At 55.3% G+C, this 57671-nt stretch carries 56 protein-coding genes (1 of these 56 running past the window's edge); 38 read left to right on the top strand and 18 right to left on the bottom strand.

Features of this window, described 5'->3' with window-relative positions:
• Positions 1-537, top strand: the 3' portion of a protein-coding gene (locus DNI29_RS16140; RefSeq protein WP_110979166.1) for an LON peptidase substrate-binding domain-containing protein. Its footprint begins 99 nt before the window's first position; 537 of the gene's 636 nt are visible here — the last part of the coding sequence; its start codon lies off the left edge, out of view; it ends in the stop codon at positions 535-537.
• 145 nt (positions 538-682) lie between these two features.
• Positions 683-1855, top strand: a complete 1173-nt coding sequence (locus tag DNI29_RS16135) for a metallophosphoesterase (RefSeq protein WP_238388123.1) — start codon at positions 683-685, stop codon at positions 1853-1855.
• 2 nt (positions 1856-1857) lie between these two features.
• On the opposite strand, the gene DNI29_RS16130 is transcribed toward DNI29_RS16135, so the two are convergent.
• On the bottom strand, positions 1858-2772 hold the full coding sequence (locus DNI29_RS16130; protein WP_110979164.1) for a diacylglycerol/lipid kinase family protein: 915 nt from the start codon (positions 2770-2772) through the stop codon (positions 1858-1860).
• 119 nt (positions 2773-2891) lie between these two features.
• Positions 2892-3701: a M48 family metallopeptidase gene (locus DNI29_RS16125; RefSeq protein WP_110979163.1), complete on the bottom strand. Its 810-nt coding sequence runs from the start codon at positions 3699-3701 to the stop codon at positions 2892-2894.
• A 191-nt stretch (positions 3702-3892) separates the two neighbouring features.
• Here DNI29_RS16125 and DNI29_RS16120 point away from each other — a divergent pair, with 191 nt between their 5' ends.
• On the top strand, positions 3893-4087 hold the full coding sequence (locus DNI29_RS16120; RefSeq protein WP_110979162.1) for a hypothetical protein: 195 nt from the start codon (positions 3893-3895) through the stop codon (positions 4085-4087).
• 99 nt (positions 4088-4186) lie between these two features.
• Here DNI29_RS16120 and DNI29_RS16115 read toward each other — a convergent pair whose 3' ends face one another.
• Positions 4187-4996: a murein L,D-transpeptidase catalytic domain family protein gene (locus tag DNI29_RS16115; protein ID WP_238388122.1), complete on the bottom strand. Its 810-nt coding sequence runs from the start codon at positions 4994-4996 to the stop codon at positions 4187-4189.
• Positions 4997-5095: 99 nt separating this feature from the next.
• Here DNI29_RS16115 and DNI29_RS24200 point away from each other — a divergent pair, with 99 nt between their 5' ends.
• Entirely contained in the window at positions 5096-5518 is a 423-nt protein-coding gene (locus tag DNI29_RS24200) for a hypothetical protein (RefSeq protein ID WP_123823287.1), read from the top strand.
• Positions 5519-5636: 118 nt separating this feature from the next.
• Here the strand turns inward: DNI29_RS24200 and DNI29_RS16105 are convergent, their stop codons facing one another.
• Together DNI29_RS16105 and DNI29_RS16100 are read right to left on the bottom strand one after the other, a co-directional pair.
• Positions 5637-6044 carry a hypothetical protein gene (locus DNI29_RS16105; protein WP_123823286.1) on the bottom strand — a complete coding sequence of 136 codons (408 nt, stop codon included), beginning with the start codon at positions 6042-6044 and terminating at the stop codon, positions 5637-5639.
• Positions 6045-6296: 252 nt separating this feature from the next.
• Entirely contained in the window at positions 6297-6770 is a 474-nt protein-coding gene (locus DNI29_RS16100; protein WP_110979159.1) for a DUF4199 domain-containing protein, read from the bottom strand.
• Between the two features lie 299 nt (positions 6771-7069).
• Here DNI29_RS16100 and DNI29_RS16095 point away from each other — a divergent pair, with 299 nt between their 5' ends.
• Both DNI29_RS16095 and DNI29_RS16090 read left to right on the top strand, forming a co-directional pair.
• Positions 7070-8692: an ABC-F family ATP-binding cassette domain-containing protein gene (locus DNI29_RS16095; protein WP_110979158.1), complete on the top strand. Its 1623-nt coding sequence runs from the start codon at positions 7070-7072 to the stop codon at positions 8690-8692.
• 18 nt (positions 8693-8710) lie between these two features.
• Entirely contained in the window at positions 8711-9481 is a 771-nt protein-coding gene (locus tag DNI29_RS16090; RefSeq protein WP_123823285.1) for a hypothetical protein, read from the top strand.
• A gap of 109 nt (positions 9482-9590) precedes the next feature.
• On the opposite strand, the gene DNI29_RS16085 is transcribed toward DNI29_RS16090, so the two are convergent.
• A complete protein-coding gene (locus DNI29_RS16085; protein WP_110979156.1) occupies positions 9591-9761 on the bottom strand; it encodes a lmo0937 family membrane protein in 171 nt (56 codons plus the stop codon).
• Positions 9762-10097: 336 nt separating this feature from the next.
• Here DNI29_RS16085 and DNI29_RS16080 point away from each other — a divergent pair, with 336 nt between their 5' ends.
• Complete coding sequence (locus DNI29_RS16080; RefSeq protein WP_110979155.1) at positions 10098-10988, top strand: 3-hydroxybutyryl-CoA dehydrogenase; 891 nt, start codon at positions 10098-10100, stop codon at positions 10986-10988.
• A 225-nt stretch (positions 10989-11213) separates the two neighbouring features.
• Positions 11214-11759: a peptide-methionine (S)-S-oxide reductase MsrA gene (gene msrA / locus DNI29_RS16075; protein ID WP_110979154.1), complete on the top strand. Its 546-nt coding sequence runs from the start codon at positions 11214-11216 to the stop codon at positions 11757-11759.
• A 72-nt stretch (positions 11760-11831) separates the two neighbouring features.
• Here msrA and DNI29_RS16070 read toward each other — a convergent pair whose 3' ends face one another.
• Complete coding sequence (locus DNI29_RS16070) at positions 11832-12638, bottom strand: hypothetical protein (protein WP_110979153.1); 807 nt, start codon at positions 12636-12638, stop codon at positions 11832-11834.
• Positions 12639-12797: 159 nt separating this feature from the next.
• Positions 12798-13622, bottom strand: a complete 825-nt coding sequence (locus tag DNI29_RS16065) for a 2,3,4,5-tetrahydropyridine-2,6-dicarboxylate N-succinyltransferase (protein WP_110979152.1) — start codon at positions 13620-13622, stop codon at positions 12798-12800.
• Positions 13623-13751: 129 nt separating this feature from the next.
• Here DNI29_RS16065 and DNI29_RS16060 point away from each other — a divergent pair, with 129 nt between their 5' ends.
• The 5 genes from DNI29_RS16060 to DNI29_RS16040 all read left to right on the top strand — a co-directional run bounded on the left by DNI29_RS16060 (position 13752) and on the right by DNI29_RS16040 (position 19944).
• Positions 13752-14906, top strand: a complete 1155-nt coding sequence (locus DNI29_RS16060) for a glycosyltransferase family protein (RefSeq protein WP_110979151.1) — start codon at positions 13752-13754, stop codon at positions 14904-14906.
• Positions 14907-15019: 113 nt separating this feature from the next.
• Complete coding sequence (locus tag DNI29_RS16055) at positions 15020-16015, top strand: 3-oxoacyl-ACP synthase III family protein (RefSeq protein ID WP_238388121.1); 996 nt, start codon at positions 15020-15022, stop codon at positions 16013-16015.
• A gap of 147 nt (positions 16016-16162) precedes the next feature.
• Complete coding sequence (locus DNI29_RS16050) at positions 16163-16822, top strand: metal-dependent transcriptional regulator (protein ID WP_110979436.1); 660 nt, start codon at positions 16163-16165, stop codon at positions 16820-16822.
• A gap of 128 nt (positions 16823-16950) precedes the next feature.
• Positions 16951-18339, top strand: a complete 1389-nt coding sequence (gene mnmE / locus DNI29_RS16045) for a tRNA uridine-5-carboxymethylaminomethyl(34) synthesis GTPase MnmE (protein WP_110979149.1) — start codon at positions 16951-16953, stop codon at positions 18337-18339.
• A gap of 312 nt (positions 18340-18651) precedes the next feature.
• Positions 18652-19944: a citrate synthase gene (locus DNI29_RS16040; RefSeq protein WP_110979148.1), complete on the top strand. Its 1293-nt coding sequence runs from the start codon at positions 18652-18654 to the stop codon at positions 19942-19944.
• 95 nt (positions 19945-20039) lie between these two features.
• Here the strand turns inward: DNI29_RS16040 and DNI29_RS16035 are convergent, their stop codons facing one another.
• The 7 genes from DNI29_RS16035 to lepA form a co-directional block, all read right to left on the bottom strand.
• A complete protein-coding gene (locus DNI29_RS16035) occupies positions 20040-20402 on the bottom strand; it encodes a hypothetical protein (protein WP_110979147.1) in 363 nt (120 codons plus the stop codon).
• Between the two features lie 193 nt (positions 20403-20595).
• Entirely contained in the window at positions 20596-20964 is a 369-nt protein-coding gene (locus DNI29_RS16030) for a hypothetical protein (protein WP_110979146.1), read from the bottom strand.
• Between the two features lie 300 nt (positions 20965-21264).
• On the bottom strand, positions 21265-23214 hold the full coding sequence (locus DNI29_RS16025) for an OmpA family protein (RefSeq protein WP_110979145.1): 1950 nt from the start codon (positions 23212-23214) through the stop codon (positions 21265-21267).
• Between the two features lie 15 nt (positions 23215-23229).
• A complete protein-coding gene (locus tag DNI29_RS16020; protein ID WP_238388120.1) occupies positions 23230-23880 on the bottom strand; it encodes a 7-carboxy-7-deazaguanine synthase QueE in 651 nt (216 codons plus the stop codon).
• A gap of 204 nt (positions 23881-24084) precedes the next feature.
• Positions 24085-24996, bottom strand: a complete 912-nt coding sequence (locus tag DNI29_RS16015; protein ID WP_110979143.1) for a bifunctional 5,10-methylenetetrahydrofolate dehydrogenase/5,10-methenyltetrahydrofolate cyclohydrolase — start codon at positions 24994-24996, stop codon at positions 24085-24087.
• 10 nt (positions 24997-25006) lie between these two features.
• The gene (locus DNI29_RS16010; protein WP_110979142.1) at positions 25007-25198 is read right to left on the bottom strand and encodes a hypothetical protein; all 192 of its coding nucleotides are present in this window, start codon (positions 25196-25198) and stop codon (positions 25007-25009) included.
• A gap of 106 nt (positions 25199-25304) precedes the next feature.
• Positions 25305-27092 (bottom strand): translation elongation factor 4, encoded by a 1788-nt coding sequence (gene lepA, locus DNI29_RS16005; protein WP_110979435.1) that lies wholly within the window; start codon positions 27090-27092, stop codon positions 25305-25307.
• Between the two features lie 294 nt (positions 27093-27386).
• Here lepA and DNI29_RS16000 point away from each other — a divergent pair, with 294 nt between their 5' ends.
• From DNI29_RS16000 to DNI29_RS24190, 11 genes are all read left to right on the top strand, one after another.
• The gene (locus DNI29_RS16000) at positions 27387-27794 is read left to right on the top strand and encodes a GlcG/HbpS family heme-binding protein (RefSeq protein ID WP_110979141.1); all 408 of its coding nucleotides are present in this window, start codon (positions 27387-27389) and stop codon (positions 27792-27794) included.
• Positions 27795-27870: 76 nt separating this feature from the next.
• Positions 27871-29721: a glycoside hydrolase family 15 protein gene (locus DNI29_RS15995; protein WP_110979140.1), complete on the top strand. Its 1851-nt coding sequence runs from the start codon at positions 27871-27873 to the stop codon at positions 29719-29721.
• A gap of 126 nt (positions 29722-29847) precedes the next feature.
• Positions 29848-30201 carry a hypothetical protein gene (locus DNI29_RS15990; RefSeq protein WP_110979139.1) on the top strand — a complete coding sequence of 118 codons (354 nt, stop codon included), beginning with the start codon at positions 29848-29850 and terminating at the stop codon, positions 30199-30201.
• Positions 30202-30347: 146 nt separating this feature from the next.
• Positions 30348-31199, top strand: coding sequence for a carboxypeptidase-like regulatory domain-containing protein (locus DNI29_RS15985; protein ID WP_110979138.1), 852 nt, complete (start codon positions 30348-30350; stop codon positions 31197-31199).
• Between the two features lie 141 nt (positions 31200-31340).
• Positions 31341-32294, top strand: a complete 954-nt coding sequence (locus DNI29_RS15980; protein ID WP_162303636.1) for a ScyD/ScyE family protein — start codon at positions 31341-31343, stop codon at positions 32292-32294.
• A 236-nt stretch (positions 32295-32530) separates the two neighbouring features.
• Complete coding sequence (locus DNI29_RS24505; RefSeq protein ID WP_162303635.1) at positions 32531-32671, top strand: hypothetical protein; 141 nt, start codon at positions 32531-32533, stop codon at positions 32669-32671.
• A 138-nt stretch (positions 32672-32809) separates the two neighbouring features.
• Positions 32810-32959 (top strand): hypothetical protein, encoded by a 150-nt coding sequence (locus DNI29_RS24500; RefSeq protein WP_162303634.1) that lies wholly within the window; start codon positions 32810-32812, stop codon positions 32957-32959.
• Between the two features lie 261 nt (positions 32960-33220).
• Entirely contained in the window at positions 33221-33685 is a 465-nt protein-coding gene (locus DNI29_RS15975; RefSeq protein ID WP_110979136.1) for a hypothetical protein, read from the top strand.
• 135 nt (positions 33686-33820) lie between these two features.
• Positions 33821-37297, top strand: a complete 3477-nt coding sequence (locus tag DNI29_RS15970) for a methylmalonyl-CoA mutase family protein (RefSeq protein ID WP_110979434.1) — start codon at positions 33821-33823, stop codon at positions 37295-37297.
• Positions 37298-37388: 91 nt separating this feature from the next.
• Positions 37389-38240 carry a tetratricopeptide repeat protein gene (locus tag DNI29_RS24195; protein ID WP_123823284.1) on the top strand — a complete coding sequence of 284 codons (852 nt, stop codon included), beginning with the start codon at positions 37389-37391 and terminating at the stop codon, positions 38238-38240.
• 222 nt (positions 38241-38462) lie between these two features.
• Positions 38463-38798: a hypothetical protein gene (locus DNI29_RS24190; protein ID WP_123823283.1), complete on the top strand. Its 336-nt coding sequence runs from the start codon at positions 38463-38465 to the stop codon at positions 38796-38798.
• Between the two features lie 131 nt (positions 38799-38929).
• On the opposite strand, the gene DNI29_RS15960 is transcribed toward DNI29_RS24190, so the two are convergent.
• Positions 38930-39418 carry a DUF892 family protein gene (locus DNI29_RS15960; protein WP_110979134.1) on the bottom strand — a complete coding sequence of 163 codons (489 nt, stop codon included), beginning with the start codon at positions 39416-39418 and terminating at the stop codon, positions 38930-38932.
• Between the two features lie 704 nt (positions 39419-40122).
• On the opposite strand from DNI29_RS15960, the gene DNI29_RS15955 reads away from it, so the two are divergent.
• The 3 genes from DNI29_RS15955 to DNI29_RS15945 all read left to right on the top strand — a co-directional run bounded on the left by DNI29_RS15955 (position 40123) and on the right by DNI29_RS15945 (position 44125).
• Positions 40123-41922 carry a peptidoglycan D,D-transpeptidase FtsI family protein gene (locus tag DNI29_RS15955; RefSeq protein ID WP_110979133.1) on the top strand — a complete coding sequence of 600 codons (1800 nt, stop codon included), beginning with the start codon at positions 40123-40125 and terminating at the stop codon, positions 41920-41922.
• A 204-nt stretch (positions 41923-42126) separates the two neighbouring features.
• A complete protein-coding gene (locus tag DNI29_RS15950; protein ID WP_110979132.1) occupies positions 42127-42582 on the top strand; it encodes a DUF1572 family protein in 456 nt (151 codons plus the stop codon).
• A 109-nt stretch (positions 42583-42691) separates the two neighbouring features.
• Positions 42692-44125 carry an APC family permease gene (locus DNI29_RS15945; RefSeq protein ID WP_110979131.1) on the top strand — a complete coding sequence of 478 codons (1434 nt, stop codon included), beginning with the start codon at positions 42692-42694 and terminating at the stop codon, positions 44123-44125.
• Positions 44126-44183: 58 nt separating this feature from the next.
• Here the strand turns inward: DNI29_RS15945 and DNI29_RS15940 are convergent, their stop codons facing one another.
• Positions 44184-45143 (bottom strand): alpha/beta hydrolase, encoded by a 960-nt coding sequence (locus tag DNI29_RS15940; protein ID WP_202910491.1) that lies wholly within the window; start codon positions 45141-45143, stop codon positions 44184-44186.
• Positions 45144-45362: 219 nt separating this feature from the next.
• Positions 45363-46229: a helix-turn-helix transcriptional regulator gene (locus tag DNI29_RS15935; RefSeq protein WP_110979129.1), complete on the bottom strand. Its 867-nt coding sequence runs from the start codon at positions 46227-46229 to the stop codon at positions 45363-45365.
• A gap of 243 nt (positions 46230-46472) precedes the next feature.
• Between DNI29_RS15935 and DNI29_RS15930 the strand changes: the two genes are divergently transcribed.
• From DNI29_RS15930 to DNI29_RS15880, 11 genes are all read left to right on the top strand, one after another.
• Positions 46473-47426 carry a hypothetical protein gene (locus DNI29_RS15930; protein WP_123823282.1) on the top strand — a complete coding sequence of 318 codons (954 nt, stop codon included), beginning with the start codon at positions 46473-46475 and terminating at the stop codon, positions 47424-47426.
• Between the two features lie 181 nt (positions 47427-47607).
• Complete coding sequence (locus tag DNI29_RS15925; protein ID WP_110979127.1) at positions 47608-49437, top strand: peptidoglycan D,D-transpeptidase FtsI family protein; 1830 nt, start codon at positions 47608-47610, stop codon at positions 49435-49437.
• A 114-nt stretch (positions 49438-49551) separates the two neighbouring features.
• Positions 49552-49809, top strand: a complete 258-nt coding sequence (locus tag DNI29_RS15920) for a hypothetical protein (protein ID WP_110979126.1) — start codon at positions 49552-49554, stop codon at positions 49807-49809.
• A gap of 118 nt (positions 49810-49927) precedes the next feature.
• The gene (locus tag DNI29_RS15915) at positions 49928-50530 is read left to right on the top strand and encodes a hypothetical protein (protein ID WP_110979125.1); all 603 of its coding nucleotides are present in this window, start codon (positions 49928-49930) and stop codon (positions 50528-50530) included.
• Positions 50531-50545: 15 nt separating this feature from the next.
• Entirely contained in the window at positions 50546-51235 is a 690-nt protein-coding gene (locus DNI29_RS15910) for an XAC2610-related protein (RefSeq protein WP_123823281.1), read from the top strand.
• Between the two features lie 215 nt (positions 51236-51450).
• On the top strand, positions 51451-52578 hold the full coding sequence (locus DNI29_RS15905) for an alpha/beta fold hydrolase (protein ID WP_110979123.1): 1128 nt from the start codon (positions 51451-51453) through the stop codon (positions 52576-52578).
• A 244-nt stretch (positions 52579-52822) separates the two neighbouring features.
• Complete coding sequence (locus DNI29_RS15900) at positions 52823-53296, top strand: hypothetical protein (RefSeq protein ID WP_123823280.1); 474 nt, start codon at positions 52823-52825, stop codon at positions 53294-53296.
• Between the two features lie 225 nt (positions 53297-53521).
• Positions 53522-54016 (top strand): hypothetical protein, encoded by a 495-nt coding sequence (locus tag DNI29_RS15895; protein WP_110979121.1) that lies wholly within the window; start codon positions 53522-53524, stop codon positions 54014-54016.
• Between the two features lie 37 nt (positions 54017-54053).
• Positions 54054-54929 (top strand): aldo/keto reductase, encoded by an 876-nt coding sequence (locus DNI29_RS15890; protein WP_110979120.1) that lies wholly within the window; start codon positions 54054-54056, stop codon positions 54927-54929.
• A gap of 81 nt (positions 54930-55010) precedes the next feature.
• Positions 55011-56099 carry an OmpA family protein gene (locus DNI29_RS15885; protein WP_110979119.1) on the top strand — a complete coding sequence of 363 codons (1089 nt, stop codon included), beginning with the start codon at positions 55011-55013 and terminating at the stop codon, positions 56097-56099.
• A gap of 81 nt (positions 56100-56180) precedes the next feature.
• A complete protein-coding gene (locus DNI29_RS15880; RefSeq protein ID WP_238388119.1) occupies positions 56181-57002 on the top strand; it encodes a polysaccharide deacetylase family protein in 822 nt (273 codons plus the stop codon).
• Positions 57003-57671: the final 669 nt, after the last annotated feature.

Genomic DNA, 57671 nt, shown 5'->3' with positions numbered 1-57671 from the left:
CATGATTGTCAGCAGGAAGGTATCACCTTCGGAATTCCTTCCTACCTCAACAACGAGGTGACAACCCTGGGCACGGAAATGCGGCTGGTAAGCGTGGAAAAAACCTACCCCTCGGGCGAAATGGACATTAAGACCAAGGCTATAGGCGTTTTCCGGATTGAGGAGTTTTACCGCCAACTGCCCGATAAGCTTTACGCCGGCGCAGTGGTGGAAGACGTGCCCGACGATGCTACCCCCGATGTGGCGCTGCATGAGCGCACCCAGGAACTAGTACGGCAGCTTTATGATATTTTGGGTCTACGGCGCCTGTTTCTGGACTTGCCACCCGATTTCCGCGTGTATGACATTGCCCACCACCTGGGCTTCAGCACAGAGCAGGAGTATCAGCTGCTGGAGGCCGTTACGGAAGTAGAGCGCCAACAGCTGGTGCTAGACCATTTGCTGCATGTGCTTCCGGTGCTACAGGAAACCGAGCGGCTAAAGGAGCGGGTGCGGCTTAATGGTCACTTCAAAAACCTAACGCCTCCCTCCTTTTAAGTCTGCCTCACTTAGTCGTGCTCTAGGGGGGTAGGCTTTTTCTTTCGCCCCCGACGAGCTAGCTACGTATACCCGAGTATAGTCTGCTGCCGTGCCCAATTTGATGTTGCTTTTGTATGTATTAGGAGCTGCCGCCCTTTTGCTGATGGGCTGGCTGCTATGGCGTTACTGGCAGGAGCGGCAATACCGGCGGCGGCCCTACGTAGCCCCGGCCTATAATAACTGGGCGCAACACCAGTTGCCAACAGAACAGCCCCTGCACCGGGTAGCCTTGCTTGGCGACCCTGGTGCCGTGGCCACTGATGGCACGGACCCGATTCTGAACCTGCTGGAAAGCTGGCAGCAGGAAACCGGTCCTGCGGGCACCGTCATTATCCTCGGCGACAACGTCTATCCTACCGGAATGCCCGCCCCCGAGCACCCGGGCCGCGCCGCCGCCGAAGCTCGCTTCAATAGCTTACTGGCAACGCTGGGGCGCTTTGCGGGAAACGTGGTGCTGCTCAGCGGTAACCACGACTGGAACAAGGGCCGTCCCGATGGCTGGGAATACCTGCGCCGCCAGGAGGCCTACGTGCGGGAGCATTTGCCCAAGGCCCACTACCTGCCAGTTGATGGACATCCCGGCCCGGTTACCCTGCAGCTTACAGATGGGCTACTGCTCATTGTGTTGAATACCCAATGGTGGGTGCAAACCGGCCCCAGGCCCGCCGCCGATGCCAAGGAGCCTTTCCGGGAGTTGCGCCGCCTGCTGGAAGCCAATCGTCATCAGCGGGTAGTAGTAGCCGGTCATCACCCGCTGTATTCTAATGCCCTGCACGGAGGCAAGTTTACGGCCAAGCAGCACGTATTCCCGCTGACTACTGTGCACAAGCAGGCCTATGTGCCCCTGCCGGTTATCGGCTCCTTGCTACCCCTCTACCGCCGGGTAGTGGGCGCGGCCGAAGACATGGCTCATCCGCGCTACCGTAAGATGCGCCGCCGCCTGCTCCGGGTGTTGCAGGATTTTCCGGGGGTTATCTACGCCGCCGGCCACGACCACAATCTACAGTACTTCAATTATAAAGAAGGGCATTACTTGGTAAGTGGGTCGGGCAGCAAAACGGCGTTCGTGCAGAAAGGTGGCCGGGCTACGTTTGTGCACGAGTACAAGGGCTTCTTTAGCCTAGATGTGTACGCCCAGGGCGAAACCTGGCTCCGGACCCTGGAACCCGCGCAGTCAGAAGTATTCCGGCTGCGGCTAGAGCCCAAAGTGCCGGTAGTTCCCGCTTCCCTACCCTCCCTGACTGCGCTAACTCAGTTACCTCAATCTTCGGGTTAGTCTTATTCAGCCAACACTGGACCGAGGATGCGGAGGCTATGTGGAGCAATGGCTACCTCTACTGGGGTAGGCAAATGGCACGGTTCCCCGTCTACTTGCACCCGCACCTCTGTTTGGCCCGGCACGCTGATGCGGGCCCATCGGCAGCACAGCCGCCGCGTGTAATCCGAGAGGTCGAAGTCGTTGGTGTACAAGTGGTAAAGCAGGCCCGGCGCCGCTACGTTCGGAAAGGGCTCAATCAGGCAAATTTCAAACTGACCATCGTCCAGCTCACTATCCGGGTTGATGATGACATTACTACCGAAGGTATTGGCATTGGCTATTGTTAGCATAAACGCCGGGCCTTCCCAGGTTTCCAGGTCGGTTTCAATGCGGTAGGTTGCGGGTTCATAGGCCGCGTACTCTTGGGTAGCAATGCGCACGTAGGCGGCGGGCCCACGGGCATCGCCCTGGTCGAATCGCTCTACCACCAGCGCGTTAAAGCCCAGATCGGCCAAGTGAGCCGAGAACTTACCGCCCACCCGCAGCGTGTCTACCACGCGCAACTCATAATCCCAGGTGAGGCGTAGGGCCTGCTCTACTTCCTGCGGAATGCCAAGGTCTTTCGATAAGCCGTTGCCCGAGCCCAACGGAATAATTCCTAAGGGTATTTCAGTGCCGGTTAGGGCTTCGGCCACCAGGCTCACGGTTCCGTCGCCGCCGGCGGCAAACACAGCATCGTAGCTATGGTTAGCCAGATACTTGCGTAATCGGGCCAGATCATCGTCGCCGCTAGTATGGAAGAACGACGCCGAGCGCCCCCGCTCCTGGCAGTAGGTTCGGACGGTAGTTTCGAGCTCTGTTTTGTCAATATCCCCCGAAATGGGGTTGAGCACAAAAAGAAGCTGACGAAGGGTGGGACAGGCTGTGGATGACATGGGTGTAAAACTAAAACCAGGACGCTGGAGTCCTTATTAAGCCAAAAATGCTCTAAGCCTAAAACGCACATAGCCGACCTTAGGTCGGCTATGGCATGCTGTTTTTGTTGAGCTAGCAACTAGGGCTTCAAATTGCCGGGCAAACCCTGCGGGAAATCTTCCGCAATATCATGCTGGAGCTCCTCGATGCGGTTGCCGGGGTTGGGGTGGGTGCTCAGAAACTCGGGTGGGCCGCCGCCATGGTTGGCCTGCTCCAAAATTTCCATTACCTGAATCATAGAGCGGGGGTCATAACCAGCTGCGGGCGTGAAATCAACCGCTAGCCGGTCGGCTTCCAGCTCATCTTCGCGGCCGTAGCGAAGGGTCAGCAGCTTGCCTACCATCGCGGCCGCGGCAGCACTGGCCATGGTAGCAGGCCGGTCTGGGTCATAGAGGCCAATAGCAGCAGCCCCGGTTAGCCCTTGGGTCAGGCGCGACTTGGCAATCTGCTCTGCCGAGTGGCGGCCTACCACGTGACCAATTTCGTGGGCCAACACGCCGGCTACCTGGCCTTCAGTTTTCAGATTTTTCAGCAAGCCTGCCGTAATGAACACCTGCCCGCCGGGCAGAGCAAAGGCGTTGATTGTGTTTTCATCGGCCAGCAAGTGAAACTGAAACTTGTAAGGGCTTTGGCTGACTTTGGTGCTCCGTACAATCTGCTGGCCAATCCGCTCAATAGCGGCACCGGCCTGGCGGTCGGGGTGAATGCCACCATACTGCTGGGCCATTTCGGGGGCAGCCTGCAGGCCCAGAGCTATTTCCTGATCGGCCGACATATCAACGTGCTGTACTTCACCAGTCACCTCGTTTTTCTGCGTGTTGCAGTAGTACGGGATGAAGGCAAAGGCTGCCATGACCAAGGCAATTATATATCGAAGGCTTCCGCGCATAACTAGGGGTAGGGAAAGGGAGTGAGTAATGCTGAAAAAAAGGCGTAAACGGCCTCTAGGCCTTGTAACGCGAAGCCTACAGTAGGGTTGTCAGACTCGGCATAACCTAAATCCGACCACTCCACGTATCAGGCACTATGCGCGCCCGCCCCTGCGGACGGCCGTTCTTCTCCACTGCAACTTCTCTCCTCATGAATCAGAAACGCACTTTTGGCAGCATCCTCACCGTCCTTGGCATTCTTGGTATCATTGCCGGTGCCCTCGCTTTCCTACAGATTGGCGGATTAGGCTTAAGCAAGATGAACTCGTTTGTGCCTTTCGTAATTGGGCTGATTTTCTTTTTTGCCGGCATCAATCTGGTCAAGACAACCGGAGACCGGGCCTAGCCCTACCCCTATTCTTAGCCGCATATACAAGCAGCGCCCCGCTTCCGGCCAATTGGCAAGAAGCGGGGCGCTGCTTGTGTTAATTCCTACCCTTGAGAACTATGCTTGCCCTAGCAAGCCTTTGCTGCGGGCGAAACCAAGCAGGGCAGGGTCGAGAGCTAACCAACTGGAGCGGTAGGCGCTGTTGGCTGGCCCATTGGCAAACAGTACCGAGCCGCCTTTAATCGTCTGGATAATGGCTGCCGTTTGCTCTATGGGAAGAGCTGGGCAACCCTGGCTCCGGCCCAATCGGCCATGTTGCCGAATAAACTGCTGACTTACATATTCTGCACCGTGCACCACTACAGCACGACTTAGGGCGTTAGTGTTATAGCCGGCATCTACCCCATTCAGCTTCAACGATAAGCCGTGCTTGCCCTGATAGGTAGCCCCCGTCACGTAGAAACCCAGGCTGCTCATCTCGGAGCCTTCCCGGTTCGAGAAGGTGCGAGCAAACTCTTCACCCGTATTCTTGCCGTGGGCTACTAAGCTGTGGTGCAATAGCTTTCCCTTACCCATATCCAGTATCCAGAGGCGCTTTTGGTTGCTGGAGCGGCTAAAGTCGATGATGGAAAGCACCTGCGTGTTGTTGCCCGTAGCTCCGCGCTGCTGCAAGTGGTAAAAGCCTACTAACGCGCGGCGGTACACATCCAGCGGCAGCCCGGTGGCGGTAAGGCCCATTTGCGCGTATGAGAGGGCCACATGCTGCTCAAAGGCAGCCGTCACGAAAGCTTTCTGCTGTTCACTTAGCCGCACAGGGGTAGGCGACGCAATGCGTGGCCGGACCGTTGGCGGAGTGGCAGACAGAGGATTTCCTAAAGTTAACGCGGTAAGCAGCAGTCCGGCAGCACGGGTCCAGGCGTTCGTCATCGGCTAAATCAGTCGGGGCGAAGTAAATTGCAGGGCTATCAGGCAGGTTCGCTGCCCAGAGCAAATCAAAAATAGTATTTTTCGTTCACTACCCTTCGGGTGCCTAACTCTTTGTTCGTGCAAACCGTTCCCTCTTTTCTGCGTTGGTGCGCCGTCAGCTTTTGTCTGAGCGTGCTGGCAGCTGGTTGTGGTCACCCCCTCCCTGCCCTACCCGGCTTCGATTCTGCAACCTGGCGTTCTGATGCCTATGGCTGCCAAAGCAAGCGGGTTACGATGTTGCCCATCCTGGAAAAGCACCGGAATGAGCTGTATGGTGCCCGTGTCAACGACATTACCCGCCTGCTTGGGCACCCCGACGAGGAGGAACTGGGTGAGCAAAGTGATAAGGTGTACATCTATTATGTAATGGCAGGCATACAGTGCGCGCCGGGGCACCCCCGGGCAACCCAAGGCCGAGTGCTACTCCGCAGCGGCGCTACGGGCACTATCACGGAGGTGATTTTGCCGGTAGTGAAGCCTTAAGTGGATGATCTATACCAGATATTCCTTCTTGCCTCTCCAGAGGCAAAAAAAGCGCGGCCGTTTCAGAGTATGTTCTGAAACGGCCGCGCCGTAATAGCATAGCTAAATCAAAGGAAGGCTAGCCTAACCCACCCTCGTTTGAGTTGGCTGGAGTGGTAGGAACCATGTCCCGCTTCTGCTCATCGCGAAACAAGCTCAGCTGCGAAGGCGTTAGGATGCGGCCGCATTCAGCCTCATAAAGCGCCTCTAACTCGGCTAGCTTGGCGTTACGCTGCTGCGGGTCTTCCTGGTACTGCCACTGAATTTCTTCGAGGCGGGCCAGCTTTATTTTATTGACTTCACGCAGCTTAATAAACTGCGCTTCATTCAGGCGCAACTGGGAGCTCATCTGGCGGGTAACTTCCTCTACCCGTTCCAGGGAGATATCAGCGTCGCCCGGACGTTCCGCATACCGGTCGCGTTTCTGAGCCAACGATATGGTGCTCATGCCCGCAACAAGTAAAAGAGTAAGTACTGAAGTTTTCATAAGAAAACGGAAAGCGTGCAGGTGTAATAAAGGTAAGTGCTGAGTCAACCAAGATTTTCCCAGAAAAATTCAGCTCTCCCGCCCTTTGTTAATACAAATATATACTAAAAAAAGCACAGCTAGTTACGCTCATTATCTTTTTTGTATAATAAATTATGGAAATAACCATGTATATTGCTTTACTTCTATATAGCTAATCATAGAAAAAGCCGGCTTTTACACCGGCTTCTCCAAAATCAATAACCCCTTATTTTACTCAATGCCGGTGATAGGCTTGTGGTCGGGGCTTTTGTAGTACTGCATGGCTACTAGGGAAATAATCACTCCTGACATAGCACCTTGCAGGATAATAGCCAGGAAAGCAATGGTTACTGAAAGGTCGAACCCAAAGAGGTCTTCAGCCCGGATGCCTTCCATGATGTGACGGTTTAGCACACCGGCGTACAGGATAAAGAAGAAGGCAAACACCACAGAAGCAACAATAGCCGTGATAATGCCTGTGCCGAAGCCGTGCAGGTAAGGCATGCGGTCCTGCCGGAAGCGCTTGTAGTTGACAATTGCCATGCAGATACCCACGGCCAGAATAACACCGTTCAAAAAGCTGAATTCTATTCTTTCTGAAAGACCAGTTAAAGAGGCAATCAGGAAATACAGAATCATGCCGCCGGCAGTAAACAAGCCATAACGAATCCCGTTGGTTTCGGGTGTAATGCGAGAAGTGGCCATACGAAGAAACTAGGTGATGGTAGAAGAGATGAACAAGAGAGACTGACTGCGACGGGAACCAGGCCAGGAGGCACGGTTGTTTTACACCTGCACCCTCAACTCAGACCGGGGCAGTCAGCTACTTTTTATACCGCATTGCCAAGCAGGTAGTTGTGAATTGAGCAAGCTTTTTTTCGAAAACTCTCTTAACTCGGGCTCCTGGTCCCGGCGGGCCGAGGCATTTTGCCTATTTTTGCGGGCTGCCGCGTTTGCCCGCTCCGGGAGCCGGCCAGCCCGAAGTTTCTCCGCACTCATTTGATATGATCAGCACCTCCAACGTAAGCCTGCGCTACGGCAAGCGCGTATTGTTCGAAGACGTTACTATTAAGTTCATGCCTGGCAACGTGTACGGCCTGATTGGCGCCAACGGAGCCGGCAAGTCAACGTTCCTCAAGATTCTTTCGGGCGAAATTGAACCCAACACTGGCTCGGTGGATATGCCCAAGGGCGCCCGCCTCTCGGTGCTGAAACAGGATCAGTTTGCTGCCGACGCCTTTCCGGTGCTCCAGACCGTAATTATGGGCCATACCCGCCTGTGGCAGGTGATGGAAGAGAAGGATGCCATCTATGCCAAGGCTGATTTCTCGGACGCTGATGGCGAGCGGGCGGCAGAGTTGGAAGGTGAGTTTGCCGACCTCGAAGGCTGGAACGCGGAATATGAAGCCGCCGAACTGCTTTCTGGCTTGGGCATCTCAGAAGACAAGCACCACACCCTGATGGGCGACCTGGGTACTTCTGACAAAGTGCGTGTGCTGCTGGCGCAAGCCCTTTTCGGTAACCCCGATGTGTTGCTACTCGACGAACCGACCAATGGTCTTGACGCTGAAACGGTGCTGTGGCTGGAAAACTTCCTTGATTCGTTCCAGAACACGGTAATTGTAGTAAGCCACGACCGTCACTTCCTCGACGCGGTGTGTAACTATATGGCCGACCTCGACTTCTCGAAAATCACGATGTACCCTGGCAACTACTCGTTCTGGTACGAGTCGTCGCAGCTTGCTTTGCGACAGCGCCAGGAAGTAAATAAGAAGACTGAAGATAAGCGCAAGGAACTAGAAGAGTTCGTGCGTCGCTTCTCGGCCAACGCTTCTAAGTCGAAGCAGGCAACCTCGCGCCAGAAGCTGCTGCAAAAGCTGACCCTGGAAGAAATCAAGCCGTCCTCGCGGAAGTATCCCTACATCGCCTTCAAGCCCGAACGAGAAGCTGGCAACCAACTGCTGACCGTGGAGAACCTGAGCGCTTCGGTAGATGGCCAGACCATTTTCCGGAATGTATCTTTCTCGCTCGACAAGAAGGACAAGGTGGCCATTATCAGCCGCGACGACCGGGCTGCTTCCCTCCTTTTCGACATTCTCTTCAATGAGACGAAGGCCAATACCGGCGACTTTAAGTGGGGCACTACTATCACGCCCAGCTATTTCCCCAAAGAAAACACCGAGTTCTTCAATACAGATTTGAACTTGGTAGACTGGCTACGCCAGTATAGCACCGAGAAAGACGAGTCGTTTATCCGCGGCTTTTTGGGCCGGATGCTGTTCTCGGGCGAAGAGTCGCAGAAGAAGTCGAACGTGCTGAGCGGGGGCGAGAAAGTGCGCTGCATGCTCTCAAAGATGATGATGGAAGCCGGCAACGTGCTCGTGCTCGACGACCCGACCAACCACTTGGACTTGGAAAGCATCACAGCCCTGAATAACTCGCTGAAGGAATTCAACGGCACCCTGCTGTTCGCTTCCCACGACTTGCAGGTGATTGAAACGGTAGCCAATCGTATCATCGAGCTTACCCCCGATGGCATCATTGACCGCCGCATGAGCTATGAAGAATACTTGGCCGACGAAAATATCAAAGCGCAGCGGCAGCGCATGTACCAGTTGGTTTCGTAGTTACGTTGTAACGCTGATATGAAACGATTCCTGTTCTTTATGATTTTTGGTGGGGCCAGCCTTGGGTTGGCCCCTACCGTTTCGGCGCAGGTGACGGATACCACCCGCACCGTGAAGCCTCAGCTCAATACGGCCCCTCCCGGTACGGCTCCAGCCCGTACGCCGGCGCCCGTGCATCAGCCCCCTACCCCCACTACGCCCACGGAACCGGCTCAACCCGGCGTGCCAGCCTCTAATGCACCGTATGACCCCAGCCGGCCATCGGGCCTAGACTTGCCGCAGCGGCCGGGGGTAGCAGCGCCGGAGTCCCCCATGCGCCGCTACTTTCTGTATAGCAACTTTGGCTTGGGCTTTAGCAGCCTGTATGGGTTGAACCAGTTCAGCGCGAGCATTGCTCCGGCCATTGGCTACCGCGTTTCCAAGAGGTTTGCCATCGGGCCAGGCATTACCTATGCTTACAACAGCTTATCAGCTCGTGGTTATGAAAGTATCAAGACCAATAGCATCGGCGTGAAGGCCTTCGCGCAGTTTATGGTATTTGACCAGTTTTTCCTGCACGGCGAATATGAAGCTACAAAAGCGGAAGTGTTCTTCCAGGACCAAAACACCGGCCAGCTCTATAAAGGAAAGCTGACGGTTAAAACCCCATTGGCTGGGGCCGGCTACCGCCAGCAGATCAGCGACCGGGCTGCCGCCGACATTGTGGTACTTTACAACTTCAACGACGGTATCAACGACATCTACGGGCAGCCAGTTATTCGTTTTAGCTTCCTGTTCGATCTGAAATAACCAGTGCTGTTCTGCACTCGACAACAAAAAAGCCTGACTCAGTTGAGTCAGGCTTTTTTGCGTTTTTCGGACTAAAGAATTCCACTACCAAGTGGAATAAGGGAGCTAGTTATACTACCCGCCCGCCGCGAATAACCCGCAGCAGAATAGCGATGATAGCAATAACGAGCAGTACGTGAATCAGGCTATTGCCCGCAATACCGGTACCTAGTACGCCAAAGAAGCCCAGGGCCCAGATGATGATCAGAATGACGGCGATGATATACAGCAGATTTCCCATGATGGAGAGGAGAGAGTAAGTGAAAAAAGGGAGAGTTTTTGAATTGGCTGCCCACCCTGAATAGGGAGACACAGGGGAGGTAGCCAATCTGCTGTTTTGTACGCGGCAGTTCTGGCAAAAGGTTTATACTATACCCAGATTTTTTTTATTGACTGACTAATAACCAGTCACAAAATGGCTTTTAAAGCCAATAGAGGCGGTTTCTGAGACAAAAGAATTTATGTATAGCAATAGCTGATTTTTTTGCTGCAGAAGTAAAAACCGGCTTTCGTGTAGATTTGCGGGCGCCATCCATCAGGTGGCTCACACCATTTCACCCCACCCACCTTCTTCTACATGCTGAACGTCGCCGTTATTGGCTCGGGCACCATGGGCAATGGTATTGCCCACGTTTTTGCCCAGCACGGATTTCCAGTTGCCCTCATCGATATCAACCAGCCAGCCCTCGACAAAGGCCTGGCTACTATCGGCAAAAACCTTGACCGCCAAGTAGTCAAAGGCTCGCTCACCGATGCCGATAAAACTGCCATCCTAGGCCGCCTGACTACCTACACCAGCATAGCTGAAGGTGTAAAGAGCGCCGACTTGGTGGTTGAGGCTGCCACCGAGAACGTAGAGCTGAAGCTGAACATCTTCCGTGAGTTGGATCAGTACGCCCCGGCTGATGCTATTCTGGCGTCCAACACATCGTCCATCTCCATTACCAAGATTGCCGCCGTAACCAAGCGTCCAGAGAAGGTAATCGGCATGCACTTTATGAACCCGGTGCCTGTTATGAAGCTGGTGGAAGTTATCCGCGGCTATGCTACTTCGGATGAAGTGACGCAGCGCATTATGGAGCTTTCGCGGCAACTGGGCAAAACCCCCACAGAGGTAAACGACTACCCCGGTTTCGTGGCCAACCGCATCTTAGTGCCCATGATTAATGAGGCCATCTATAGCCTCTACGACGGGGTAGCAGGGGTAGAAGAAATTGATACCGTAATGAAGCTGGGTATGGCCCACCCCATGGGCCCCCTGCAACTCGCCGACTTTATCGGCCTGGATGTATGTTTGGCTATTCTGCGGGTACTGCACGAGGGCCTGGGCAACCAGAAATACGCTCCCTGCCCCCTACTGGTGAATATGGTGACGGCCGGCCGCCTCGGGGTGAAGTCGGGCGAAGGATTTTACTCGTGGACGCACGGCACCAAGGACCTGGTGCTAGCTGAGCGTTTCCGCAAGTAGTTTCCTACCCCTTTAATGAAGCCAAGCCGGCCCTTTTGCCCTCGTGGCAGAAGGGCCGGTTATTTTTCTGGCAGCTCAACGGTATTTTCTAAACTTTTCGGGCTGCTTCTGCCTTTTACCCGTATGCTACGAGCTGTATTTTCTGCTTTGCTGTGGCTGGGGCTGCTGTCAGCGGCCACCGCCCAACGGGCCACCCCGACAAAATCAACTACGAAACCCCAACGAATGGAACAGGCAACTTTTGGAGCCGGCTGCTTCTGGTGCGTGGAGGCCGTTTTTCAGGACCTCAATGGCGTCGAGAAGGTAGTATCCGGCTATACCGGCGGACGCATCGCCAACCCTACCTATAAGGAAGTGTGCAGCGGCCTGACGGGCCACGCCGAGGTAGCCCAGATTACCTACGACCCCAGCAAAATCACTTTCAAGGAGTTGCTGGAAGTATTCTGGAAAACTCACGACCCTACCACCCTCAACCGCCAGGGTGCCGACGTAGGTACCCAGTACCGCTCAGCCATCTTCTACCATAATGATGAGCAGAAGCGCCTGTCGGAGGAGTATAAGAAGAAACTCAACGATGCGCATGCCTTCCCCAACCCGGTAGTAACCGAGATTGTGCCGCTGGGCAAGTTCTACGCGGCTGAGAACTACCACCAGAACTATTACAACCAGAACAGCCAGCAGCCCTACTGCCAGTTTGTGGTAAAGCCTAAAATAGACAAAGTGCGGCAGGTATTTGCTGACAAGCTAAAGGCTGAAGCCAAAGCACACTAAGTTTCAATCAATACAAAAAGCCCGCCCGGATATCCTCCGGGCGGGCTTTTTGTTGTCGTTTATGGGAAAGCGTTAGCGCTGCTCCACTAAGTCAATCTGGAAGGGACCATGTTCCCGGCCCAGGGCGTAGAACATAGCTACTTGGTTCATGAGGGTGCGGGCGTAGAGGTCGAGGCCGCGAGTTTCCAGAATCTGGTTGTTCTTCACGATGATGAAGCTCACTAGCTCTCCGGGGTAAGCCCCATCTTCGCCCAGGGGCGGAATAGCCTCAAATGGCGAGTGCGACTTTACTGGAATAAAACCGGTTTTGGGCAGATCCATCAGGGTTTTCTCACCATATGGGATAAAACCTTTCAGGTGCGAAAAACGGTAATTGGTGTTCCATACCCAGCTACCATTAAAGATGTAGTACTCATCGGTGCCCAGGCGCAGGAACTCTCGCAACGACACATTCACGGCAATGCGCCAGTTGGTGCGGTCTTCCAGGGTTTGGGTAATGATGGACAAGCGTGTGGGGTCCGTTACCTCAGTAAGGGGCTGGGTCAAGCGGGCCTGTACCACCAGCTCACAGCCAGCATACAGGTTTATCAACTGCTGGCGCCAAGCATTCTGAGCTCCTAGCTGATAGGCATCGGCGCGGCTGAACTCGAAGAAGTTGTGGGTATAGGGCCCCGCCAGGGCTACCCCGTCGCGGCCGTTGGGCTCGGCCCACTCCACCAGAAAGCAAGGGCGGGTACGGCCATCAACCCAGGGTAGCTCCCGGTTAAAGGCCACGCGGGTTTGTACCAGCTCAGGACTAATTTCTAATTCCTGGGCTATGTAGTCGCGTACTTCGTCGCGGGCCTGTGCCGCAGACACTACTGATTTCAGGGTACTCATCAAGAATAGAATCGGGGGAATTTAAGTGGGTAAGTCACCACCGCAGTGCAATATCTTGTATCTGGCCGTGGAAAAAAAGAACCCTGGCACAAAGTACACAGGGTTCTTTTCTGGTTTTTCGCTGACAAGGTCGTTTCCGCACCTCATCAGGTTGCCCCACTATACTGCTACGTTGTGCTCGCGCAGGGCGTCGTTGAGCGAGGTTTTAAGGTCAGTGCTAGGCTTGCGCTGCCCAATGATGAGGGCGCAGGGCACCTGGTACTCACCAGCAGGGAACTGCTTAGGTAGCGAACCAGGAATGACCACCGAGCGGGCCGGTACGTAGCCGCGATACTCCTTGGGCTCAGCGCCGGTTACGTCAATAATGCGGGTGCTGCCCGTAATTGTAACGCCAGCTCCAATAACCGCTTCTTTACCCACGAAGCAACCTTCTACTAGAATGCTGCGCGAGCCCACGAAAGCACCGTCCTCCACGATAACCGGAGCAGCCTGCACGGGCTCCAGCACGCCACCAATACCTACGCCGCCGCTCAGGTGCACACCAGCCCCAATTTGAGCACAGGAGCCGACGGTAGCCCAGGTATCAACCATAGTACCCTCGCCTACCCAAGCCCCAATGTTTACGTAGCTCGGCATCATGATAACGCCGGGAGCCAGATAGGCACCATAGCGGGCTACGGCCGGCGGCACCACGCGCACACCCTGTTGCTCGTAGTTAGTTTTGAGCTGCATTTTGTCGCGGAACTCAAACGGGCCCACTTCAATGGTTTCCATCTGGCGGATGGGGAAGTACAGAATAACGGCCTTCTTCACCCAGTCGTTTACCTGCCAATCAGCACCTTCGGTAGCGCCAGGCTGAGCCACGCGCAAGCGGCCCTTGTCAAGTTCTTCAATAACGTGCTGGATGGCCTCCGTGGTGGCGGCTTGCTGCAATAGGCTCCGGTCGTTCCAGGCAGCCTCAATCAGGGTTAGGTGTTCAGACATCTCAATCTGGTTGTCAGGTGATTTACGTTGGCTGTCAGCACCGAAGGCTCTTGGCTTCACTGATTCGGGCAGTGGCCGAAGCTTCTCCGCCGATAACTAACAAGCAAACTTACCATCTTCGCGAGCAATATGCCGCCTTCCCTGACCATTTTACTGGCCTCGGTGCTCAAGCCCCTCGACGATACCCGCATGCTGGGCAAGTTCGGGCGCACCTTGGCCAGCCGGTCAGGCACGGATGTGCACGTAGCGGGCCGCGCGGCCCCTACCCCCTACGGCCTGCCCAACAATCTGCACACCCACTTCTTATTACAGGGCAGCCGCCTGAGTTGGGGCCGGGTTGCTGCCCAGTGGCGCTACTGGCAGTTGCTGCGGAAACTGCAGCCGCAGGTGGTTTTTGTGCACGCCCCGGAGCTGCTACCCCTGACGGTACTTTGGCACTCATTGGGCACTGGTCGCCGGTACATCTATGATGTGCGGGAGAATTACGCCCTCAATATCCAGACCCAGCAGGTGTACCCCGCCTGGGCCCGCAGCTTATTGGCCGGGCTGGTTCGCGGCCTAGAAGCGCTGGCGGCGAAGCGCGCCACTGCCGTGCTGCTAGCCGAGCGCAGCTACTCCGATGAACTACCGTTTGCCACGCCGGCCAAGACGCTAATCATTGAAAATAAATACCAGCCTTATAGCACCGAGGTAGTAGCTCCGGCTTTTCCTCGTCGGCTCCCTACCCCTGCTGAGCCGCTGAATCTGCTTTATTCCGGTACCATTTCGGAGCTAAACGGGGTGTGGGAAGCCATCCGCTTTACTCATCATCTGCGCACGACCTGGCCCCTGGCTCACCTGACTATTATTGGGGCCTGCCAGCAACCAGGGTTACTGCCGCGTCTGCAGGCCGCCGTAGCCGAAGCGGCCGGTGCCGTAACGCTGCGCGGCGGGGCGGAGTTGGTGCCGCACGCGGAGGTAGTAGCCCAAATGCAGCGCAGCCACCTGGGGCTGCTGCCTTACCGGCCGCACCCTAGCACCGCCCGGTGCGTGCCCACTAAGCTATTCGAGTACCTGGCCCACGGCCTACCCCTGCTGCTACCTCCAAACCCCTTGTGGCAGCAGTTGGTGCAACCTCACCAGGCCGGACTCGTCTTTGATTTCCAGCAGGCAGATTACCCGGCCGCTGCTACCCTGGCTGCCGAGCTAAGCCGCCACGTATACTATCCGAACGGTGCACCGCATGAGGCTTTCTGGGCTTCGGAAGCGGAAAAATTACTCCGCCTTATGGATTCTATCCGGTAACTGCCGACCTTTGCCAGCCGTTTACAGGGCAGGGCTGAATTTTTCTACCTTCGGCTCAGTTTCTCTGATCCATCTGCCCTGCAAATTCCCCCTTGATGAACACTACCCTCCGAATGTCTGAAATAGCCGGTGTAGGCCACTACGTGCCTGACCGGGTGGTTACCAACGCCGACCTTACTACCCTGATGGAAACCACAGACGAGTGGATTCAGGAGCGCACCGGTATTCGGGAGCGGCGCTGGTTCGAAGAAGGCAAAGACACCACGGCTAATATGGGCGCCAACGCGGCTCGCAAAGCCCTGGAAGCTGCTGGCCTCACCCCTGACGACGTGCAGCTGATTGTTTTCGCTACGTTGTCGCCGGATTACTTTTTTCCGGGTTCTGGCGTGTTGCTGCAGCGCGAGTTGGGCATCAAGGACCCAATTCCGGCTTTCGACGTGCGCAATCAGTGCTCGGGCTTCGTGTATGCGCTTTCGATGGCCGATCAGTTCATCAAAACGGGCATGTACGACACGGTGCTGGTAGTTGGCTCGGAAATTCACTCCTCCGGCCTCGACATCAGCACCCGCGGCCGGGCTGTGTCGGTTATTTTCGGCGACGGGGCCGGCGCGGTAGTTCTGCGCCCCAGCACCCGCCCCGAGCATGGTATTCTGAGTACTCACCTGCACTCCCAGGGTGAGCACGCCGAGGAGCTCATTGTGAAGGAGCCCGGTTCCAACCGCAACAAGCGGGTGGAGTACGTGGTGGCCAACGAGCTGGATATGTACCCCTACATGAACGGACAGAACGTGTTCAAACACGCCGTAGTCCGGTTCCCGCAGGTAATCAAGGAAGCCCTTGATCAGAACGGCTACCAGCCTCAGGACCTCGACATGCTCATTCCGCACCAGGCCAACCTGCGCATCACACAGTACGTGCAGCAGAAAATGGGTCTCTCCGACGATAAGATATTCAGCAACATTCAGCGCTATGGCAACACCACTGCTGCTTCTGTGCCAATTGCCTTGAGCGAGGCTGTGCAGGAAGGCCGCATCAAGCGTGGCGACCTGGTTTGCTTGGCTGCGTTTGGCTCTGGCTTTACCTGGGCTTCTGCTCTGATTAAGTGGTAGGCAACTCCTCCCTGAAACAGCGGCTCAGGAGATAACCCTGCTGCCGCAGTCCTGCAAAAAGCGCGGCCGGTGCCTGTCACCGGCCGCGCTTTTTGCAAAACCTTGCATCTTCGCTTCTTCACATCCTGGCCCGCAGCCTTTCACAACGTGCCCAGCTACACCGAGGAAAATTACTTAAAAGCCATCTACAAGCTCTCCGAAGCCCAGCCCGGCACGGAGGTCAGTACTAACAGTGTGGCCGAAGCGCTGCAGACCCGGGCAGCTTCCGTAACGGATATGCTACGCCGCCTCGGGGAGAAAGGTCTGCTCCACTACACCCGCTACCGGGGCGTAACACTCACGTCGGAAGGCCGGCGGCTAGCCTTGCTCACTATCCGTAAGCACCGACTCTGGGAAGTGTTTTTGGTGCAGCAGTTGGGCTTTACCTGGGATGAAGTGCACGACGTGGCCGAACAAATGGAGCACATTGACTCCGACCTGCTCATTGACCGCCTCGATGAGTTTCTGGGCTACCCTCAGTTGGACCCCCATGGCGACCCTATTCCCACGGCGGAAGGCATACTGCACCGGCCCCAACACCGCCTAGTTGCCGATCTCCGTCCCGGTGACCAGGGCATTGTGGTAGCTGTTAAAAACACGTCGGTACCCTTTCTTCAGTATCTGGACAAGGTGGGATTAAACCTCGGGACCCATATTGAAGTACTGGATAAGATCTTATTCGATAACTCATTTGAAATCAGGATAAACAAAACAAAGGAGCATTTGCTCTCTTCTGAAGTTAGTCGCAACTTATTCGTTACCGGGTAGCTTCTCCTATTGCTTCGAGGTTGACTACTCACTGGTAGTTAGCTGCCAAGAGCAATGCTTCATTCTGCCTACCCCTTTTCCCGCTCCTGAACCCGTACCTTTGCGGCCGGAACAAATTTTTCGCCGCTGTGGCTGCTCTCCCTACCTCGCTTTCTGATACCATCGTTGCCCTCTCCACGCCTCCCGGCGCGGGGGCCATTGCCCTGGTCCGCTTATCCGGCCCCGATGCCATTCGCCTCACCGATGAAGTTTTTGCCGGTAAGCAGCTAAGCAACCAGCCAGGCCATACGCTCCACTACGGCACCATCCGAGATGGAGAACGAATTATTGATGAGGTAGTCGTTTCTCTGTTTCGGGGGCCTCACTCTTACACCCGCGAGGATGTAGTCGAAATCAGCACCCACGGCTCCGATTACATTGTGCAGGAGTTGTTGGGGCTACTGACCCGCCGCGGGGCTCGCCTAGCAGAAGCCGGGGAGTTTACCAAGCGTGCGTTCCTGCACGGCGCCTTCGACCTGGCCCAGGCCGAGGCAGTAGCGGACCTCATTGCCGCCGACTCGGCGCTGTCGCACCAGGTGGCCATGCGCCAGATGCGCGGGGGCTTCTCACAAGAGTTAAAGGACCTACGGGGCCGGCTGGTACACTTCGCGGCCATGCTGGAGTTGGAGCTCGACTTTGGGGAGGAAGATGTGGAGTTTGCCGACCGTACGGGCCTAGTGCAACTCCTGCAGGAAGTTCAGGCGCTAGTACGCCGGCTCCTACGTTCCTTCGAGTTAGGCAACGTCATCAAAAACGGCGTAACCACCGTCATTGCTGGCCGACCCAACGCGGGCAAAAGCACCCTGCTTAATGCCCTACTCAACGAGGAGCGCGCTATCGTTTCGGACATAGCCGGCACCACCCGCGACCTAATTGAAGATGAGGTTAGCATTGAAGGCATCCGCTTCCGCTTTGTGGATACCGCTGGCCTCCGCGACACCAACGATGTTGTAGAATCTATTGGGGTGGAGCGCACGCTTAAGCGGGTAAAGCAGGCCGCCATGGTTGTATATCTGTTTGATATGACGAGTACTACCCCTACTGAGCTTGAAGTGGAGATTGAGGCGCTGCACCTTCCGGCTGGCACCTCTGTACTGGCAGTGGGCAACAAGATGGATGTAGCATCAGAGGTGGAACTGGACGCCTTCCGCTCCCGCCCCGGCACGGTCCTGATTGCTGCCTCCCGCGGCGACGGCCTCGATGAGCTGCGTCAGGAACTGCTGTCCCGCGTGCGGGTAGAAGGCCTCGACCGGACCGGCGCCAGCACTATCGTGACCAACGTGCGACACGCCCGTAGCCTGGAACAAGCTACCCAACACCTCGACGCTGTGCTGGTAGGCCTGAGTACTGGTGCGGGCACCGAGCTATTGGCCGCCGACTTGCGCCACGCGTTGGCCGCCCTTGGTCAGATTACCGGTGAGATCAGCAACGATGACCTGCTAACTAGCATCTTTACTCAGTTCTGCATCGGAAAATAGTCTGCTGGCTTCTCAACCGGTAGGATGAACGCAAGCCAGGCATCATGTCTCCACAAGTCCGCTATAGTAGCCTTACTGGCCGCGAAAGTTGAGGGTTAGGGGGTGAAGACAGGGATAAATGTGCGAAGTCGTCGGTAAAAATTCCGGTTTAATGCCGGACTTATCAAAGCGGGGGCTTTTCTTTGCGCTTTACCCCAACTCAAACAACCACCTGGGTCGGATTGTAGTATAGGCGCCAAACTCTCACGGGGTTTTACTCTAATTGGTAATTCTTTAGTTTCGCCCCGCAACCCCACCCTTCAACCCACGCTTATGGCAGAATCTGCTGAACTGATCCTCGACGGGAAATCCTACTCTCTCCCCGTAATTGAAGGTACCGAGCAAGAAAAGGCCTTCGACATTGGCAAGCTGCGCGACCAAACAGGCTACGTAACCCTGGACTCGGGCTACAAGAACACGGGTGCTACCAAAAGCGCCATTACTTTCCTCGACGGCGAAGAAGGCATTCTGCGTTACCGGGGCTATCCGATTGAACAGTTGGCTGAAAAATCCTCATTCATTGAGGTTGCCTACCTGCTAATTCATGGCAAACTGCCCTCCGAAGCAGAACTGAAGGACTTTGCAGGCCAGATTACTAAGCATACCCTTGTGCACGAAGACGTGCGCAAAATTTTCGACGGTTTTCCGTCGGCGGCCCACCCAATGGCCATCCTTAGCAGCCTGATCTGTGCTTTGACTGCTTTCTACCCCGAAAGCGTATCGCCGGACCTGAGCAAGGAGGAAATTGACCTGAACGTGATTCGTCTGATGGCCAAGATGCCCACTATTGCAGCTTGGACATACAAGAACCAGATGGGCCACCCGCTGAACTACCCGCGGAACGACATGGACTACTGCTCCAACTTCCTGCACATGATGTTCAGCTTCCCTACCGAGAAGTATGAACTGAACCCTGTGGTAGTAAGCGCCCTGAACAAGCTGCTCATTCTGCACGCCGACCACGAGCAAAACTGCTCTACCTCTACCGTGCGCTTGGTAGGCTCGGCCAATGCTTCGCTCTACGGCTCGGTTTCGGCTGGTATCAATGCCCTGTGGGGTCCGCTGCACGGTGGCGCTAACCAGGAGGTAATTGAGATGCTGGAGGCCATTGAGCGCGACGGTGGCGACACCAGCAAATTCATTGCCAAGGCTAAGGACAAGAATGATTCGTTCCGCCTGATGGGCTTCGGCCACCGTGTGTACAAGAACTTCGACCCGCGCGCTACCATCATCAAGAAAGCCGCCGACGAAGTGCTGGCCGCTCTGGGCCTGCAGGACAGCCCCTTGCTGAAAATTGCCAAGGAACTGGAGCAAGCTGCCCTCACGGATGAGTACTTCATCCAGCGCAAGCTTTATCCGAACGTGGACTTCTACTCCGGTATCATCTACAAAGCCCTGGGCATCCCGACCGAGATGTTCACGGTAATGTTCGCTCTGGGCCGCCTCCCCGGCTGGATTGCCCAGTGGAAAGAGATGCGTGAGAACAAAGAGCCGATTGGCCGTCCGCGTCAGATTTATACCGGTGAAACCGAGCGCGACTACGTAAGCATCGACCAACGCTCGTAGTAGCTAAGCTTAGAGTACAAGCAATAAAAAAGCCCGCTTCGGCGGGCTTTTTTATGTTCAGGCAGTTTCAGTGCCGCTGAACAGGAGTCTGGTAATTAACGAACGTTAGCGGCCGTGAAGTTCTGCTTCATATCATCATAGGCAGCAAGTTGCTTGGGCCATAGAATGGAAGCCAGGTCCCACTCATAGCGCATCTGTACGTCAGCCAGGGCCTTATCGAGGCTAGTGGGGTCAGTACCGAACTGCTTGCGTAGCTCAGCAGTTTCAGTCAGCAAGCGCAGGTTGAGCTGGCGCACTTTTACGTATTGTCCTTCACTAAGCTTAGTGCGCTCAGCCATACGGCGAGTGAGTTCACTAGCGCGGGCTGTCAGTTTGCCACCGTCGCCGGGGGCAGCCTGGGTAGTAGTTCCTGCAGATACCAGCAGTGCGAATGCGAGGCAAGCGAATACGTTTTTCATAATGGTGTTGGGTTGGTGGTGGAAGAAACCATAAAGAAGAATCGATTCATTAGCAGGTAGTTGAATATAGCTCTTACTTATAAGATATACAATATTCTATTTTAATAAAATCATGTCCTTTGTCTTTTGTAGCAGCCCGTCCGGCAAAATGTGTTGAGTAGAAATAGCATTCTGCCGGACCGGCTTTGCGACACTACTTAGGGGTAGCACCCAGCGCCGTCATGCTGGTGCGGCTTTGCTGGAACAAGGCTAGTTGGGCTGGGTACAGCAGAGCCGTCAGGTCACTTTCGTAACGAGCTTGGGCATCAGCTAGACGCTGGTCTAACATCGACTGATCGGCGGAGAAGCGGGTTTTCAGATCATCCTGCTCCAACAGCATCTGAATATTGAGGCGCTTCACTTGTATGTACTGTCCTTCATCCAAGCGGGCTTTGTCTGATATAGCACGCGTCAGAGCAGTAGCCCGGGCCTGAATAGTAGTGGGGCCATCTGGGTCAGTACCAGCTGTTACAGTGCTGAAAAAGCTGAACAGCAAACCAGCGAGAAGAGTAATTTTTTTCATAACTGAAAAGGATGAAATGAAGAGGTTTGAAATGACTCAGATTTGTCCTCCACAGACTTGGTAGTAGGGCAACAGCCATTGTGCCTGACTTTTACTGTTTAGGAGACAGCCAAATATAGAATCAAATATTTAATAATAAAAAGAAATATTATAACTATTCTATTTTAACACTTTTACCAGAAAGTGCTATTCACCTCATTATGAATCGGGTAATAATCTTATCAGAAAGGAAAACTACAATGCAAAAAAAGCCCGCCTACTCGGTGAGTAAGCGGGCTTTCGGTTTCTAAGCAGTAAAGTTTACAAGATTCGCAGCTCTATTCGTCGGTTCTGCTGACGATGCTCGTCTGAGTCGTTTGCTACTAGGGGCTTGGTTTCACCATAGCCCTTGAACCGTAGGCGGCTGGCCGTTACTCCCTGGCTAACCAAGTAGGTATAAACAGACTTTGCCCGGTTCTGAGATAGAAGCTGGTTGTCATCGTCGGAGCCTACATCATCAGTATGCCCAGATATTTCCACCTGTACATCGGGATATTGCTTCATGAAGGCAATCAGGCGGTTTAGTTCCGTCCGCGACTTAGGCTTAAGCTCGTATTGCTTGCTATCGAAGAACAGGTTGTTCAGCACAATACTGCGACCTGACCGCACCGGCTCCAGGTAAATATCCAGCGTCAGCGGGTCGAAATTTCGCTTGTCGCTGTAGTCGAAGCTTAGGCTCTTCATCAAGTATTTGTCAGCAGCAGCGTACATGGCGTACTGACGGCCTTCATTGAGTACCACAGTATATTCCCCATTTTCAGCATCGGAGCCTACGTATTGCACTAGCTCATCGGTATTGAGGTCGTAGAGCTGCACATCGGCCTTAATAGGCTTCTTCGTGAAGGCGTCGAACACTCTGCCCTGGGTGTAGGTGCTGGTTTCCCGAGCCCGTACTTCTTTGGGTACTTCAAAGCCAAACAGCTCTACCGGCCGGTCGCGCTCCTGCCGTACGCCTGGCTCGGCGGCCCGGGAGCGGGAACAGAACCCACGGCGGTTATCGGAGCTGATAAACAGGGAAGCCTCGTTCTCGAACGAGTTCAAGGGATAGCCGAGGTTCTGCGGCACTCCCCACTTATTCCCAGCTAGTTGCTCGCAACGGTACACATCCAGCCCACCCATACCTACCAAGCCATCCGTCACGTAATAAAGCGTAGAGCCGCTGGCGTGAATGAATGGAGCCATGTCTTTGCCAGCGGTGTTGACGGGGGCGCCTAGGTTGCGAGCCAAGGTCCAGTTACCATCTGCATCGAGGGTAGTAACATAAATATCCTCCTGGCCTTTACCACCCCGACGGGTGCTGGTAAAGTACAAGGTGCGCCCATCGGCCGAAAGCGTTGGCTGCGAATCCCACTCCGCAGAATTGACATTTCGGCCCAGGTTCTGGGGCTTGCTCCAGGTGTTACCTGTGCGCCGTGAGATGTACAAGTCGCAGTTTCCTACGGAGTTGGGCCGGTCGCAGGAAGCAAATACCAGCGTTTTACCGTCGCCGGAGATAGTGCCGGCACCTTCGTTATAGGAGCTGTTGATAGCAGGCGAGATAGAAGCCGGAGCCCCCATGGTGCCGTCTTGATTCTGTCGGCTTACAAACAGGTCCTCCCCACTTTCAGCGGTAGGGCGGCCCGTAAATAGCAGGAAACGGCTGTCGGCCGTGAGGGCCGGAAAATATTGAAAACGGTACGTATTGAGGGGCTCCGGAAGGCGCTCTGGCTGGATACCGGTAGGAGCCGCCATGGCCTTCTGGGCAAACTCGCAGTTGAGCAACTGACGCTGAGCGCGGGGGGCAAAACGCGGGCTCTTCGTGGCAGTTTTCAGGTATTTCTTATAGCTGTCGGCGGCTGTAGCGTACTCGCCGAAGCTCATGGCCAGTTCACCCAGCGTATAGTAATCGTTAGCGCGGGAAGCATCCACAGGAATTTTTGCCAGCCCGTCGCGGTAAGCTTCAAAGGCCGACCGGTTCTCGCCCATTGCCTTCAGCAGGGAGCCCTTCATGACGTAGGGCTCACCTAATGACGGAAACTTTTGGTTAAGCTGGGTCAGGGTCTCAATGGCCTTGTTAAACTCCCGGTCTTTGGCTTGCGCCTGCGCTTTATCCCAGAGGTTCCGGGCTTTCGTATTGGTACTACTAAACTTAGCCTGAGCAGTGGCATCTACAGAAACTAACTCACTCACTGCCAGCAACACCACGAACGGAACAACAAACAAACGGCGCATAGGCGGGTAGGGACGCTACGGAATATCGAGAAACTTATGAGTTTGTAGGGAAACCTGCCATTGCGGGTGCTCCTTTACGTAATCAACAATGAGCGGCATCATGGCAGCCGCTTTGCTCCACTCAGGCTGCAAATAAAGCCGGCACTCAGGACCTACAAGGGCTGCGTGCTGCTCTGCCCAAGCAAAGTCACTCTTGTTGAATACAATGATTTTCAACTCATGAGCGGCGGCCAAGACGGAGGGTAACGGCGCCTTAAATTTCTTGGGCGATACGCAGATCCAGTCCCAGCTACCACTGAGGGGGTAGGCTCCGCTGGTTTCAATCCAGGTACGGCAGCCAGCTGCTTGCATAGCGGCTGTCAGCGGACCCAAATCGTGCATGAGGGGCTCGCCACCGGTTATTACTACGTTGCGCCCCGGCTCGGCGGTTACAGCCGCCACTAAATCCGGAATGGACTGGCGGGGGTGTGCATCCAGGGGCCACGACTCCTTAACATCGCACCAAACGCATCCTACATCGCACCCGCCCAGGCGGATGAAGTAGGCCGCGCGGCCTGTGTTAAAGCCTTCGCCCTGAATCGTATAAAACTGCTCCATGACGGGCAGTGAGGGAGCCGCCGTCCCCGAGGCCGGGGCCGCCGACGTAACAGGAAGTTCGTGCAGCAAAACTGGGGTATTCTGAAAACAACAAATCGGGCCGTGGAGTAGCTCAGCTGCTTCCGCAATTCGCTACCGTACCAACGGCCCGACTTTAAAAGTAGTACACCGCCCCCAATTCTAAAAGCTTGAGGCGGTTTTACTTGGATTTCACTAGGCAAAGTGCCGGTTTAGCTCGCTCTAGCTTACTACCCCCTATCAGGAGCCGTAACTCTATTTTGGGTAAACCTCGCCTTTGGCAGCGCGCAGGGTATTCAGCAGCAGCATGGCAATGGTCATAGGACCAACGCCACCTGGTACCGGGGTGATGTAGGAAGCCAATGGAGCTACCTCACTGAAGTTCACGTCGCCTTTCAGAGCCCAACCCGACTTCTTGCCAGCATCCTCTACCCGGGTAGTTCCCACGTCAATGACCACCGCGCCAGGCTTTACCATGTCCGCCGTTACAAACTCTGGTCGGCCTAAAGCTACCACCAGAATGTCAGCAGTACGGGTAATATCGGCTAGGTTCTGGGTTCGAGAGTGGCATAAAGTAACCGTACAGTTGCCAGGCTCTAAGTTCTTGGCTAGCAATATACTAACCGGGGTACCCACAATATTGCTTCGCCCGATTACCACGCAGTGCTTGCCATCGGTCGGTAGCTCATAGCGGCGCAGCAGTTCCACGATACCCGAGGGGGTAGCGGGTAGCAAGGATGGCAACCCGGCCACCATACGGCCAATGTTCATTGGGTGGAAACCGTCCACGTCCTTCTCCGGCCGAATGGCTTCAATAACCTTTTCGGAGGAAATGTGCTTGGGCAAGGGTAGCTGTACGATGAACCCGTCGATGCTGTCGTCCTGGTTCAGTTCTTCCACTTTGGCCAGCAGTTCAGCTTCAGTGATGTCGTCTTCGTAGCGCAGCAAGGTGCTGTCGAAACCTACTCGCTCGCAGGCTAACACTTTATTGCGCACGTAGGTCTCGGAGCCCCCATCGTGGCCCACCAGAATGGCGGCCAAGTGTGGCACCTTCTGGCCAGCGGCTTTGCGTTGGCTAACCTCGGCGGCAATTTCTTCTTTGATGGCCTCGGCGGTTTGCTTTCCGTCGATGAGGCGGTAGGTAGTGGCGTCGGGGGCAGTGGTCATGGGTAAGGGGTTATGCTAAATCCTGGGGTTGTTCGGGAGTATGCTTGTGTTCGTGGGCAGCAATGGCAGCGGAGCCGGCGGCTTGCAGAGCAGCTTCCATGGCGGGCCAATCGTCACGCCACCGAAACTTACGCTCCTGTCCTTTGATGATTTTTTCTAGCTGCTCTTGGCTTGTACAGTTCTTGAGGAGGTTATTGGACATGTCCTGAGATAGTAAATCATAACACGCCGTGTCAAGAAGTGTATGAGGTGAAAAAGTAAAGTGAGACGCAAAAAAAACGCGCCCCAATGGAGCGCGTTTCTGATACTTAGTCGATTTTCAGTACGGCCAGGAAGGCCTCCTGCGGAATTTCTACGGAGCCCACCTGGCGCATCCGTTTCTTACCTTCTTTCTGCTTTTCAAGCAGTTTGCGCTTCCGGCTGATGTCGCCGCCATAGCACTTGGCAATTACGTTTTTGCGCAGTGCTTTCACCGTTTCGCGGGCAATGATTTTCTGCCCGATGCTGGCCTGAATAGCAATTTCGAACTGCTGACGGGGTAGCAGCTCTCGGAGCTTTTCGCAGAGGCGGCGCCCCCAGTCGTAGCTCTTGCTGCGGTGTACGATGGCCGAAAGGGCATCCACCTTCTCGCCATTCAGCATCACGTCCAGCTTCACCATGTCTGACTCGCGGAAGCCAATCAGCTCATAGTCCAGGGAAGCGTAGCCGCGCGAAATGGTCTTGAGCTTGTCGAAGAAGTCGAATACGATTTCCGACAGAGGCAGCTCAAACGTCAGCTCTACCCGCTCGGAAGTCAGGTAGCTCTGCCCCTTGATGATGCCGCGCTTCTCCATGCACAGCGTGATGATGGGCCCCACATAATCAGCGGCCGTAATGATCTGGGCCTTGATGTAGGGCTCCTCGATGTGCTTGATCATGTTCGGCTCCGGCATTTCGCTCGGCGCGTTAATGGTCAGCAGCTGATCCTTGGTGCCGGTAGCGTGGAACTGCACAGAGGGCACGGTGGTAATCACCGTCATATTGAACTCGCGCTCCAGACGCTCCTGCACAATTTCCATGTGCAGCATGCCTAGGAAGCCGCAGCGGAACCCGAAGCCTAGGGCTACCGAGGTTTCCGGCTCCCACACCAAGGAGGCGTCGTTGAGCTGCAGTTTTTCCATGCAGGAACGCAGCTCCTCGTACTCGGTCGTATCAACGGGGTAGATACCAGCAAACACCATCGGCTTCACGTCCTCGAAGCCCTGAATGGCTTCGGCCGTGGGGCGCGCTACGTGCGTAATGGTGTCACCTACCTTTACCTCGCGGGCTTCTTTGATGCCGGAAATGAGGTAGCCTACGTTGCCGGCACCAATTTCGGGGCGGGGCTCCTGGTTCAGGCCAAGAATCCCAATTTCATCGGCGCCGTACTCCTTGCCGGTAGCCATGAAGCGGAGCTTGTCGCCCTTGCGCATGGTGCCGTTCTTGATGCGGAACAGAACCTCGATGCCGCGGTAGGAATTAAATACCGAGTCGAAAATAAGGGCTTGCAGCGGAGCCTCCGGGTCGCCCTTTGGGGCCGGAATTCGCTCACAGATGGCATCCAGAATTTCCTTAATGCCAATGCCGGCCTTGCCTGAAGCAGGAATAATTTCTTCCCGCTCGCAGCCAATCAGGTCCACAATTTCATCAGACACCTCCTCTGGCATAGAGTGAGGCAAGTCGATTTTGTTGAGAACCGGAATAATGGTCAGGTCCGAGCCAATGGCTAAGTACAGATTGGAAATCGTCTGAGCTTCAATACCCTGAGAAGAGTCTACAATCAGCAGAGCACCTTCGCAGGCCGCAATGGAGCGGGATACTTCGTAGCTAAAATCGACGTGACCGGGCGTATCAATCAGGTTGAGCGTGTACTGCTCGCCCTGGTACTGATACTGCATCTGGATGGCGTGGCTCTTGATGGTGATGCCCCGCTCCCGCTCCAGGTCCATGTTGTCGAGCAGTTGGGCTTGCATATCGCGCTTGGCTACCGTGCTGGTGAATTCCAGCAGGCGGTCGGCCAGCGTGCTCTTGCCGTGGTCGATGTGGGCGATGATGCAGAAATTGCGAATGTTCTTCACTAGAGGCGGTTTTTTGCAACCGCGAAGGTAGGCAAATCGGCCCGGAAAAGCTAACCAGTTACCCCAAAGCTGGCCATGCACGTACATTTCCTACCCCCTCTTAGGTATCTAACCCAAAGCACCCCGACGGCTGAAGTCAGGCAGGCCTGCTTGGCAGCGTGAAGGCGCTTCTCCTTCCCTACACCCATTTAGAGGCAAGCCCGCTCAAGGGTAGCTACCCTACCCCCTGAGGGCCGAACAAACCGGCCGAAACACCGTTGGGATACAACATACCTCTACACTAGCTCCAACGCCATGGGAATCACTTTGAAACAAGCGCAAACAGCCGTGCAGGCCTCTCACGAGAAAGCCATTGAAATGGGCGTAAAAATGAACATTGCCGTGGTAGATTCGGGAGCTAACCTTGTGGCCTTTATCCGGATGGATGATGCTTGGCTGGGCTCCCTGGATATATCCATCCGCAAGGCAAAAACTGCGCGCTTCTTCGACATGCCTACCGGCGACTTGGGGAAGGCCTCACAACCCGGCGGCTCTCTCTATAACATTGAGCATTCCAACGGAGGGCTGATTACGTTTCCGGGCGGCATTCCATTAAAAAATAGCGAAGGACAGATATTCGGAGCCATCGGGGTTTCGGGCAGCACCGTGGAAGACGACCACGCCGTGGCAGAAGCCGGGGTGCAGGCCCTGGCCGGCCAGTAAAAAGTCTTTGCCCTACCCCTCTTTTCTCGTTTAACCGTCTCTACCTGCTTCGCACTCAGCAGTAGCCCACCTCTGCATGCCCGATTACCTCCCGCTTGAAGACTATGGCCTTATTGGCAACCTGCACACCGTGGCGTTGGTGTCCAAAGTAGGCACACTCGATTATCTTCCTTTCACCCGTTTCGACTCGCCTACCATTTTCGCGGCTTTACTCGATGCGGAGAAGGGCGGCTCCTGGATGCTGCAGCCTGTTGGTAATGCAGTGCGCAGCAAGCAGCTCTACCTCCCAGAAACCGGCGTACTGCTCACGCGCTTCTTCACCCAGGAAGGTATTGCGGAGCTCACGGACTTCATGCCCGTGAAGCATCATGACCAGAACTGCGCCGTGGTGCGCATTATGCGCGTTATCAAGGGTAGCATGACGTTTCGAATGCAATGCGCTCCTCGCTTCGACTACGCCCGTACTGAGCATGAGACACTAACCCAGAAAGACGGCAGCCTGCTGTTCAGAAGCTGCGGCGAAGATGGGTTTCAGTTCCGATTGTTGGGTAACCAGCCTTTTGCCGCTACCGAGGCAGGAGATGCCAACGGTACTTGGACGCTTCAAGCGGGCGAAACAGCCAGCTTCGTCATTGAAGCTACCCCCGTCGATGACCCGGACTTCATTGCCCGCAACCTGGACCATTACACCGAGGCTGCCTTTCAGGACACCTTAAGTTTCTGGCGCAAATGGGTGGAGAGCAGCACCTACATCGGCCGCTGGCGTGAAACCGTGTTGCGCTCCGCTATTACCCTTAAGCTCCTGACATCCTTGGAGCATGGCTCTACGGTGGCCGCGGCTACCTTCAGCTTGCCGGAGTGCGTGGGCGGCGAGCGAAATTGGGACTACCGCTTTACCTGGATTCGGGATGCGGCTTTTACCATGTATGCCTTCCTGCGGCTAGGCTTCACGCTAGAATCAAAAGCCTTCCTGCGTTGGATTATGGAGCGCTGCCAAGAGCTCACTGACGCCGGCGACCTACAGCTGATGTACGCCGTGGATGGCACCTCTGACCTGCCGGAGCTGGAGCTGACTCACCTCAACGGCTACCGGAACTCGCGGCCCGTGCGTATTGGCAACGGGGCTTCCCGGCAATTCCAGCTGGATATTTATGGCGAACTGCTCGATACCATCTACCTCTACAATAAGTATGGCGGCGGCATCACCTACGATTTTTGGCAGCACGTAGCGCGCTTGGCAAACTACGTAGCAGAAAACTGGCGCCGACCCGACCACGGCATCTGGGAAGTGCGCGACGAAGACCGGGAGTTTATTTCGGGTAAGATGATGTGCTGGGTAGCCCTGGACCGTGCCATTCGCATTGCCCGCGACCGGTCGTTTCCGGCTCCGCTAATCGAGTGGCACCGCATCCGCGACGAGATTTACCAGGATGTGTATGAGCATTATTGGAGCGAAGAACGGCAGTCTTTCGTGCAGTCGAGGGGTAGCCAGGTGCTGGATGCCTCGGTGTTGCTCCTACCCCTCATCCGCATGTTCAGCCCGGCCGAGCCCCGCTGGCAAGCCACCATGCGTACTCTGGAAAAGGAGCTGCTGCTCGACTCGCTGATGTTCCGCTACCATGCTAACGACGGCGCTACCGATGGCCTCACCGGCGAAGAGGGCACGTTCACGATGTGCTCTTTCTGGTACATCGAAAACCTCTCACGCGGTGGTGAACTGGATAAAGCCCGCCTGCTTTTCGAGAAGCTGTTGGGTTTTGCCAGCCCCCTGGGTTTGTACTCCGAGCAGATTGGTCCGCAGGGGCAGCAAATCGGCAACTACCCCCAAGCCTTTACTCATCTGGCCCTGATTAGCGCTGCCTTCCAACTGAACCGCGACCTAGATGCCCGCCACAACGGCAAGCACGGGGGCCACCAGTTTGTGTAGCAGAAAGGCACCACGTCGGCATCTGGCAAGCCATAGCTCAGCCTTAACAGAAAGCAGGCTGAAGCGTACGTGTTTAGGTGGCTAGTTTGCCTACCCCCTTTCATCCATCCAAACCCTCCCCTCCCAATGAGTATTCAACTGAACCCCGATGCCGTAAAGTTTGCTAAACAGCTCATCCAAGACGGCAAACTTAAGAACGACGAAGGCCACTGGGGCCAGCACAACCCCGATGCAAGCCAGGAAAACAAGTTTTTGGAGAAGCATGAAATAGCCGAGTACGGCCAGTGGCATCTGGGCCTTGATAAAAGCAAGGGCGAAGACACCAAAGGTCGCTACCACTTCCCCTACGGCGACTTCAAAACCGTGCACCGCGACGGCCTGATTGCCGCCAAGGAGCGTGCCGCCCAGCAAGGTTACCAGGATATTGAAAAAGCCGCCGATGAGCTGCTACAAGCCTTGGAAAAGCAGGCTGCCCGCTAGTTAGTTTTATCTTTGCACCAGCAAAAGGGCCGCTTCTGAGCGGCCCTTTTGCTGAATACCGTTTTGCTCCAATCAGCTTAGTGGAGCGGCTAGCTCCGCTCCTTCTGCCGTAACCAGCGGCCTTCAGCTTTGCTTTCCTATCCTGAATGCATTTCCGCCTTTTTCTATTTCTGCTTTTTTGCCTGATATCCTTCGGCTTACGCGCACAAACAATCATCGAAGGACGCATCCTGAATTCTCAAACCAGTGAGCCAGTACCTTTTGCTACCCTGGGCGTCCCCGGCCGGGGCATTGGCACAGTAGCCGACGAACAAGGCCGCTACCTGTTGCGCCTGCCCAGCCTGACGGATACCCTCATTGTTACTTGCGTGGGATTCGACCGGCAGGTAGTGCTACCTTCTACCCTCACGGCAGGCCAACGCGAGTTCCGGTTAGCACCGCAGGAGCAAGCACTACGTGAAGTTAAAGTTGAGCACCGCCGCGTACATCCGGGCCTGTTGGGCCGCACTAAGGAAAAAGCCGATGTATTGTGGATGGGCGGCTCCAGCGGCAAAGAAACCGTAGACGATGAGTGGGGCTGGGAATTGGGCATCGTGCTCCGCCCTACCCACCGCACCTACCTGGAGGAGTTCCATATCTTCCTTGCCACGAACACCTACGAGCACCTGCGCTTCCGCCTGAACCTCTACACGCTGGAACAGGGGCGCCCTGGTCGGCCCTTACTTTCCCAAGATATTCAACTGGTGCTCAACCGCCAGCAGCGCGGCTGGCAAACCATAGATCTGCGCCCCTACGAGCTACTGCTCGAAGCTCAGCAACCCGTGGTGGCTACCATCCAGTGGCTGCAAAGCGAGAAAACCACCCCCTGGGACAAGTACTTTTCTATTCCTGTCGCGCGCCAGCCTAAGCACATCATGGTAGAGCGAGAAAACAGCCAAGCAATCTGGACCATCCACTCGCTGCAGCCCAGCCTCTACTTCACGGTTTTGACGGAGTAGTCCGGAACTACAAACATTCCTTTTTCAGGCAGCTGTGTGCTGAATATTTAAAATATATATTATTATATTACTATGTAAATCAATCACTTATGAATCATGCTGTTCAAACCATCCCCCCTATGGGCGCTACTTGCCCTCAGTATGGCTGTTAGTTGTCAGGATGACGATGACAACGAGCCAGTACCCGATCCAACTCAGCTCATGGCGACGCCTCTTGCGCAGAGCCTAACACTGCCTATCGGCATGAGCGTCGACAATCAGGGGCGAGCATGGGTTACGGAGAGCGGCACGGGCCAGAACGACGCCCGCGTTTCGCTGGTTACCACCGACGGTAAGGTGTACCCTGCCCTCACCGGCTTTACCTCCGTGCTGGCCAACGGCAACGCTGAAGGCATCGGGCATGTGCTCTACCGCGACGGCACGCTCTACGTTCTGGATGGGGGCGCCGGCCGCTTGTACACGGTGGATGTGTCGGGGTTTAAACCGGGGGATACACCGCGCACCGCCCAGAGCCTGACCAGCGAGGACATCGGCACCTACGTACGCAGCCAAAACCTCAGCACCCCCATCAATACTAATCTCTTCAACATGACTTTCGGCCCGGACGGCAACCTATACCTTGTCGATTCAGGAGCCAATGCCATTATCAAGCGCATCAGCGCAACCAAGGCCGTCAGCGTGTTTGCCCGCTTCCCCAGAATTACGGCCACCACGGAGGCAGTCCCGACGGGCATTGTGTATGATGGGCAGAAGTTTCTGGTGAGCACCCTGACGGGCTTTCCATTTACGAATGGGGCGGCAAAGATTTTTCAGGTGGATATGGCGGGCACGGTCAGTGAGTTCAGAAACGGCTTCACTACCCTCACGGATATTGCCTTATCTGCTAACAACAACCCTATCGTGACGGAATACGCGCAGTTTATCTTGGCGCCCCCGCCACCCGGCTTCGTGGCCCGCACCGGTCGCATTACCAACGGCGAAGGAGTGCCCCTGCTGACAACGCTGGATCGGCCAACTGACATTGAGCGCGTGAATGACCGCACGTACTACGTGCTCTGCAACGGCGATGGTACCCTGCAGAAACTGACTTATTGATATCTTGCTGGTGTCGGAAACAGATACGCTTATGCAAATCGTCCTTCTTCCCAACCAAGTATCCTTGCTGTTGAGCGAGCCGGTCTGGCACAGATGACGGATGACGAGTTTTTTGATTTTCACCGACTCCATATGGTGCGAACCCCGTCCTGAGCTGGGTGAATTTTACGACTCGAACATCGGCTTTAGCCTCCCCAAGAGACCAGCACAGCGAGGAACTCATTCTGATGCTCTCTGTGGCCGGGTCCAGAACGGGTATCACCCTGCAATTCTTCTCCACAAGCAGCCTGCCGGACGCTCACCGCTTTGCTCAGGAAATGGCCGATAAGCTGGAGGCTCCCCTCAACTTCTGTCTATCCTCTCACCTGACCATATAAATACGCTCGTTTTCTTGCCGAAGATTTTACCAGGCCTCGGTTAATCCGTTCCGCGCTACCCCGCAGGGCTTTTTCATGCGCTTTGCAACGCTCGGCGCTTACCGCTGCTCTCCTGCCTGAACCTATTCGGCAAGTTGTATGCGTTTGATTTTTTGGTGGAGCATCCTGTTCATTCTGTTTGCAACCTACGGGCTGCGTGCTCAATCCCTGCACGGTACCGTGCTCCACGATTCTCTGGCTACACCCGTGCCGTTCGCCTCCGTGGGTGTCCGCCACAAACCCTTCTGAACGGTAACCGATGCGCAAGGCCGCTTTAGCTTTCCCGACTCTCCCGGGCTCACGGCTCAGGATACGGTAGTTGTTTCCTGCGTCGGCTACTACCCGGTTCGGCTGTCGGTACCAGCCCTGCGGCACCAAAGTCCAGCCCTGGTTCGGCTGCGGCCCCAAGCGCAAGCGCTGCGGGAAGTAACGGTACGCCCCCGGGAGCTCCGGCCGGAAACGCTGGGGCACACGGGCAAAACCGGCCTGGCTCGTTGGGGCGTCAGCAGCATGACCCAGGACAGCACCCGCCGCGATATGCGGGGTAGGGAATTTGGCACCTTTCTCCGGCCCGCTCGCAGTTGCTACGTCGACAGCTTCAACGTGTACATCGACAGCAATCCGTTCCGGGCAGTCCGGTTCCGCCTGATGCTGTACACAGTCTTGGACGGGAAGCCAGCAACGCCCCTGCTACCGAATGACGTGCAGTTTGTGGTGCGCGACCAGCGCACCGGCTGGATTTCAGTGGACCTCAGTTCATATAATGTGCAGTTGGAGAAAAAGCAGCCGGTAGCCCTGGCCCTGCAGTGGCTCGATAATGACACGCCTTCTTCGGAGCGCTGGTTCTTTGGTATTCCGGCCGTATTTCCCGCTCCGCTGCACCGGGTGTTCGGCCGGGATAAAAGCCAGGCGAATTGGAGGACGTACCCCATGCAACCTAGTATGTACCTGGCGGTTCAGAGTTGGCAAGAGTAAAGCCGGCTTTGCCACCGTTAGCTAACCGAGCCATCAATCTGCTACCTCTTATTGCTGAACCTGCCCCGCGCTACCCTGCCGGGGCTTTTTTCGTACCTTCGCTACCCCCAAATTCCACCCAAAACCCTCCGTGCTATGCAAGCAGCTCCCGTAGCTCCGTATAAGCCCCAGAACCACATCCGCATCGTTACGGCGGCGGCCCTGTTTGATGGGCATGACGCCGCTATCAATATCATGCGCCGCATCATTCAGAGCAGCGGCGCCGAAGTAATTCACCTGGGTCACAACCGCTCGGTGCAGGAAATTGTAGACTGCGCCATTCAGGAAGACGCCCAGGCCATTGCCATTACCTCCTACCAGGGCGGCCACAACGAGTACTTCAAGTACATGTATGACCTGCTAAAGGAGCGCGGCGCCGGCCATGTGAAGATCTTCGGGGGCGGCGGTGGCGTGATTCTGCCCACCGAAATAGAGGAACTCGAGGCATACGGCATCACCCGCATCTACTCCCCCGACCACGGCCGCGCCATGGGCCTGCAGGGCATGATCAACGACCTGCTTCAAAAGTCAGACTTCCCTACCGGTCAGAACCTCAACGGTGAGGCCGGCCATATAAAGGAGAAAGACGCCCGCAGCATTGGCCGCCTGATTTCTGCCGCTGAGAACTTCCCCCAGGAGTTTGAGCGCGTGAAAGGCCAACTGATTGCCGACTTCCAGCAGTCGGAAGCAGGCAACGACCAGCGCCTCGACCCTACCCCCGCTAGCACCTCGAAAGCCCCCATCCTCGGTATCACCGGTACGGGGGGCGCAGGTAAGTCATCGTTGGTAGATGAGCTGGTGCGCCGCTTCCTGCTCGACTTCCCGGAGAAGACCATTGCCATTATTTCCGTGGACCCCAGCAAGCGCAAGACTGGCGGGGCCCTGCTCGGCGACCGGATTCGGATGAATTCCATCAACTCGCCGCGGGTGTACATGCGCAGCCTCGCCACGCGCCAGAGCAACCTCGCCCTGAGCCGCTATGTGCAGGATGCCGTGGACGTAGTAAAGGCCGCCAACTTCGACCTGATCATCCTCGAAACCTCGGGCATCGGGCAATCGGACACCGAAATCATTGAGCATTCCGACGCCAGCCTCTACGTGATGACGCCCGAGTACGGCGCCGCTACCCAGCTGGAGAAAATCGATATGCTCGATTTCGCCGACGTTATTGCCCTTAACAAGTTCGACAAGCGCGGTGCCCTCGACGCCCTGCGCGACGTGCGCAAGCAGTTCCAGCGTAACCACCAGCTCTGGGATAAGCCCCTGGAGGAAATGCCCGTGTTTGGCACCATCGCCTCGCAGTTCAACGACCCCGGCATGAACCGCTTGTACCGCGCCGTGCTGGCTACCGTAGAAGCCAAGACGGGCGTACCGTTTGCGTCGCAGCTCGAAACCAGTAAAGAGGACTCGGAGAAGATTTATATCATTCCGCCTCACCGCACGCGTTACCTTTCTGAAATAGCCGAAACCAACCGCCAATATGACCAGTGGGTTCAAAAACAAGCTGACACTGCTCAGCAGCTCTATGGAATCCGACAAGCCATCGGAGCCGTCCAAAGCCTCGGGGCTAACGCCGCTGGAGGACCTAGCGCTGGGAACGGCAGCGACGGAACCGCACAAGGAGGGCTCGTGGCCGGCCTGGAGAGCACCTTCGAGGAGATCAAGCTCCGGCTGGACGGCCAAAACTGGAAACTCCTGGAAACCTGGCCGCAAAAGGTAGCCGCCTATAAAGCCCCGGAGTTTGTGTTTAAGGTGCGCGACAAGGAAATCCGCATCCAGACGCACACCACCAGCCTCAGCAACCAGCAGATTCCGAAGGTTTCCCTACCCCGTTACACGGCCTGGGGCGACCTGCTGCGCTGGCAGCTTCAGGAAAACGTGCCCGGCGAGTTCCCTTATACTGCCGGCGTGTTCCCCTTCAAGCGCGAGGGCGAAGACCCTACCCGGATGTTTGCCGGCGAAGGTGGGCCTGAGCGTACTAACCGCCGCTTCCACTACGTATCGGCGGGCCTGCCGGCCAAACGCCTGAGCACGGCCTTCGACTCGGTGACGCTCTACGGCGAAGACCCCGACCACCGGCCCGACATTTACGGCAAAATTGGCAACGCCGGCGTGAGCATCTGCTGCCTCGACGACGCCAAGAAGCTCTACTCGGGCTTCAACCTGGCTAACCCCAGCACCTCGGTGTCCATGACCATTAACGGTCCGGCGGCTACGTTGGCGGCTTTCTTCATGAACGCAGCCATCGACCAGCAGTGCGAGCTGTATATTAAGGAGCAGGGTCTGGAAAGCGAGGTTGACGCCAAGATCAACCAGATCTACCAGGAGAAAGGCTTGGAGCGCCCCCGCTACCAGGGCGAGCTGCCCGCCGGCAACGATGGCCTCGGCCTCATGCTGCTCGGCGTAACCGGCGACCAGGTGCTGCCCGCCGATGTGTACGCCACCATTAAGGCACGCACACTTAGCCAGGTGCGCGGCACCGTGCAGGCCGACATCCTGAAGGAAGACCAGGCCCAGAATACCTGCATCTTCTCCACGGAGTTTGCCCTGCGCCTCATGGGCGACGTGCAGGAGTACTTCATCAAGGAGAAGGTTCGCAACTTCTACTCGGTGTCGATTTCCGGCTACCACATTGCCGAGGCCGGCGCCAACCCCATCACGCAGTTGGCCCTCACCCTCAGCAACGGCTTCACCTTCGTGGAGTACTACGTGAGCCGCGGCATGGACGTGAACGATTTTGCGCCTAACCTGTCGTTCTTCTTCTCCAACGGCATCGACCCGGAGTACGCCGTAATTGGCCGCGTGGCGCGCCGCATCTGGGCCAAGGCTATGAAGCTGAAGTACGGCGCCAACGCCCGCTCGCAGATGTTGAAGTACCACATCCAGACCAGCGGCCGGAGCCTGCACGCCCAGGAAATCGACTTCAACGATATCCGCACCACGCTGCAGGCCCTCTACGCCATCTACGACAACTGCAACTCCCTGCACACCAACGCCTACGATGAGGCCATTACCACGCCCACCGAAGAGTCTGTGCGCCGGGCCATGGCCATTCAGCTCATCATCAACCGCGAGCTAGGCCTGGCCAAAAACGAAAACCCGCTGCAGGGCTCCTTCATCATTGAGGAGCTCACCGACCTAGTAGAGGAAGCCGTGCTGGCCGAGTTCGACCGGATTACGGAGCGCGGCGGCGTGCTGGGCGCCATGGAAACCATGTATCAGCGCGGCAAGATTCAGGAGGAAAGCATGCATTACGAGATGCTCAAGCACACGGGCGAGTATCCGATCATCGGCGTGAATACCTTCCTCTCCTCGAAAGGCTCGCCCACGGTCATTCCGGCCGAAGTAATCCGCGCCACGGAGGAGGAAAAGCAGTATCAAATCACGATGCTCCAGAACCTGCACGCCCGCAACCAAGGCACCACCGAGCAGCGCCTGAAGCAGCTGCAGCAGGTAGCAGTAGCCAACGGCAACCTCTTCGAGGAGCTGATGGAAACCGTCAAGTTCTGCTCCCTAGGCCAGGTGACCAACGCGCTGTTTGAAGTGGGTGGGCAATACCGCCGGAATATGTAATTTCTCTTTCGCACTAAGACAAAAAGGGCGCTACTTTGCTGAGGTAGCGCCCTTTTTGTTGAACTATATGAAACTTTACCACCTGCTATTTATGGCTCTGTTATTCTCAGCCTGTTCATCACCTTCCCCTTCGGCCCCACCAACTACTAAAGAAGCTGCTTTGGTAAGACTAACGGAGCAATTGACGGTATTGTCACCAGTTATAGAGCAAACATTAGAAAATTCTCCTGTTCGCCGTATTTACTATATTGATAAGCCCGAAGTAAGCGAAGCACAGCCTTTGGAAGAGGCGATTCAAATGTTACGCGAATCGCCTGATTTATCAAATACATTAACGGAAACAACTCTCATTGCTGTTAGTGCTGGTTCAAAGCCGGAGAGGGCAGTTCGAACAGAGCAATTAAAAGTATTGCTGCAAACTCATCCAAATGTAGACTTAGGGTGGCTATGTTTATCTAGCTTGCAAACGGACTATGCACAAGCCGCGGCATCCTTATCAAAAGCCATTGTGCTAAACGGCCAAGTCGGCTATTATTATCGCCGACGCGCACAGCTCTATTCGCTCTTAAAAAATTACTCTGCGGCCGTGCGTGATTACCAGCAGGCGTTGAAGCTATACCACGACCGCGCTAAGGTGTATGGCGAGTTAGCCGATACCTATGCCATGATGGAGGACGACCAACGCTTTGCGGAAACGAGTGACTTACGCTTGACTGAGTTGCAAAGCCAATTGGCTAAGATTGAGAAAATAAGTCAACGCGACTGGATGCAGCAGGACAGCATACGCAGGCTGCGTGAGGAAATTGGCTATGGCTACTTATCGAAAGCACTGCACTTCATCGAAAGGCGAAACCAGCCAGCCGTTGGCTGTATCGACTTAGCGAAAGCTGTTTCCTATGGCGTGGAGGAAGCTCCCGCTTTGCTGAAGAAGTATTGCCGTTAACATCTACTTACTAACGCGAAATTAATGCAGACTAACTCAGGCCTAACTAATGTAGAGTCTGCATTGCTACGGCGGCGGACTGGAATGCGTGACTTGAAGCTGCATATATTGGAAGCGGTGCTGTGAGTTCTAGAGAAGAACCACCAGGAAAGCCGCCACGGGTGGAAGTTGAGAATGTTTCGGCGAGCAGTTTGGGTAAAAAATGCAAGCTAAGATTTGATAATGGGAGGAACTGAAACAATAATAAGGTCTGGCGAAATAGATGCATTAGACTCTATCTTCGACATACTTGCCAAAATACGAAAGCGACCTGCAATGTATTTAGGCAAACCGTCTATTCATCATCTTCATTGCTACCTCGATGGCTGGTGTCATGGCAATCCAAATGGGCTACGGGAAGCACTGTCGTTTTCTCATTTTGTCACTTGGCTAGAGAAAAAATATGAAGTAAAATCTACCCAGGGCTGGGAAAAAATTATTGATTTTTGGAGCGTTGATGAAATCAGTGCTTTGGACCATTTTTTCACTCTCCTTGACGAATTTCAACAAACCTCTTAAGGTAAATTTAAGGTAGTTATAAGTCGCAGATTGCGGCCTTGCGCCCCATTTACCAAACTACGACCGCGCCGCCTGGAGCTATCCAAGCGGCGCGGTTGTGTTATGGATCAGTAAGACTGGATGATTGACGACTATTCCTGGCCCTGCTCGGCGAGGATGCGCTGGGCGATGTCGGTGTGCTTGTCGTCGGCTTGCTTGGCTTCCTGCACGCACGCTTTCAGGTTTTGCTCGGTTTGGGTGAGGCCGGCCGAGGCGGCATACGAGGCTACCGTGCCGAAGGAAGCAATCCAGTAGTGCAGGGCCAGTTGGCCGCTGGCGATGATGCCCAGGTCGCGCGTGGTATCGGAGGTAGCTTTGTCCCGGATTTCCTTGCTCACGCGGTAGTGGGCTTCCAGAATTTCATTGTTCTGGTTTTCGGCGCCGCCTACTTCGGCAATGGCATCCTCAATACGTTGGGCCCACTGCTTGGCGGTTTCGTTGCCTTCCTGCAGGGCGGCTTTCAGCTCCGGGTGCTTGGCGTCGTTGAGGATTTCGTCGGTAGCCTGGGCGGCCACCTGGCTGCCGGCCCGCTGGGCCGATAGGCCGTCTTTGATGAGTTGTTTTAGGTCGTCGGTTTCCATAGCTCAGAAGGATATAAGGTCAAGAGCAAGGATTGCTTGCTCGGCTATTCCAACGGACTCTATTTCACTTGGTTGGCCGCCAATGTCATCAACAAACACCGCACATTTGTTTGGCTTTACAGGCTTGTTATCAACATTTTACACGGGCAGGGTACTTGTTTAGGCCAGCAGCGAAGTAGTGTACTCACCGCTTATCATTCCCTAAATACAATTGCGGTTGCTACCTAAAGGCTGGCCTACTATTACAGCACACTGTTTACATACATATCACTGACTACCAGCATTATATAAACAATGTCAAAAGGCTTGTAGTTTGAGTCAGAAGGCTGTGCCTTCACACCCAAATCGCACTTTAATAATACTCTCCTTCCTCTTCAGGGTACGCTAAAAGGGAAATGTTAAGAGTTGGTTAACTCACCTTTGAGGCCTAGTAAACCAGAGTGAGTAAGCCGAAAATGACAAGATCCTGTAGGTAACTCTTCGAGAGTAAAGCATCTACCTCTTGAAAGTGAAGCGGGTACGTTTCGCTTGATCTTGTAACAGAACTCTAAGCGAAGTTGAAGCTACGGAGAGCCCGACGGCGGTCCTCTACGTATTGGCAGCAGCTAACCCACACTCCATGGTTTGGGCGAAACATCTAGAAACTCGGCAACTGCGTAGAGTACCCCGGGTATCCGTGGCTTTACCTGTTTGCAACTTGGAGAATGAGTTTACTTACTGCGTTTTTGGTGCTGGTCACCTGTTCCTCATTTCAACAACAAACTGACATTCCGCCTCAGGCTCCTGATACGAGCATTGTCTACACCAAGCGGCGCATCGTGCTGCCCGAAGTGCCGCAGCGCGGCCGTATTCTGGACCGCCACGATTCGGTACTGGTAGCCACCCGTCCACAATACCTACTAAAGCTGCCGCGCCGCCCCCCACTCGATACCCTGGCCCTAGGCCAGTTGTTGGGTTGGGGCCCTACCACCATCCGGAGGCGCATTGCCGATGCCCTGCCGTACGAGGAAGCCCCTGCGGGGTACCCGGTACAGCTGCGCCTCACCGCAACCGAAGCGGCGCGGGTACGTCGCAAAAGCCGTGACTGGCCTACCCTCACCCTAACCGAAAGCCGCCAGCGCACCTACACCACCAGCGTGGGCGCCCATGCGCTAGGCTACATGGCAGCCGAGGCGGAGGCCTTCTATAACCAAGCTCAGCGCTACCGCCGGGGCCGTTTCTACCAACTGCGCAACAGTGGTATAGAAGGCTACTACAATGGCATTCTTAACGGGCGCCGGGGCACGCTACACCCTTTGGTAGACGAGCAAGGCCGGACGCAGGGCAATTGGGCACCCGACACCACCTTTCAGCAAGGCCAGGATCTGCACCTGACTCTTGATATAAAGCTACAAGCCTACGCCGAACAACTCCTGGGCCGCCGTAAAGGCTATCTGGTAGCCCTTGACCCACGTACCGGGGAAGTACTGGCCTACGTGTCGGCGCCCATCTACAAGCCCGCTACCATCACCGCTCCCGATTTGGCTGGGGTGCGCGCCAAGCTACTGCAACAGGAAGGCATGCCGCTGATTAACCGGCCGGCTATGCGCGCCAATCCGCCCGGTTCCGTGTTCAAGCTGGTGAATGCCGCCGTGGCGTTGCAACTAGGTTCTATCACCCCTGCTACCGGTTTCCGTTGCGACCAGAAACTCGTCAGCTGTGTGCATCGCCACCCGGCGCCCAGTAACCTGACTGCCGGGCTCAAGTACAGCTGCAACCCCTACTTCTACCAGGTGATGGGGAAACTCATCAACTACGTGCCCGATAGTCTGGTACAGGACACCGTAGCTGCCCGCCACGCCAACCTGGCCCAGTGGCGGCGCTACGTCCGCTCGTTTGGCCTCGACTCCGTGCTGGGGGTAGACATACCACGCGAGGCCCCGGGCTTCCTGCCTACCCCTGCCTATTACGACAAGGCCCGGGGCACCACCCGGTGGCGGTACCGCTCCATCTACTCCCTGAGTATCGGCCAAGGCGAAATCAATATGACGGGCTTGCAGATGGCCAATATGGCCGCCATCATTGCTAACCGCGGCTGGTACTACCCTCCTCACTTGGTACGAAGCATCGGGGACGGGGGGCCACTGCCGCGCTTCACCGAGAAGCGTTATACTCTGGTAGATAGCGCCCACTTTGCCGCCCTAGTGCCCGGCATGGTGGCCGTGATGCAGAAGGGAGGCACGGCCGATGCCTCCAGCCTCGCTGATGTCGGCATTACGGTGGCGGGCAAAACGGGCACCGTAGAAAACGACGAAGGCAACGACCACGCCGCCTTCGTGGGCTTCGCCCCGGCCGACAATCCTAAAATAGCCGTAGCCGTGTACATTGAGAACGGGGGCTTTGGCGCTGATGCCGCTGCGCCCTGCGCCGCGTTAGTCATGGAAAAATACCTGCGCGGCTACATCGCGCCTAAGCGTAAGCGCTGGGAAGCCCGCATTCAGAGCCGGGCCCGGCATGGCTACTAGCTGTTACTGGGCTACACTCGTTGGTTGCTACTGCCGTGTTGCCTAACCGTAGCTGAAGCTGAGCAGGTTTGAGTTACCTTCATTCGGGCCGTTGGACAAGCTAGCGAGACACTATGGGTAACGAGCATCATGCCCGGGGAGGGTATAGCCTTTAAAGCGACTCCCAAAGCAAAACCAAGCGCTGGTCCAAACAAACTACTGTATATGCTGATTGATACTCTCCGCCACCTGTTCCAACGTGACCTGAACCGAGTGAAGCAGGAACTTACCTTGTACAACGACGAGCACATAATTTGGCACGTTGAAAAAGGTATAGCTAATTCGGCCGGCAACCTATGCCTGCATGTAGTCGGCAACCTGAATACATATATTGGGGCTGAACTTGGTGGTATAGCGTATATCCGGCACCGCGAATTAGAATTCTCGCTAAAAAACATTCCTCGGCTGGAACTGCTGGAAATGCTACAGGACACCAGCCATCGAGTAGATGTATCACTAGAGCAAGTAAACCCCGCCATGTTGGCGCGGGAATACTCCCTCCTGGTTTTCGACCAGAAGACATCGACCGAATATTTCCTGGTGCATCTGGCCACTCATCTGGCCTATCACTTGGGCCAGATTAATTACCACCGGCGCTTACTCGACTCCGGGCAGCAGTAGCCTGTATAGCTACGCGCATAGGTAGGAGTTAAGACTATGGGCCTGCTCCGCTATCCATATGGCAAACCAACATCGCGCCGCTCAGTAGCAAACCCGTTTACCTTGAAACATGATAGATCCAGAAAAGCCACCCGTTGCCGCCCCTGTTACTCTGGTTCGAGCCTTCGGGGTCGTAAGCGGCACGTTGCTGGTAGCGGGCATCGTGATTGGGTCCGGGGTGTTCAAGAAGATTGTGCCGCTGGCGCAGAGTGGTTTAAGCGCAGAATGGATCCTGACCGCTTGGGTGGTAGCGGGCCTGGTGACTATTTGTGGGGCCCTGAACCTGTCAGGCATGGCCTCACTCACCGAAGAATCAGGCGGCGTGTATGAGTACCTGCGGTTGTCGTTTGGCAATTTTGCTTCGTTTCTGTTTGGGTGGACGGATTTCGCCATCATCGGCTCTGCTTCGGTGGCAGCGCTGGCTTTCATCTTTGCCCAATCCGTTAACGCCCTGCTCCCCCTGCCCAACCCGGCTCAAGCATGGGCCCACCTATCCATCGGCGGGCTGATTTACCCATTTGCTGACTCTGGCATTAAGCTCTTGGCTATTACTACCACGGCCGCACTTACCTGGGTAAACTACCGCGGGGTGAGTGAAAGCGGGCGGCTCAGCAACGTCTTTACAGCGGCCAAAATTGGGGGCATTCTCCTACTCATCCTCGCGGGCTTATTGCTGGCCTCTCCGGACACGAGCGGCACCACGGCGGCAGTAGTACCCATACGGGAGGTGTCGTTGGGTAGTGCCTTTTTTGGGGCCCTGCTCAGCGTGTTCTGGGCCTATGATGGCTGGGTAGACCTTTCCTTTGTCACGGGTGAAATCAAAAACCCACGGCGCAACGTACCCCGCGCCATCATCGGTGGAGTAAGCATTGCCATTGTGCTGTACGTACTCATCAATTACGTGTACCTGCGTACCCTACCCCTCGCGCAGCTGGCAGCCGTTGGCCCGAACGAAATCGGGGCGGCTGTGGTAGCAGAGGCCTTGCTGGGCCAATGGGGCAAAACGGGCGTTACGGTTCTGATTCTGGTGAGCGTATTCGGTACGCTCAACTCTGTGCTGCTTTCCCACACCCGCGTGCATTTCCGTATGGCCCAGGAAGGGTATTTCTTTCCATCGGCCGCGACGGTGCACCCGCGCTACCGCACCCCCTACCGCGCCTTGGCCTTTACCTTTACGTGGAGCAGCCTGCTGATTATCTCCGGCACCTTCGAACGCCTGACCGACCTGGTCATTTTCGCCACCTTCCTGTTTTATGGCCTGCTGGCGGTGGCCGTGGTAAAGATGAAGCGCCAGGGCCGCATACCAGGCCCGGTGCCGGGCTACCCCTTCGTGCAGCTTCTACTCATCCTCTTCGCCCTTACGTTCACCGGGCACACGCTCATTACGCAACCGACTCAGTCGCTGCTAGGCCTAGGCCTCATTCTGACAGGGCTTCCGTTTTTCGTGTACTTCCGGCAGCAAGCCCGGATACAATCGGCTAATAGTGTCAGCGTAGAGGCCTAGGCCATGTAACAATGCGGGGGCGTAGCGGTAGTGCGGGCCAGTTGGCGCGCTCGGGTTACTACAGAAAGTTGAATACCGCCTCTAGTACCTGGGTTGGCTTTTCCTCGAACATGTAGTGCCCACTATCCTGGAGCCCGATTACCTGCACATTTTCGGCTATGTAGGGTAAACCCATGTTCATGTGGTTGTAGGCCACGTAACTCGCAATACCTAATACCGGCATGGTTAGGCGGGGGTAGGTATTGGCATCAGCTATATCCTGGTTAAAGGTCTGGTACCAGCCGGTAGCGGCCCGGATGCTCTCGGGGTGATTATACGCAGCGGCGTATACCTCTCGGTCAAATTCTGTCATGTGGCGCTCCTCTATCATGACGTAGCTAAAGAGCCAGTCGAGCAGGTAGCGGAAACGGCCGGCCAGCAGTTGCTCAGGCAACTTCTTGATCTGGTTGAACGCCATCCACCACATGTAGGGGTTGTCGCCGTCCATCTTGGCCTCGAAGGTGCCGGGGGCGGGGAGCATGGTCATGTACCGCATACCTTCGGTGGGGTGGCTGCCATCAAGCAATATCACCTTGTCCGTGGCATCGGGGTAGTTGAAGGCAAAGCTGAGGGCTACCATGCCACCAATGTCGTGACCCATCAACGCGACTTTCGATAGGCCTAGCAGTTGCGTCAGGGCGTACACGTCCTGAGCCATGGTCTTTTTATCGTACCCCGTGGCGGGCTTTTCGGAGCTGCCCATACCCCGGATGTCGAGGATGATGACGCGGTAGTGCTCGGCTAGTTGGGCCGCTACCGGATGAAACGACCACCACGTTTGGGGCCAGCCCGGCAGGCAAATCAGCGGCTGACCGCTACCCCCTTCCACGTAGTGAAGCCGGATGCCATTGACCGTGACGTAATGATTCGTAAAGCCGGGCAGCTTTTTCACTAGCTCCGCATCGGAGTACATATCTGGCGCTTCTATTGCCGCCGCAGTGTTTGGGGTGTTGCTAGTTGATGAGGTGAGCGTGTGCATTAAAAAGGAAGTAAGAGGTGATGCAAATGGCAACTGCCTGTTTGCGTGCTGCAAAGTTGCCCGCACCTCCTCCGGCGCCGTGCCTAATTCTTGCTCACTTCTTACATATCCTTGCTATTGTCATTCCAAGAGAAGCGAGGAATCTGGTTTAATACCAAGAGGATAAAGATTCCTCTCTTCTTCTTGGAATGACACTTGAAGCACGACGTTTAGACCTACCTAACTGCGCTGAAACTCCCGCGGACTTTGGCCTACTACCCGTTTGAACGCGGCTGAGAAGTGGGCGGGCGAGGCAAACCCAAGCGCATCACTGATTGCAGCAAAGGGCAGCTCGCCGGTGCGGAGCAGGTGCTGAGCCCGCTTAATCTTCCAGTCGAGCACGTATTGGTAGGGCGAGCGGCCAGTAGTCAGCTTAAAGCGTCGCGCGAAATGAAAGACGCTCAGGTTGGCTAAGTCGGCCAGGGCCGCTAGCGCAATAGTTTGCTCCGCGTAGGCCTCCAGATACGCATCGATGCGGCCCAGAACTGCCGCCGAGAGCCTCGCTCCGGTGCCCACAATGCGCCGCTCGTAGCTAGCGTGGTACTCAATGAGGTGGTAGCCCAGCGTATTCACCAGCGACTCCACGTACAGCTGGCCCACTGCGTGCTTGCTGCCAGCTGCCGCCAGCAATTGTCGCCCCAAATGAGGTAGCAGGGCATCCTCAAACCGAAACCGCTCACGCAGGTTGAAATGCACGAGGTCCAGACTTTGGCGGGCGAGGGTTTCCAGCCAATCAGGGTCTAGGTGCAAGTTGATAATATCAGCTGGTCCATCCCACGCCGAAGGACCATACTCGCCAGCCGGATACAAGCCTGCGTCGCCACACCGGAACAGGTCCTTGTCTACCCGGCTTCCCTGCTGACGGTGCGAGTAAACGCCCTCCTCTGCCTGATGAATCAGAAGCAGGTGTTGCTCATGAAAATGCGCCGGCACCCCACCAGGAACCAGTTGGTAGCGCTCCACCCGCAAGCCTGGCCAGGCCTGCGCCGAACTGGTTTGTACGGGCGGCAGATTGTACAGCTCGGAAGCGTAAGTAGAACGATTCATCAGGATACAGCAGGTAGGAGATAACCTAAGTAGCAACTGAATGTTCAGCTTGCTTCTAAAGCTCTTTGTTGTTGAGTAATCTATGTATTACCTATCAGCAGACGAATAAGGCGTCGGCCGTATGCTTAAAGGAAATATTGCGCGCAGCAAGGTGCCAGAATGCTCTGAGCAGGCTTGGGGTTTGCTTGCTGGATTTTATATATAGTTTTGGTGCCATAAACCGTCCCCTCCTCCTATTCCTTTATGCGCCTTTCCCGTTCGTTTGCTTGGTCACTGCTCCCACTTACGGTAGTGCTGGCCGCGGCTGGTTACCAACCCGGTTCACCTGTGGCACCGGCCGCTGTAGCTGATTTCACCCAGGGCATTATTACTACCCGCGTATCGTTGCCCGGCAACCCTTATGATAAGCTGCTCAACCGGATTGATCCGGCCAAGGGCAACATTAAGGGCCAGATGGAGCAACTGGCCGCCAGCCTCACCATGGCGGAGAAGATGCAGTTGCAGGCCGCCGCTGAAAACTCCAGCCCGGCCATGACCATCGGGGCCCTGATGCTACCCCGCAAAGGCACCCTGTATTGCCGGGGAAAGGAAGTCCGCGCTACCACCGACGCCCTCACCTACCACCTCGAGAACTACTTCAACAACGCTACTAATAAGGGCCTGCTGCGCATTGCGTCGCAGTCGGCGCCCCAGAACGTGAACTATACTTACGACGCGGCCTCGGTGGAGAGAACCTGGCAAAGCATCGTGGTAACGACCACCGACTACACCCTGCGCCCTACCACCGAAACGGAGCTAGTAGCCGGCTACCCCAGTCAGAAAACCACTTACACCATCAAGCCCGGCGCCGACACGACCCCTTCTGACGTTCCTGGCCAGCTACCCAATAAGCCTGTGGCGCTAGATGTGTGGACATCCAAGCAGATTCCGCAGAGCCTGAACTTCGCCCACCCAGTGTACGTGAACGAGGCCCATGGTATTACGCGCCTGGTGGTATACTTCGACAAGGAGCGCAAGCAGCAGATGCGCTACGAGTTTACCAACGTACAGCTAAAGCCCGTTACCGACCAGGACCTGAAAATCAGCACCACCGCGCCCGTGCTCGACTACGCTAAAGACGCTGCCCAAATCGGCCTGAAAACCATGGCCCTTATGTTTGGTGGCGGTCCTCAAGGCCCGGGTAATTCCGACGAGTAAACGCCACGCTTACTGACTTGGCCCTACGCGCCGCCCAGATTACTTTGGGCGGCGTTTTTCGTGGGTTAGTGTTTTTGATATCTCGCAGTACCGCGCCACCGGCCCCGCTACCAATCCAGCAACCCGGCTCGTTCGCCGAAAAGCCCGGCTTCGAAGCAGGGCAATTGTCTAGCTTTACCCCATGCGTACCGCTTTTATTCGTTGGGGAAAGGTTCTGCTGGCATCCTTGGCCGCACTGGCCGCCTGCTCCTCGCCTGACCAAAACACCCATACTCCTGCTCAAGACCCGGCAACCGGCGAAGTGTACACCCGGCGCCGCGTGGTGATAGCCGATTCGCTTATCCGCGGACGTATCCTCGACCGCAACGATTCAGTGCTAGTGGATACTCGCCTGCAATTTGTCTTGAGGCTGCCGCGTCGCCCTCCGCTCGATACTCTGGCGCTAGGCCAATTACTGGGCTGGGATTCTACTACTGTGCGGCGGCGTATTGCGGAGGCCTTGCCCTACCCCGGTGCCCGCCCCCAAACCCCGGTGCAGCTCCGCCTCACAGCCGCCGAGGCCAAGCGTGTCCGCCGCGACAGTAGCACGACAGTATCCGGGCTGACTTTGCTGGAACGCCACCAACGCACCTACACTACTACAGCCGGCGCCCCTGTGCTGGGCTACCTGAGCGCCGAGGCCCAAGCCTTCTACCGCCAAGCCCAGCGCTACCGCCGCGGCCGGTTCTACCGCCTGCGCAACGGCGGCGTAGAGGCCTACTATAATGGTCTTCTGAAGGGCCGCCACGGTTACCTGCACCCCTTGGTAGATGCGAAGGGCCAGCAGCACGGCACTTGGGCTAAAGATACTACCTTCCAGCAAGGCCAGGACCTGCACCTGACCATCGACGTGAAGCTACAGGCCTACGCCGAAAAGCTGATGGGCAACCGCAAAGGCTACCTGGTAGCCCTCGACCCACGCACCGGGGAAATACTGGCCTACGTCTCGGCACCGGTGTATGACCCGGCCACCATTACCGCCCCCGACCAGGCCGGAGTACGTGCCGAACTGTTGGAACACGAAAACATGCCGCTGCTGAACCGGCCCGCCATGCTGGCCAATCCGCCCGGCTCGGTATTCAAGCTGGTGAATGCTGCCGTGGCCCTGCAAATGAGCGCCATCACGCCCGCCACGGCCTTCCGCTGCGACCAGTCACTGGTGAGTTGCGTGCACCACCACAAGCCCGCCAACACCCTGACCCTGGGCCTCAAGTACAGCTGCAACCCCTATTTCTATCAGGTGATGCAAAACCTGATTGACTGCGTGCCCGACTCACTGGTACAGGACACCATAGCTGCCCGCCACGCCAACCTGGCCCAGTGGCGGCGCTACGTCCGCTCGTTTGGCCTTGATTCGGTACTCGGTGTGGACTTGCCGCGCGAAGCGCCGGGCTTTCTTCCTACCCCTGCCTACTACGACAAGGCCCGCCGCACCCGGGGCTGGACTTATCGCTCCATCTATTCGCTTAGCATTGGGCAGGGCGAAATCAACCTTACGGGCCTGCAAATGGCCAATATGGCGGCCATCATTGCCAACCGCGGCTGGTACTACCGCCCCCATCTGGTACGTAGTGTGGGCGAAAATGGCCCTTTGCCCCGCTTCCTGGAAAAGCGCCGTACTCTCATCGACAGCGCCCATTTTGCGGCCCTGGTGCCCGGCATGGTGGCCGTGATGCAGCGCGGCGGAACGGCCGATGCCTCCAGCCTGGCCGACGTGGGCATTACGGTGGCTGGCAAAACGGGCACCGTGCAAAACGACGAGGGCGATGACCATGCTGCCTTCGTGGGTTTCGCCCCGGCTGACAATCCCAAAATAGCCGTAGCGGTGTACCTCGAAAATGGCGGTTTCGGGGCTACAGCCGCCGCCCCCTGCGCTGTGATGGTCATGGAGAAGTATCTGCGCGGCTACATCGCGCCCAAGCGCAAACGCTGGGAAAAGCGTATTCAGAGCCGGGCTCGGCACGGCTACTAAAAAGACGGTATGGGCTAATAGATAGGATAAACTATTGCGCCCGCGTTCCTAATAATTAGAACGCCATGCTCAGAGTAGTTTATATTCTCAGGCACATCCTTTAGCCTAATATACATGCCAAGTTCTTCTAATGACAGGTGGCTTAAGATTACGGGCATAGGCTTGCTTATATCCGTTGTATTTGAAGCCCTGATGATTGGTGGCATGTACATCGTAAAACCCGGACACGGATCATTTCTGGCCTATTACAGCCCTATACTGTTTGTTGTTGGGATTGCCGCTGGCTATTACCTGATCCGATTCTTCGCGGTATTCCTCGCTGTCATTCTGCTGATTAGACTCATCGATTGGCTACGAGAAAGAGGGCGTTAAGCACTTTTCCTCGCAGTCAGTTGCGCCATCGGTTCAGTTGGCGAGACAAGTAAACATCCGGTTTGCTCGGTATACTTGTGTTTCCCTTCTTAGACTCTGCAAGCTACCCGCCGCCCGTATGACACCCGAAATCAGGCAGCAAATTCATAGCCTCGGCGGAACCACCACGGCCGCGCCCGAGGCTACCCTACCCGAGTTTCTGGACGCTACTACCTTTCCGCATCCGCTCTACCCCCGCAGCTACGCCGAACAGCCTTTCGGCCTCGACGAATTTTACCAGCAGCACTCGGCGCTGTACGCCGCCAATGCTACGGCCTTCTACGAGGCCTTACTACAACACTTCTTCGCCGACCACGAACTGCCCTACGGGCAAGATTTCTTCCGCAACTTCCGCTTCACCCCCTTTACTCCGAGTACACCCGATTACGGCGAGTTGGAAGGTTTAGTAACTCCCGAAGACCTTCACCTCCTTGTGGCTGGAACCGCCCCGCTGGAATTCAGCTGCATTTGCTATTCTTACGGCTTTCCGGATCATTATTTTGTTTGCCTGAGTGACCCCAGGCCACAAAACCCCACCGTCTACGGCACCGATCATGAGGTTTTCTTTGAGGAAATAACCGTTATGGGCAGCTTGGAGGAATTCTTGAACCGCTATTTATCGAAAGAGGAATTTCTGAGGGTTGCGCAGCAGCATTTTACTACCCGCCACTTCAGTAGCTAAGCTGTCCACTTGTTCATGCTTCGTGCTCTTCTGCTTGTTCTCGTGTTAGGTTCGGCCCCCACTGGCTCGGGTCCGCGCAGCTTTACCGTAGCCCAGGGCTCAGCACGCTACTCCGCCGCCATCACCGTGGCCGGCTGCACCGATGACCACTGTGAAGGCGAAGGCACCATTAAGCTCTACAGCAAGCAAACCAAGCAGCTCGTCCAGACCTTCACTTCCGCCGACCTCTCCTTTTACCTCGATGCGCCTGGCCGGCAACCCACCGTAAACACGATAGAACTGTACGGGGAGCAGAGCCCGCTCATCTTTGGAGACTTCAACTTCGACGGCACCGAGGACCTGGCCATCCGCAACGGCAACCACAGCAGCTACGACGGCCCCTCCTACGATGTGTACGTGTACGCCAGCCGCTCTCGCCACTTTATCCGCAGCGCCGAGTTAACAGCTCTGGCCTCCGACAATTTGGGCATGTTTCAGGTGGACAAGGCTCGTAAGCGCCTTATTACGTTCCAGAAAGATGGCTGCTGCTGGCACCTGACCACGGAATACGAGGTAGTACCCGGCAAAGGTCTGAGTGAGGTAATGACCCTAGAAGAAGATGCGCGCGGAGGGGAGAAAGTGGTGGTCAAGACGCGCCGAAAAACCAATGGACGCTGGATGAGTACTACTCGCTCCTACCTTATCAAAGAGTACTACAAGGAATAACCAACATGTAGGTGCGCCGCGTCGGCTCCTGGCACCTGCTAGCCTGCTAAGCCACTAACTGCAATAGTGCAGCCGGCAACTGCGTAAAAGTGCGCCGTTCGTCAAAAGATAAAGCATAGGGCCTCGGGCAACGCTTGACCTAAGAGTGCCATCATGAGATTAAGAAGGCCTTGTCTGCAGGCCTAAGCTAATCACAGCTTTTCTGACAGTCTGCTATGAAGCTTTCCTTGCTCTCCCGTTGCACTGCTTTGCTGCTTCTGCTAATATGCTCCATCTCGTCGTTTGGGCAGAATAGCACGTCTTTCAATGAGTATGCTAAAAGTCAGGCTATTCTATCAGACTTAGGCAAGATAGTAGCTCCCAACGGCGTACAGGAATCATATGCTGTGGCTATTGGGGGTGTAAAGCAGTGGGTGTATGTTCGGGGACAGGACAAGCGCAACCCCATTATCCTGTTTGTGCATGGCGGACCCGCTTCGCCCATGGCGCCCGTTGCGTGGATGTTTCAGCGGCCATTAGAGGAGTACTTTACCATGGTGCAGTACGACCAGCGGGCGTCCGGCAAAACTTACGCTACCAACGATACAACTGGCCTAGCCCCTACCATCCGAATTGAGCAGTACGTGCAGGATGCCATTGAACTAGCTGAACTACTCCGAAAGAAGTACGGCCAGCCAAAGGTTATTCTGATGGGCCACAGCTGGGGCACCATTGTGAGCATGCACGCTGCCCTCAAACGCCCCGATTTATTCTATGCCTACGTGGGCATTGGGCAAGTTATTAATACCCAGGACAACGAGCGGGTGAGCTTCGAATATGCTCTGAAACGTGCCACGGCAGAACACAACGAAACAGCCCTGAAGGAGCTTCGCTCTATTGCTCCCTACCCCGGCAACCAACCCATTACCCGGGAGCGAATCATCATTGCACGTAAGTGGCCTCAGTACTATGGCGGCCTGTCGGCGTATCGCTCCGAGTCCAAGTACTATTTCAATGCCCCGCTGCTTTCTCCCGAGTACTCCATCAAGGAGGTGGAGGCCATTGACCAAGGCAGCTTATTTACGTTGGGCCGCATACTACCGGCCTTTCTGCAAGTTGATTTTAAGCCGGTGAAATCCTTTCCTATTCCGGTGTTTATGCTCATGGGGCGCCATGATTATACTACGCCCTCCGAGCCGACCGCTAGCTGGCTGGCCCAAGTGAAAGCGCCACTGAAGAGAGGCATCTGGTTTGAAAACTCGGCCCATCTTATTCCGCTCGAAGAGCCTGGCAAGCTTCTGCTCACGTTAGTCAACGAGGTACGGCCATTGGCGCTTAAACCCACTAGAACCGGTAAAAAGTAGTCCTACCCACGCCTATAGGTATGGCACAAACCACGTACCCGCAGAAGTGTATTGTTTAATATCAACTAACAACTAACTATTTATCAGACATATACATCAACTACTATTCGTCATGAATACGCCTGACCTCGACTCTGCAGCGCTTGTACACAGAATTGAAAAGCTGGAAAAATAACTGAAGCGGCAGCACCTACTCGGTGTCCTAGGTGGCCTAGCAGTGCTGGGGGTAGTACTGACTGGGTTTGTGGCCCGTAAAACGGAGTATCTGCATGTGCGGGGCATCACGATTACGGACGCTGCCGGGAAGCCTCGCATCCTCATAGGGGCACCCAATGAAACTACGGGCCGCCAGCGGAAGGATGCGCCTACGGCATCGTTGGTGGTGCTGGGGCCTGATGGGCAAGACCGCGTTATTCTGGGTGTGGCGCCCGACCCAGTGTTACAGGGTAAAGCCTACCCACGCATTGCTGCTTCGTATGGCCTAACCATGCATGACAAAACCGGGCAGGAGCGCAGCGGCATGAGTTTCCTCGACAACGGCCGCGGCGTCATTGCCCTCGACCGGCAGAACCAAGACGCAGTAGAGATGATTGTGAACGACAAAACCGGGATTGCAGGCCTCACCATGAGCTACGAGCGGCCTTTCGGGCAGTATAGAGGCCATCCGGATCGGCACCAAGGGTACGGACGTTTGGTGGGCCTTATCCGATACACGTGAGCAGGAACGAGCCAGCCTATATATAAAGGACAAGAGCACACCGAAAATCAACCTGAGCGCGGCTATGGGCCAGTAAGTATTAAGACTTGCCCCCACTATTGCGAAAAGACGAAGTGATTTACTAGGAGGAATTGATATTCGCGCAGCTGAGTACTACCCCCATTATCCCCTTCAGAGTAGCATTATAAATCTTAAGTTGCCGCTATTCCTTAATTATAAGCTCACATGGCAATCTGGCAATATTCATTGAGGGTTCTCCCTTCGCATAAACACCAACCAAATCATCAGCTTATTAGTAATGAGGACATTGCAGAAGCATGGGCCAGTAGCCCAGTCTTTGTAGCTCCCATAGCAGAGCGAATTGATCTTTTATTACCCCGACCTGATTGGAGCACTCCTGACTTCTTGCAGTGGAAGGGAGATGACGAACAGAATGAAGACCATGACTGCTGGATATCTGTTGCTCTTCAGGACCAAACTATCCAGGGATTTTCATTTAGAACGGATTTCCGGGACCTAACCAAGGCGCGTTATTTTCTCTCGGCAATGCTTAAGATATGCGAGGAACGGATGTGGTTGGTCGTTGACGCAGAAGGCTATGTCTGGCAGCCAGAGCTAGCAAGTTTATTACCCTCAATTGAGCAGTCTTCTACTATTCGTTTTCTAACAGCACCATATGAATTCTTACAGCAGGCACTCAAAGAACAAAACCGAGAGTAGCCTGTAGTAGACTATCTTCCTTATTCTATCCTTTTGCATGCCTGCTACCCTCACCATCGCCCCAAACTCTGCCTATCCCCTCACCGTCAACCGCCTCGGCTACGGCACTATGCGCCTGACAGGGCCCGAAATCTGGGGTGAGCCCGCCAACCGCCCCGAAGCCCTGCAGATTCTGCGCACCGCCGTGGAGCTGGGCGTCAACTTCATCGACACGGCCGACTACTACGGCGAGGACGTCACGAACCGGCTTATCCGTGAGGCCTTGCATCCCTACCCCTCAAACCTGGTGATATGCACCAAGGTAGGCGCCACCCGCCGGCCCGATAAAAGCTGGGTGCCCTTCAACCGCCCCGAAAACCTGCGCACCAGTATTGAGAACAACCTGCGCACGTTGGGTCAAGAGCAGGTACAGCTAGTACACCTGCGCCTGATGGGCCACGGCTCGGTGCCGCTGGAAGACCAGCTAGGCGCTATGTTCGACATGCAGCGTGAAGGCAAAATCCTGCACGTAGGCCTCAGCAACGTTACCCGTGAGGAGTTGGAGACTGGCTTAGCACTGGGCCCCATTGCCACCGTAGAGAATATGTACAGCTACGCCCAGCGCACCAGTGTGTATTCCTCCCACGGCGACAACCCTGGCGGCGAAGAAGTACTGGACCTCTGTGAGCAGCACCAGATTCCGCTAATCCCCTTCTTCTCCCTAATTCACGGATTGCCTAAAGCCGGCAATAAAATTGCCGAAATAGCCAAGAAGCATAACGCCACCGAAGCCCAGATTAACCTTGCTTGGCTGCTGCACCGCTCCCCGTACATTTTGCCCATTCCCGGTACGTCGTCGCTCGGCCACCTGCGAGAAAACCTACAAGCGGCCAATATTCAGTTGAGCGGTGAAGATATGACCTACCTGGGCTAACGACTCAGGTTTCGGGCGGCCTCTAAGCAACCAATCTTAGGCCGCCTAGCTCTATTCATCAAACTGAGTTTACTTAGTAAGATGAAAGGCAATATTTGGTATGTACTAATGACTCTATTCTCAGTAATGGCTGGGCCGGTAGAAGCCCAGTCGTTAGCGGGTATATGGCAAGGAGTAGAAACCGACACCGGAGAGAGAGCCCCGGATGCTACTTGGCCCGCCGAGCTGCGCCTGCAGAAAGGCAAGGGTAACACACTGTTCGGCATTCTCTACCAAGAAGTAGGTAGCGAACCTCATGTAACGGCGACATTTAAAGTGCAAGCTGCTCCCACCGCCACTGGCCTGCTTCTGGAGCATCAGCAAAAGCTCAACGAAACCGGTCATACTCCTGGCTCCTATTGGTGCGAGGGCTCTATCTCCTTCACCTACGACCCCAAACTGGAAAAGCTGACGGGGCATGCCACGTACCAACCAATCGGCAACTGCGACGTGGGCACATTTACGTTTTACCGGGTGAAATTAAAGTCAGCAGCTAAAGTGGCAGCTGGGGCGGAGAGTACCATCCGGGTATCGGGCCGCAATGTGCTTTGGTACGCCGATGCCGAACTAAAGCAGCCCCTAACTACTGGTAATACCTACCGAACCAAGCTTACCAAAACAACCACATTTTATCTTACCCAGGGCTACTACCCTACCCCTCAAAGTGCTGTGGTGCCCATCACCATTCAGGTCACCGGGGCGGCGCCTACCAAGCCTACCCCCATAGCACCCGTAATACCGACCCAGCCGGAGGTAGTACGCTTAGATACTGCCTTAATTCCTTCTACGCCCGTACTTACATCTACTCCAGTGGTGCTGCCTACCGTGTTATTCGAGCTGGGCACAGCGAAGCTGCTTCCTGAAGGTTTGCCTGCCCTCAACCGGCTAGCAGCGGAACTTAAGGCTCGCCCCACGCTGAAGCTGCGCATAGCAGGCCATACAGATAAGATTGGCGAACCTGATAAAAACCAGATTCTTTCCGAGCAACGGGCTGAGGCCGTGAAGACATACCTAGTGAAAGCTGGTATACTGGCGGAACGTATCACTACAATCGGCTATGGCGACTCCCGCCCCTTACATCCCTCTCCCGATGCTCGCAACCGGCGGGTAGAGGTAGCAGAAGTAAAATAGTCCTACCCTAAGCGAGCTATAATATCCGGCGTGAAAAGGAATAAATTTGATGTACTGTCTTTGGGCTTTATCCTGTTTCTTGTGAACCAACTCATTGTTTCCGCCTTAGCTGCTACCTTACTCTTTAGCGTCCGTTCGGCCAGCCAAGCCCAAACCGTCTGGAACAACAAGCAGTGCGCCGTAGTGCTTACCTATGATGACGCTATTGATATAGATCTAGACAATGTAGTGCCAGCCCTTGACTCCGTAAAGCTGAGGGGCACTTTCTACCTGATTGGCTCTTCGCCTGTAGTGGCAAAACGGTTAGCCGAGTGGCGTCGGGCAGCTCAACGGGGCCATGAATTGGGCAACCATGCCCTTATGCACCCCTGCGATGGTAGCCTGCCCGGTCGTGGTTTCGTTACCCCCGACAATGATTTGAGCAAGTACACCATCACTAGGGCTATAAGTGAAATTCGAACCAACAACGTGTTATTAAATGCTATTGACGGTAAGAATGCTCGGACTTTCGCCTACCCCTGTGGTGACCTGCAGATTGGAGGGGTCAAGTTTTATGACCAGCTACAGAATGATTTTGTGGCGGCCCGTGGCGTAACTGGCGGTCTTCAACAAGTATCCCAGATCGACCTGACCAACATCAATAGTTATATGATCAATGGTCAGACAGGCACTCAGCTTATTGATTTGGTTAAGAAAGCGCAACAGTCAGGCACACTCTTAGTATTCCTCTTCCATGGAGTAGGCGGCGGTCATGGCTTTAACGTCGACCTAAAAGCGCATCGTCAGTTGCTCCGGTACCTGAAGGCGCATGAGCAAAGCATCTGGGTGGCCCCAATGGTAGAAGTAGCAGAAAAAGTTAAACTAGCTCAGCAAAGCGGATCTATAAAGAGCACGATTAAATAAGTTATGTTCTCTGCTTCTGCACTTACCTATATTCAGAAGTGAAGCCTTAGTTCTTAAATCATTATTACAACTGGCTGTATTCTAGATGCTTGTCCTATATAACAACAATTCAAACTTACAACTCTACTGTTCATGCTCTCCACTATTCTATCTACTACCCGGATATTTTTATCAAACCTATTGCAAACTTAAAAACGCTTCTTACCTTTGCAGCCCGCTTAACCGAAGCGGTTGCTGCTCTCTAAATCAGAGCAGAGTTGTCAAGAAAATTTTTCTGAAAAAAACTTGACAACTTAAAAATCCTTCTTACCTTTGCAGCCCACTTAAGGAACACGCTTCGAACGGAAGTAAAAAATTCTTAAGAAAGGGTGAACGAATTAAAGCAATGTTAGTGTTTATCACTAGCAAGCTTAAAGGAAACTGGCGAAGCAAACGCCACGAAGTCCACTCAATAGGAGTTGGCAGACGTTCTTTGAATGATTGGAAAGACAAATTGGTAAGGCTTATGATTGGCTTAGCTAATTATAAGCAACAAGCGTAACAACGAGTAAACTCGTTAATACGAGTCGGATCAGCACTTGACATCAGTACTACTTCGGTAGTACGTAGTAATTTATACAATGGAGAGTTTGATCCTGGCTCAGGATGAACGCTAGCGGCAGGCCTAAT

Origin of the sequence: Hymenobacter sediminis, from assembly GCF_003231285.1 — a bacterium.
GTDB classification, from domain to species: Bacteria; Bacteroidota; Bacteroidia; order Cytophagales; family Hymenobacteraceae; genus Hymenobacter; species Hymenobacter sediminis.
The sequence above is the reverse complement of the archived record's forward strand: the minus strand, read 5'-3'. Positions and strand labels throughout refer to the sequence as shown.

Bases quoted from the DNA above. Each gene is read 5' to 3' on its own strand.
- DNI29_RS16135 (WP_238388123.1), top strand. From the start codon at position 683: ATGGGCTGGCTGCTATGGCGTTACTGGCAGGAGCGGCAATACCGGCGG.
- DNI29_RS16130 (WP_110979164.1), bottom strand. From the start codon at position 2,772: ATGTCATCCACAGCCTGTCCCACCCTTCGTCAGCTTCTTTTTGTGCTC.
- DNI29_RS16125 (WP_110979163.1), bottom strand. From the start codon at position 3,701: ATGCGCGGAAGCCTTCGATATATAATTGCCTTGGTCATGGCAGCCTTT.
- DNI29_RS16120 (WP_110979162.1), top strand. From the start codon at position 3,893: ATGAATCAGAAACGCACTTTTGGCAGCATCCTCACCGTCCTTGGCATT.
- DNI29_RS16115 (WP_238388122.1), bottom strand. From the start codon at position 4,996: ATGACGAACGCCTGGACCCGTGCTGCCGGACTGCTGCTTACCGCGTTA.
- DNI29_RS16105 (WP_123823286.1), bottom strand. From the start codon at position 6,044: ATGAAAACTTCAGTACTTACTCTTTTACTTGTTGCGGGCATGAGCACC.
- DNI29_RS16100 (WP_110979159.1), bottom strand. From the start codon at position 6,770: ATGGCCACTTCTCGCATTACACCCGAAACCAACGGGATTCGTTATGGC.
- DNI29_RS16095 (WP_110979158.1), top strand. From the start codon at position 7,070: ATGATCAGCACCTCCAACGTAAGCCTGCGCTACGGCAAGCGCGTATTG.
- DNI29_RS16090 (WP_123823285.1), top strand. From the start codon at position 8,711: ATGAAACGATTCCTGTTCTTTATGATTTTTGGTGGGGCCAGCCTTGGG.
- DNI29_RS16085 (WP_110979156.1), bottom strand. From the start codon at position 9,761: ATGGGAAATCTGCTGTATATCATCGCCGTCATTCTGATCATCATCTGG.
- DNI29_RS16080 (WP_110979155.1), top strand. From the start codon at position 10,098: ATGCTGAACGTCGCCGTTATTGGCTCGGGCACCATGGGCAATGGTATT.
- msrA (WP_110979154.1), top strand. From the start codon at position 11,214: ATGGAACAGGCAACTTTTGGAGCCGGCTGCTTCTGGTGCGTGGAGGCC.
- DNI29_RS16070 (WP_110979153.1), bottom strand. From the start codon at position 12,638: ATGAGTACCCTGAAATCAGTAGTGTCTGCGGCACAGGCCCGCGACGAA.
- DNI29_RS16065 (WP_110979152.1), bottom strand. From the start codon at position 13,622: ATGTCTGAACACCTAACCCTGATTGAGGCTGCCTGGAACGACCGGAGC.
- DNI29_RS16060 (WP_110979151.1), top strand. From the start codon at position 13,752: ATGCCGCCTTCCCTGACCATTTTACTGGCCTCGGTGCTCAAGCCCCTC.
- DNI29_RS16055 (WP_238388121.1), top strand. From the start codon at position 15,020: ATGTCTGAAATAGCCGGTGTAGGCCACTACGTGCCTGACCGGGTGGTT.
- DNI29_RS16040 (WP_110979148.1), top strand. From the start codon at position 18,652: ATGGCAGAATCTGCTGAACTGATCCTCGACGGGAAATCCTACTCTCTC.
- DNI29_RS16035 (WP_110979147.1), bottom strand. From the start codon at position 20,402: ATGAAAAACGTATTCGCTTGCCTCGCATTCGCACTGCTGGTATCTGCA.
- DNI29_RS16030 (WP_110979146.1), bottom strand. From the start codon at position 20,964: ATGAAAAAAATTACTCTTCTCGCTGGTTTGCTGTTCAGCTTTTTCAGC.
- DNI29_RS16025 (WP_110979145.1), bottom strand. From the start codon at position 23,214: ATGCGCCGTTTGTTTGTTGTTCCGTTCGTGGTGTTGCTGGCAGTGAGT.
- DNI29_RS16015 (WP_110979143.1), bottom strand. From the start codon at position 24,996: ATGACCACTGCCCCCGACGCCACTACCTACCGCCTCATCGACGGAAAG.
- DNI29_RS16010 (WP_110979142.1), bottom strand. From the start codon at position 25,198: ATGTCCAATAACCTCCTCAAGAACTGTACAAGCCAAGAGCAGCTAGAA.
- DNI29_RS16000 (WP_110979141.1), top strand. From the start codon at position 27,387: ATGGGAATCACTTTGAAACAAGCGCAAACAGCCGTGCAGGCCTCTCAC.
- DNI29_RS15995 (WP_110979140.1), top strand. From the start codon at position 27,871: ATGCCCGATTACCTCCCGCTTGAAGACTATGGCCTTATTGGCAACCTG.
- DNI29_RS15990 (WP_110979139.1), top strand. From the start codon at position 29,848: ATGAGTATTCAACTGAACCCCGATGCCGTAAAGTTTGCTAAACAGCTC.
- DNI29_RS15985 (WP_110979138.1), top strand. From the start codon at position 30,348: ATGCATTTCCGCCTTTTTCTATTTCTGCTTTTTTGCCTGATATCCTTC.
- DNI29_RS15980 (WP_162303636.1), top strand. From the start codon at position 31,341: ATGGCTGTTAGTTGTCAGGATGACGATGACAACGAGCCAGTACCCGAT.
- DNI29_RS24500 (WP_162303634.1), top strand. From the start codon at position 32,810: ATGCGTTTGATTTTTTGGTGGAGCATCCTGTTCATTCTGTTTGCAACC.
- DNI29_RS15975 (WP_110979136.1), top strand. From the start codon at position 33,221: ATGACCCAGGACAGCACCCGCCGCGATATGCGGGGTAGGGAATTTGGC.
- DNI29_RS15970 (WP_110979434.1), top strand. From the start codon at position 33,821: ATGCAAGCAGCTCCCGTAGCTCCGTATAAGCCCCAGAACCACATCCGC.
- DNI29_RS24195 (WP_123823284.1), top strand. From the start codon at position 37,389: ATGGCTCTGTTATTCTCAGCCTGTTCATCACCTTCCCCTTCGGCCCCA.
- DNI29_RS24190 (WP_123823283.1), top strand. From the start codon at position 38,463: ATGGGAGGAACTGAAACAATAATAAGGTCTGGCGAAATAGATGCATTA.
- DNI29_RS15960 (WP_110979134.1), bottom strand. From the start codon at position 39,418: ATGGAAACCGACGACCTAAAACAACTCATCAAAGACGGCCTATCGGCC.
- DNI29_RS15955 (WP_110979133.1), top strand. From the start codon at position 40,123: ATGAGTTTACTTACTGCGTTTTTGGTGCTGGTCACCTGTTCCTCATTT.
- DNI29_RS15950 (WP_110979132.1), top strand. From the start codon at position 42,127: ATGCTGATTGATACTCTCCGCCACCTGTTCCAACGTGACCTGAACCGA.
- DNI29_RS15945 (WP_110979131.1), top strand. From the start codon at position 42,692: ATGATAGATCCAGAAAAGCCACCCGTTGCCGCCCCTGTTACTCTGGTT.
- DNI29_RS15940 (WP_202910491.1), bottom strand. From the start codon at position 45,143: ATGCACACGCTCACCTCATCAACTAGCAACACCCCAAACACTGCGGCG.
- DNI29_RS15935 (WP_110979129.1), bottom strand. From the start codon at position 46,229: ATGAATCGTTCTACTTACGCTTCCGAGCTGTACAATCTGCCGCCCGTA.
- DNI29_RS15930 (WP_123823282.1), top strand. From the start codon at position 46,473: ATGCGCCTTTCCCGTTCGTTTGCTTGGTCACTGCTCCCACTTACGGTA.
- DNI29_RS15925 (WP_110979127.1), top strand. From the start codon at position 47,608: ATGCGTACCGCTTTTATTCGTTGGGGAAAGGTTCTGCTGGCATCCTTG.
- DNI29_RS15920 (WP_110979126.1), top strand. From the start codon at position 49,552: ATGCCAAGTTCTTCTAATGACAGGTGGCTTAAGATTACGGGCATAGGC.
- DNI29_RS15915 (WP_110979125.1), top strand. From the start codon at position 49,928: ATGACACCCGAAATCAGGCAGCAAATTCATAGCCTCGGCGGAACCACC.
- DNI29_RS15910 (WP_123823281.1), top strand. From the start codon at position 50,546: ATGCTTCGTGCTCTTCTGCTTGTTCTCGTGTTAGGTTCGGCCCCCACT.
- DNI29_RS15905 (WP_110979123.1), top strand. From the start codon at position 51,451: ATGAAGCTTTCCTTGCTCTCCCGTTGCACTGCTTTGCTGCTTCTGCTA.
- DNI29_RS15895 (WP_110979121.1), top strand. From the start codon at position 53,522: ATGGCAATCTGGCAATATTCATTGAGGGTTCTCCCTTCGCATAAACAC.
- DNI29_RS15890 (WP_110979120.1), top strand. From the start codon at position 54,054: ATGCCTGCTACCCTCACCATCGCCCCAAACTCTGCCTATCCCCTCACC.
- DNI29_RS15885 (WP_110979119.1), top strand. From the start codon at position 55,011: ATGAAAGGCAATATTTGGTATGTACTAATGACTCTATTCTCAGTAATG.